Annotated in this window: 71 protein-coding genes and 4 tRNA genes (2 of these 75 cut by a window edge); 53 read left to right on the top strand and 22 right to left on the bottom strand. The window is 41.5% G+C overall.

Features of this window, described 5'->3' with window-relative positions:
* The 4 genes from PYW33_RS10405 to PYW33_RS10390 all read right to left on the bottom strand — a co-directional run.
* Window positions 1-524 carry the 5' portion of a hypothetical protein gene (locus tag PYW33_RS10405; protein ID WP_004646409.1) on the bottom strand. The gene continues 13 nt to the left of window position 1, outside the view, so 524 of the gene's 537 nt are visible here — the first part of the coding sequence; the start codon lies at window positions 522-524; its stop codon lies beyond the left edge, outside the window.
* The gene (locus PYW33_RS10400; RefSeq protein ID WP_004646410.1) at window positions 521-955 is read right to left on the bottom strand and encodes a hypothetical protein; all 435 of its coding nucleotides are present in this window, start codon (window positions 953-955) and stop codon (window positions 521-523) included. Before PYW33_RS10400 ends, PYW33_RS10405 begins: the two co-directional genes overlap by 4 nt.
* 207 nt (window positions 956-1162) lie before the next feature.
* Window positions 1163-1516: a hypothetical protein gene (locus tag PYW33_RS10395; RefSeq protein ID WP_004646411.1), complete on the bottom strand. Its 354-nt coding sequence runs from the start codon at window positions 1514-1516 to the stop codon at window positions 1163-1165.
* 206 nt (window positions 1517-1722) lie between these two features.
* On the bottom strand, window positions 1723-2058 hold the full coding sequence (locus PYW33_RS10390) for a hypothetical protein (RefSeq protein ID WP_026055773.1): 336 nt from the start codon (window positions 2056-2058) through the stop codon (window positions 1723-1725).
* A 175-nt stretch (window positions 2059-2233) separates the two neighbouring features.
* Here PYW33_RS10390 and PYW33_RS10385 point away from each other — a divergent pair, with 175 nt between their 5' ends.
* Window positions 2234-2935, top strand: coding sequence for a hypothetical protein (locus tag PYW33_RS10385; RefSeq protein WP_115736954.1), 702 nt, complete (start codon window positions 2234-2236; stop codon window positions 2933-2935).
* Between the two features lie 235 nt (window positions 2936-3170).
* On the top strand, window positions 3171-4199 hold the full coding sequence (locus tag PYW33_RS10380; protein ID WP_080591875.1) for an IS701 family transposase: 1029 nt from the start codon (window positions 3171-3173) through the stop codon (window positions 4197-4199).
* A 141-nt stretch (window positions 4200-4340) separates the two neighbouring features.
* Here PYW33_RS10380 and PYW33_RS10375 read toward each other — a convergent pair whose 3' ends face one another.
* From PYW33_RS10375 to PYW33_RS10355, 5 genes are all read right to left on the bottom strand, one after another.
* Entirely contained in the window at window positions 4341-4646 is a 306-nt protein-coding gene (locus PYW33_RS10375) for a hypothetical protein (protein WP_004646414.1), read from the bottom strand.
* A 56-nt stretch (window positions 4647-4702) separates the two neighbouring features.
* Window positions 4703-5227 (bottom strand): Ltp family lipoprotein, encoded by a 525-nt coding sequence (locus PYW33_RS10370; RefSeq protein ID WP_004646415.1) that lies wholly within the window; start codon window positions 5225-5227, stop codon window positions 4703-4705.
* A gap of 67 nt (window positions 5228-5294) precedes the next feature.
* On the bottom strand, window positions 5295-5510 hold the full coding sequence (locus PYW33_RS10365) for a KTSC domain-containing protein (protein ID WP_004646417.1): 216 nt from the start codon (window positions 5508-5510) through the stop codon (window positions 5295-5297).
* Window positions 5511-5601: 91 nt separating this feature from the next.
* Complete coding sequence (locus PYW33_RS10360) at window positions 5602-5904, bottom strand: hypothetical protein (protein WP_004646418.1); 303 nt, start codon at window positions 5902-5904, stop codon at window positions 5602-5604.
* 81 nt (window positions 5905-5985) lie between these two features.
* Window positions 5986-6687 carry a S24 family peptidase gene (locus tag PYW33_RS10355; RefSeq protein ID WP_016807135.1) on the bottom strand — a complete coding sequence of 234 codons (702 nt, stop codon included), beginning with the start codon at window positions 6685-6687 and terminating at the stop codon, window positions 5986-5988.
* A gap of 111 nt (window positions 6688-6798) precedes the next feature.
* On the opposite strand from PYW33_RS10355, the gene PYW33_RS10350 reads away from it, so the two are divergent.
* From PYW33_RS10350 to PYW33_RS10290, 13 genes are all read left to right on the top strand, one after another.
* Window positions 6799-7008 carry a Cro/CI family transcriptional regulator gene (locus tag PYW33_RS10350; protein ID WP_004646420.1) on the top strand — a complete coding sequence of 70 codons (210 nt, stop codon included), beginning with the start codon at window positions 6799-6801 and terminating at the stop codon, window positions 7006-7008.
* Window positions 7009-7059: 51 nt separating this feature from the next.
* Complete coding sequence (locus PYW33_RS10345; protein WP_004646421.1) at window positions 7060-7524, top strand: phage regulatory CII family protein; 465 nt, start codon at window positions 7060-7062, stop codon at window positions 7522-7524.
* 48 nt (window positions 7525-7572) lie between these two features.
* Window positions 7573-8343, top strand: coding sequence for a phage antirepressor KilAC domain-containing protein (locus PYW33_RS10340; RefSeq protein WP_004646422.1), 771 nt, complete (start codon window positions 7573-7575; stop codon window positions 8341-8343).
* Entirely contained in the window at window positions 8340-8636 is a 297-nt protein-coding gene (locus tag PYW33_RS10335; RefSeq protein ID WP_004646424.1) for a hypothetical protein, read from the top strand. The genes PYW33_RS10340 and PYW33_RS10335 overlap by 4 nt, the downstream gene beginning before the upstream one ends.
* Window positions 8636-9568: a YdaU family protein gene (locus PYW33_RS10330; RefSeq protein WP_004646425.1), complete on the top strand. Its 933-nt coding sequence runs from the start codon at window positions 8636-8638 to the stop codon at window positions 9566-9568. Before PYW33_RS10335 ends, PYW33_RS10330 begins: the two co-directional genes overlap by 1 nt.
* Entirely contained in the window at window positions 9561-10328 is a 768-nt protein-coding gene (locus PYW33_RS10325; protein ID WP_004646426.1) for a hypothetical protein, read from the top strand. Before PYW33_RS10330 ends, PYW33_RS10325 begins: the two co-directional genes overlap by 8 nt.
* A gap of 2 nt (window positions 10329-10330) precedes the next feature.
* Window positions 10331-10615, top strand: a complete 285-nt coding sequence (locus PYW33_RS10320; protein ID WP_004646427.1) for a helix-turn-helix domain-containing protein — start codon at window positions 10331-10333, stop codon at window positions 10613-10615.
* Between the two features lie 70 nt (window positions 10616-10685).
* Entirely contained in the window at window positions 10686-11090 is a 405-nt protein-coding gene (locus PYW33_RS10315) for a DUF559 domain-containing protein (RefSeq protein WP_004646429.1), read from the top strand.
* Window positions 11087-11779 carry a metallophosphoesterase gene (locus tag PYW33_RS10310; RefSeq protein WP_004646430.1) on the top strand — a complete coding sequence of 231 codons (693 nt, stop codon included), beginning with the start codon at window positions 11087-11089 and terminating at the stop codon, window positions 11777-11779. Before PYW33_RS10315 ends, PYW33_RS10310 begins: the two co-directional genes overlap by 4 nt.
* A gap of 12 nt (window positions 11780-11791) precedes the next feature.
* Window positions 11792-12319 (top strand): hypothetical protein, encoded by a 528-nt coding sequence (locus PYW33_RS10305; RefSeq protein ID WP_004646431.1) that lies wholly within the window; start codon window positions 11792-11794, stop codon window positions 12317-12319.
* 171 nt (window positions 12320-12490) lie between these two features.
* Entirely contained in the window at window positions 12491-12727 is a 237-nt protein-coding gene (locus tag PYW33_RS10300) for a hypothetical protein (protein ID WP_004646432.1), read from the top strand.
* 95 nt (window positions 12728-12822) lie between these two features.
* A complete protein-coding gene (locus PYW33_RS10295) occupies window positions 12823-13212 on the top strand; it encodes a DUF6864 domain-containing function (protein ID WP_004646433.1) in 390 nt (129 codons plus the stop codon).
* Window positions 13213-13222: 10 nt separating this feature from the next.
* A complete protein-coding gene (locus PYW33_RS10290; RefSeq protein ID WP_004646434.1) occupies window positions 13223-13585 on the top strand; it encodes a hypothetical protein in 363 nt (120 codons plus the stop codon).
* A gap of 1102 nt (window positions 13586-14687) precedes the next feature.
* Here PYW33_RS10290 and PYW33_RS10285 read toward each other — a convergent pair.
* On the bottom strand, window positions 14688-14870 hold the full coding sequence (locus PYW33_RS10285; RefSeq protein ID WP_004646436.1) for a hypothetical protein: 183 nt from the start codon (window positions 14868-14870) through the stop codon (window positions 14688-14690).
* 242 nt (window positions 14871-15112) lie between these two features.
* Between PYW33_RS10285 and PYW33_RS10280 the strand changes: the two genes are divergently transcribed.
* From PYW33_RS10280 to PYW33_RS10205, 16 genes are all read left to right on the top strand, one after another.
* Entirely contained in the window at window positions 15113-15550 is a 438-nt protein-coding gene (locus tag PYW33_RS10280) for a hypothetical protein (RefSeq protein ID WP_004646437.1), read from the top strand.
* On the top strand, window positions 15510-16151 hold the full coding sequence (locus PYW33_RS10275) for a putative metallopeptidase (protein WP_004646439.1): 642 nt from the start codon (window positions 15510-15512) through the stop codon (window positions 16149-16151). Before PYW33_RS10280 ends, PYW33_RS10275 begins: the two co-directional genes overlap by 41 nt.
* A 46-nt stretch (window positions 16152-16197) precedes the next feature.
* Window positions 16198-16689 carry a DUF2280 domain-containing protein gene (locus PYW33_RS10270; protein WP_004646440.1) on the top strand — a complete coding sequence of 164 codons (492 nt, stop codon included), beginning with the start codon at window positions 16198-16200 and terminating at the stop codon, window positions 16687-16689.
* On the top strand, window positions 16686-18362 hold the full coding sequence (locus PYW33_RS10265) for a terminase large subunit (RefSeq protein WP_004646441.1): 1677 nt from the start codon (window positions 16686-16688) through the stop codon (window positions 18360-18362). Before PYW33_RS10270 ends, PYW33_RS10265 begins: the two co-directional genes overlap by 4 nt.
* A 12-nt stretch (window positions 18363-18374) precedes the next feature.
* Window positions 18375-19832, top strand: a complete 1458-nt coding sequence (locus PYW33_RS10260; protein WP_004646442.1) for a phage portal protein family protein — start codon at window positions 18375-18377, stop codon at window positions 19830-19832.
* 3 nt (window positions 19833-19835) lie between these two features.
* The gene (locus tag PYW33_RS10255) at window positions 19836-21041 is read left to right on the top strand and encodes a phage head morphogenesis protein (protein WP_004646443.1); all 1206 of its coding nucleotides are present in this window, start codon (window positions 19836-19838) and stop codon (window positions 21039-21041) included.
* 53 nt (window positions 21042-21094) lie between these two features.
* Window positions 21095-22060, top strand: a complete 966-nt coding sequence (locus tag PYW33_RS10250) for a hypothetical protein (protein WP_004646445.1) — start codon at window positions 21095-21097, stop codon at window positions 22058-22060.
* 3 nt (window positions 22061-22063) lie between these two features.
* Complete coding sequence (locus PYW33_RS10245; protein ID WP_004646446.1) at window positions 22064-22438, top strand: hypothetical protein; 375 nt, start codon at window positions 22064-22066, stop codon at window positions 22436-22438.
* A 6-nt stretch (window positions 22439-22444) separates the two neighbouring features.
* Window positions 22445-23524 carry a major capsid protein gene (locus PYW33_RS10240; protein ID WP_004646447.1) on the top strand — a complete coding sequence of 360 codons (1080 nt, stop codon included), beginning with the start codon at window positions 22445-22447 and terminating at the stop codon, window positions 23522-23524.
* A gap of 10 nt (window positions 23525-23534) precedes the next feature.
* Window positions 23535-23894 carry a hypothetical protein gene (locus PYW33_RS10235; RefSeq protein ID WP_004646448.1) on the top strand — a complete coding sequence of 120 codons (360 nt, stop codon included), beginning with the start codon at window positions 23535-23537 and terminating at the stop codon, window positions 23892-23894.
* A gap of 7 nt (window positions 23895-23901) precedes the next feature.
* Window positions 23902-24342, top strand: a complete 441-nt coding sequence (locus PYW33_RS10230) for a gp436 family protein (RefSeq protein ID WP_004646449.1) — start codon at window positions 23902-23904, stop codon at window positions 24340-24342.
* A 7-nt stretch (window positions 24343-24349) separates the two neighbouring features.
* Complete coding sequence (locus tag PYW33_RS10225) at window positions 24350-24847, top strand: phage virion morphogenesis protein (RefSeq protein WP_004646450.1); 498 nt, start codon at window positions 24350-24352, stop codon at window positions 24845-24847.
* Complete coding sequence (locus PYW33_RS10220; RefSeq protein ID WP_004646451.1) at window positions 24822-25244, top strand: phage tail terminator protein; 423 nt, start codon at window positions 24822-24824, stop codon at window positions 25242-25244. Before PYW33_RS10225 ends, PYW33_RS10220 begins: the two co-directional genes overlap by 26 nt.
* Before the next feature lie 9 nt (window positions 25245-25253).
* Window positions 25254-25427, top strand: a complete 174-nt coding sequence (locus tag PYW33_RS10215) for a hypothetical protein (RefSeq protein WP_004646453.1) — start codon at window positions 25254-25256, stop codon at window positions 25425-25427.
* A complete protein-coding gene (locus tag PYW33_RS10210) occupies window positions 25427-26167 on the top strand; it encodes a phage tail tube protein (RefSeq protein WP_004646454.1) in 741 nt (246 codons plus the stop codon). The genes PYW33_RS10215 and PYW33_RS10210 overlap by 1 nt, the downstream gene beginning before the upstream one ends.
* Before the next feature lie 467 nt (window positions 26168-26634).
* Entirely contained in the window at window positions 26635-26973 is a 339-nt protein-coding gene (locus tag PYW33_RS10205) for a hypothetical protein (RefSeq protein ID WP_004646455.1), read from the top strand.
* A 30-nt stretch (window positions 26974-27003) separates the two neighbouring features.
* On the opposite strand, the gene PYW33_RS10200 is transcribed toward PYW33_RS10205, so the two are convergent.
* Window positions 27004-27174 (bottom strand): hypothetical protein, encoded by a 171-nt coding sequence (locus PYW33_RS10200; protein ID WP_004646456.1) that lies wholly within the window; start codon window positions 27172-27174, stop codon window positions 27004-27006.
* Between the two features lie 275 nt (window positions 27175-27449).
* Here PYW33_RS10200 and PYW33_RS10195 point away from each other — a divergent pair, with 275 nt between their 5' ends.
* The 16 genes from PYW33_RS10195 (at window position 27450) to PYW33_RS10120 (ending at window position 43075) form a co-directional block, all read left to right on the top strand.
* Window positions 27450-28010 (top strand): hypothetical protein, encoded by a 561-nt coding sequence (locus PYW33_RS10195; protein ID WP_004646457.1) that lies wholly within the window; start codon window positions 27450-27452, stop codon window positions 28008-28010.
* Window positions 28011-28062: 52 nt separating this feature from the next.
* Complete coding sequence (locus tag PYW33_RS10190; protein WP_004646458.1) at window positions 28063-28344, top strand: hypothetical protein; 282 nt, start codon at window positions 28063-28065, stop codon at window positions 28342-28344.
* A 12-nt stretch (window positions 28345-28356) separates the two neighbouring features.
* Complete coding sequence (locus PYW33_RS10185; protein WP_004646460.1) at window positions 28357-28749, top strand: DUF4124 domain-containing protein; 393 nt, start codon at window positions 28357-28359, stop codon at window positions 28747-28749.
* A gap of 78 nt (window positions 28750-28827) precedes the next feature.
* Window positions 28828-33123, top strand: a complete 4296-nt coding sequence (locus PYW33_RS10180; protein ID WP_004646461.1) for a tape measure protein — start codon at window positions 28828-28830, stop codon at window positions 33121-33123.
* Window positions 33120-33539, top strand: coding sequence for a hypothetical protein (locus PYW33_RS10175; protein ID WP_004646462.1), 420 nt, complete (start codon window positions 33120-33122; stop codon window positions 33537-33539). Before PYW33_RS10180 ends, PYW33_RS10175 begins: the two co-directional genes overlap by 4 nt.
* Window positions 33529-35490, top strand: coding sequence for a hypothetical protein (locus PYW33_RS10170; protein ID WP_004646463.1), 1962 nt, complete (start codon window positions 33529-33531; stop codon window positions 35488-35490). The genes PYW33_RS10175 and PYW33_RS10170 overlap by 11 nt, the downstream gene beginning before the upstream one ends.
* Window positions 35491-35499: 9 nt before the next feature.
* Window positions 35500-37116, top strand: coding sequence for a hypothetical protein (locus tag PYW33_RS10165; RefSeq protein ID WP_004646464.1), 1617 nt, complete (start codon window positions 35500-35502; stop codon window positions 37114-37116).
* Between the two features lie 51 nt (window positions 37117-37167).
* Window positions 37168-38445, top strand: a complete 1278-nt coding sequence (locus tag PYW33_RS10160; RefSeq protein WP_004646465.1) for a hypothetical protein — start codon at window positions 37168-37170, stop codon at window positions 38443-38445.
* Entirely contained in the window at window positions 38446-38733 is a 288-nt protein-coding gene (locus PYW33_RS10155; RefSeq protein ID WP_004646466.1) for a hypothetical protein, read from the top strand.
* On the top strand, window positions 38730-39116 hold the full coding sequence (locus tag PYW33_RS10150) for a hypothetical protein (RefSeq protein ID WP_004646467.1): 387 nt from the start codon (window positions 38730-38732) through the stop codon (window positions 39114-39116). Before PYW33_RS10155 ends, PYW33_RS10150 begins: the two co-directional genes overlap by 4 nt.
* Window positions 39117-39134: 18 nt before the next feature.
* Window positions 39135-41234, top strand: a complete 2100-nt coding sequence (locus PYW33_RS10145) for a hypothetical protein (protein ID WP_004646468.1) — start codon at window positions 39135-39137, stop codon at window positions 41232-41234.
* Complete coding sequence (locus PYW33_RS10140) at window positions 41215-41448, top strand: hypothetical protein (protein WP_080591861.1); 234 nt, start codon at window positions 41215-41217, stop codon at window positions 41446-41448. The genes PYW33_RS10145 and PYW33_RS10140 overlap by 20 nt, the downstream gene beginning before the upstream one ends.
* 80 nt (window positions 41449-41528) lie before the next feature.
* Complete coding sequence (locus PYW33_RS10135) at window positions 41529-41855, top strand: hypothetical protein (protein ID WP_004646469.1); 327 nt, start codon at window positions 41529-41531, stop codon at window positions 41853-41855.
* Window positions 41836-42132 carry a hypothetical protein gene (locus tag PYW33_RS10130; RefSeq protein ID WP_004646471.1) on the top strand — a complete coding sequence of 99 codons (297 nt, stop codon included), beginning with the start codon at window positions 41836-41838 and terminating at the stop codon, window positions 42130-42132. The genes PYW33_RS10135 and PYW33_RS10130 overlap by 20 nt, the downstream gene beginning before the upstream one ends.
* Window positions 42129-42704: a lysozyme gene (locus PYW33_RS10125; protein WP_004646472.1), complete on the top strand. Its 576-nt coding sequence runs from the start codon at window positions 42129-42131 to the stop codon at window positions 42702-42704. Before PYW33_RS10130 ends, PYW33_RS10125 begins: the two co-directional genes overlap by 4 nt.
* Window positions 42701-43075, top strand: a complete 375-nt coding sequence (locus PYW33_RS10120) for a hypothetical protein (protein WP_004279637.1) — start codon at window positions 42701-42703, stop codon at window positions 43073-43075. Before PYW33_RS10125 ends, PYW33_RS10120 begins: the two co-directional genes overlap by 4 nt.
* 551 nt (window positions 43076-43626) lie before the next feature.
* Here PYW33_RS10120 and PYW33_RS10110 read toward each other — a convergent pair.
* The 3 genes from PYW33_RS10110 to PYW33_RS10100 all read right to left on the bottom strand — a co-directional run bounded on the left by PYW33_RS10110 (window position 43627) and on the right by PYW33_RS10100 (window position 46089).
* Entirely contained in the window at window positions 43627-44841 is a 1215-nt protein-coding gene (locus PYW33_RS10110; RefSeq protein ID WP_004646474.1) for a tyrosine-type recombinase/integrase, read from the bottom strand.
* Between the two features lie 434 nt (window positions 44842-45275).
* On the bottom strand, window positions 45276-45746 hold the full coding sequence (locus PYW33_RS10105; RefSeq protein WP_004646477.1) for an IS5/IS1182 family transposase: 471 nt from the start codon (window positions 45744-45746) through the stop codon (window positions 45276-45278).
* On the bottom strand, window positions 45694-46089 hold the full coding sequence (locus PYW33_RS10100; protein WP_004646478.1) for a transposase family protein: 396 nt from the start codon (window positions 46087-46089) through the stop codon (window positions 45694-45696). The genes PYW33_RS10105 and PYW33_RS10100 overlap by 53 nt, the downstream gene beginning before the upstream one ends.
* 662 nt (window positions 46090-46751) lie before the next feature.
* On the opposite strand from PYW33_RS10100, the gene glnA reads away from it, so the two are divergent.
* The 5 genes from glnA to PYW33_RS10075 all read left to right on the top strand — a co-directional run bounded on the left by glnA (window position 46752) and on the right by PYW33_RS10075 (window position 50326).
* Window positions 46752-48167, top strand: a complete 1416-nt coding sequence (glnA, locus tag PYW33_RS10095) for a type I glutamate--ammonia ligase (RefSeq protein WP_004279641.1) — start codon at window positions 46752-46754, stop codon at window positions 48165-48167.
* 90 nt (window positions 48168-48257) lie between these two features.
* Entirely contained in the window at window positions 48258-48533 is a 276-nt protein-coding gene (locus PYW33_RS10090) for a hypothetical protein (RefSeq protein ID WP_004646480.1), read from the top strand.
* 2 nt (window positions 48534-48535) lie between these two features.
* The gene (locus PYW33_RS10085; RefSeq protein WP_004279643.1) at window positions 48536-49042 is read left to right on the top strand and encodes a chorismate--pyruvate lyase family protein; all 507 of its coding nucleotides are present in this window, start codon (window positions 48536-48538) and stop codon (window positions 49040-49042) included.
* Between the two features lie 5 nt (window positions 49043-49047).
* Complete coding sequence (gene ubiA / locus PYW33_RS10080) at window positions 49048-49926, top strand: 4-hydroxybenzoate octaprenyltransferase (protein ID WP_004646481.1); 879 nt, start codon at window positions 49048-49050, stop codon at window positions 49924-49926.
* Between the two features lie 136 nt (window positions 49927-50062).
* A complete protein-coding gene (locus PYW33_RS10075) occupies window positions 50063-50326 on the top strand; it encodes a hypothetical protein (protein ID WP_004646482.1) in 264 nt (87 codons plus the stop codon).
* A 185-nt stretch (window positions 50327-50511) separates the two neighbouring features.
* On the opposite strand, the gene PYW33_RS10070 is transcribed toward PYW33_RS10075, so the two are convergent.
* From PYW33_RS10070 to PYW33_RS10035, 8 genes are all read right to left on the bottom strand, one after another.
* Window positions 50512-51501: a diaminopimelate dehydrogenase gene (locus tag PYW33_RS10070; protein WP_004646483.1), complete on the bottom strand. Its 990-nt coding sequence runs from the start codon at window positions 51499-51501 to the stop codon at window positions 50512-50514.
* Window positions 51502-51817: 316 nt separating this feature from the next.
* Window positions 51818-52261 (bottom strand): DUF2726 domain-containing protein, encoded by a 444-nt coding sequence (locus PYW33_RS10065; RefSeq protein ID WP_026055767.1) that lies wholly within the window; start codon window positions 52259-52261, stop codon window positions 51818-51820.
* Window positions 52262-52322: 61 nt separating this feature from the next.
* Window positions 52323-52398 (bottom strand) — tRNA-Asn (locus PYW33_RS10060).
* A 6-nt stretch (window positions 52399-52404) separates the two neighbouring features.
* Window positions 52405-52480, bottom strand: a tRNA-Asn gene (locus PYW33_RS10055).
* 291 nt (window positions 52481-52771) lie between these two features.
* Window positions 52772-52847 (bottom strand) — tRNA-Asn (locus PYW33_RS10050).
* 5 nt (window positions 52848-52852) lie between these two features.
* A tRNA-Asn gene (locus PYW33_RS10045) sits at window positions 52853-52928 on the bottom strand.
* Window positions 52929-53076: 148 nt separating this feature from the next.
* Window positions 53077-53703, bottom strand: coding sequence for a superoxide dismutase (locus tag PYW33_RS10040; RefSeq protein ID WP_004646486.1), 627 nt, complete (start codon window positions 53701-53703; stop codon window positions 53077-53079).
* A 153-nt stretch (window positions 53704-53856) separates the two neighbouring features.
* Window positions 53857-54615 (bottom strand): Nif3-like dinuclear metal center hexameric protein, encoded by a 759-nt coding sequence (locus PYW33_RS10035; protein ID WP_004279653.1) that lies wholly within the window; start codon window positions 54613-54615, stop codon window positions 53857-53859.
* Between the two features lie 170 nt (window positions 54616-54785).
* Here PYW33_RS10035 and PYW33_RS10030 point away from each other — a divergent pair, with 170 nt between their 5' ends.
* A protein-coding gene (locus PYW33_RS10030; RefSeq protein WP_004646487.1) for a S1C family serine protease crosses the window boundary here: on the top strand, window positions 54786-55470 show its 5' portion. Its footprint extends 497 nt past the window's final position; only the first 685 of its 1182 coding nucleotides appear in the window; its start codon is at window positions 54786-54788; its stop codon lies beyond the right edge, outside the window.

Here is a 55470-nt window from a genome sequence, read left to right as displayed (position 1 = left end):
GCAGGACGGTTATTACGCTTAAAGTTCTTATAGTCTTCCGATGCAAAGAAGCCGGTACTTTCTAAAACTTGATGACGCTTGTTTTTGCGCATAGCAACACGCGCATTTTCCAGTCCATCTAAAATCCATTTCGGAGTAAGGGATTTATCCATCTTCCTCAATGAGCCGTCCGGCTGAATGGAATAGATAGTTGTGTTGCAGAAATAGTCAGCAATAGTTCCTGAGCTTTTGACACGTAGGGCAAAATAGCTCGCCCGGGTTTTACCCACTCGATAGATTTCAAGTCCCTCAAAGGTCTTGATGTATTCAGAGAAGTAACGATGAGTTGAGTTGAACTCAATCGGCATTGGCACTACAGGTAGCTCATCTGCTTTGAATTGCAGGAAGCCGGTATAAAGGTCTACAAAATTAATTTGAGTTCGATCATTTAGAGGAGACCAGTCATCAGAGCCGCATTCACACCAGTAGACCGATTGACCATTCAAAAGCGCCTCAAAGATTTGATCAGCAGAATTTAAAATCATGACTGAACCTCCACCAGACGGTGCTTCATGATGTAGCCGGCGATCATTGAATTGATTTCGCGGTGATCTTGATGATCAGTGAAGTCGTTATATGGATTGCCATTAGCATCGAACACCTTGATTTCACCTAGTTCAACGACTTCTATATTTGTGAATTCGGAACCTGGTACACCGTAATCATCCGGGTGTGCTTCAACTTCAAATGAAGTGATTTCCAAACGGAAACCATCCAGATTTACGACAGCTTCACCGTGTACATCGTCGAGCATCTTTAAAGAGACGATTCCATATTCAGATTGAATATTTTGAGCTGGTGCTACCTGGTCAGTACCAAAGTCAGCAAGATGAGCAAATGCCAAGGCGCTTACAGTTAAGGCAGCGGTAAACAGAGTTACCTTGAAGCTATTGTGTGGAGTTAATTTTGTGTTCATAATAATTTCACTCAGTAGGGTGATGGGTCACGCTCCAGGTTGTTACAGCAACGCTGGGGCTTCTTTTTACTTAATAATTAAAGCATACTTTAATAAATGAGTTATGTAAAGCATACTTTAATTATATTTATAAACTTTGCTTTAACTTATGCTTTAATAGACAAAAGAAAACCCATCACAGGGATGGGTTGTCCTACAACAATAATCTTATTTTTTGTATTCAGTAATACTGATAGGTTTGTCTTTCATAAACTCTACAATACCTTCACCAGCTTTGAAGTGAATTGAAACACCATCATTATTGGCTAAACGCATACCACTTCCTGAAATAGCTCGCTTAAGGTGATAAACCTTGCCAGAATTATCTGTCATTTCTGCAGTTTCAAAATTATCCGAAGATTTCAATTCAACTGTAAGATCCATTGGACCAGTAAAGTTAATTACCTGAGTTTCAGTTGCAGTATTGCTCACAACTTTTTCTTGCACTACTTCGTTTTTTTGATTTGAAGTACAGCCAGTAATCGCTAATCCTAACAATGCTGCGCCTAACAGATATTTCATTGAGACTTACCTTTCTATTTATGAATCATAGGTATCATTATACTAATTGTTATAATGTAACATTTAAAGACAAGGTTACACTTACCTTACATAAAGAAAAACCCGCGGATAGCGGGTTAGTGATGCTTTACTTTGTTATTACAGACCCGGTCATGAGAGGTCTTAAGTCCAATATAAAGATTTAATATTTCAGAAGTAAGAAAGCTTTAGCACTGAATAGCATCTTTCTCTTTGTAGTGATCCAAAACTAAATCCATATCAGCCAGAAGTGCGACTTCAGAGTATTCACCGGGTGATAGCTTCAACAAGTTGGGCATATAGTTCTTTTCATACTCACGTGGGTAGTCTCTGCATAAGATTTTTACCCGTACATCTTGAGTGGTGAACTCTGAATCTAACTTTTCCAGATATTTGCTAAGAATATTATCTGAGTTCTCAAAAGCTGTAGTGGTGGCAATTGGATCTACATCTTCATCTGGTTGCTTCTGACAGCCGGACAAAGTCAAAGATAAGAGTAGGGTGGTAAGTGTGATGTGCTTCATAGTTATAGTTTTATTGTTATTGGTGAGTGAATTATAAGCGGAAATTGATAAAAGAAAAATCACCACTGGGAGTGGGGTGGCTAGGTTGTGAAAATTTATCGTCAAACACGATAATAAATCATCCAATAGCATTGATTAAATTTTTTAAAAACAATATCTTGTGTTGTCCTTGATAATGCTAGAAGAACTTATGCTCTCTGACGGAAATAGTAGTACATATAATAACGATTTCTATATTTTAGTTACTCTTATTTTTCTACCATTTTTTGTATTTTTGGATGGTCTTACACTGAGCTTATTTAATTTTTTTAGTGCAATTTTGCTGGCATCATGTCTTATCTGTTATTACTTCTTAGCATTTAGATATAATAAAATATATTGGTTAAAGATTTTTTTACTTATTATTTTTTTATCAATATATTTATTCTATTTTTTATTTTTCTTCTCATTTCTATACAATAAAAACAATAAATGGTCAGATGTAAGTGTTGATAATTTTAAAAAGCCATTAATTGTATGGATAGAAGACAAGTTGAAAGAATTAAAAGAGGATAAAAATTTACAAGCAAATGATATCAAAGTTGATATTACTGAGAAGAAGGAACAGATTGAATATGTAGAGGATGACTATTATGAAGAAGACTATGACGAAGTTGTTGAATATGAGGATGATGAGTCTTACTCTGATGAGTCATATCACTATTCTTCCTCAAATTCTGGTTACCATTCAGTAGAAGGATATACGCGCAGTGATGGAACGGAAGTAGGTGGTTATGTGAGAGGTAACCCTGATGGTATTGAAGAAAACAATATAGAATATATGCGTGATCACGGTGATCAAAATGGATTAGAACAAGCATATTCATTTTTAGATTAAATTTGAAAAATGGCAAAAAACCCACCGCTGGGGTGGGTTGGATGGAGTTTGTTGAGATGATCGGAGTAACCAGTAAGGGCGAACTAATCTCGGTGAAAGTGGGTCAGAGACCAAAAGGATTCCTTATAGGCATTCTTATTACTGATCCGGAACATCTCACTGAGGAAAATGTAATAAAGTAGGACTTACGCATTGACGGATTTAAAAAAGTCTCAAACTACTTTATAACGTATCTGTGATCAGACGAACTAAACATGCTTCTACAGCAACTTGTACATTACCCATTTATATGGGCTTTCTCATGACAGAACCAAACTCTATTAGCTGCACACAACTTGCCGAGACTTATAATATCTCGCATGACAGTGTAAATCGCTTTTTGGAGCGTGAAGACTACACAGCTCACGATCTATATCAAGAAGCAATTCAACACATTGATAATAATAAACTTATAGTCAGTATTGATGATACTGTTTTAGATAAGCCATATAGTCAACATATGGACTTAGTTAGCTATTTTTGGTCAGGTAAACACCACCGATCCGTCAAGGGTATTAATCTCATTACCTTGTATGCGACAGATCAACATGGCAAAAATATTCCAATTAATTTTCGAATTTATGATAAGTCAGAAAGTAAAACCAAGAATGATTACTTTATGGAGATGTTAAGTGAAGTACTCGATTGGGGTGCAAAGATTCAATTCATTACAGGTGATAGTTGGTATTCATCGACTGAAAATCTAAAAACCATAAGAAAACATGGTATTCGATTTATGTTTGGTGTCGACAGTAACCGTAAGGTTTCCCCTGAAAAAGGACAATGGTTTCAACTCCGTTTATTGCCGAATTTTCATCAGGGTCAAGTGGTCTGGCTCAAAGATGTTGGCTTTGTACAATTATTTAAGACTCAGTTAAAAGAACAGCAGAGATTTTATATTGTGCATCAAGATGAAGATGATTTATTGTCCTTTGATGGTTTTTATGAATTACATTCAAGTCATTGGAAAATAGAACAATATCATCGAGTAATTAAACAGGTTTGTCATATTGAAAAGTTTCAAGTAAGACGATCCAAGCTGATTTTGAATCATATTTTCTCAGCCTTGATGGCCTATGTTGAGATACAAAAGAACCAGTTTGAGCGGATCTTTGAAAATGTATATCGTTGGCAGAAGAAATTATTTAGACCAATTATCAAGAACTTTATTGATGAATTTATTCTCGATAAGAATCATCTGCTGCCACAGAAAATCTATAAATAATAGTGCGTAAGTCCTATAAAGATTAAATTGCACTTTCACGGATCAGATGGTCAATCAAATCAACATCATTGCCTAAGTGCTTTAAATATAAGTCAGGACCAGATTGATCTGAAGGATGGTGAATTAACACCAGAACCCAAATCAATCACATTGGGTATTCCAGCACTCACTACTAATTCTCTCGAGAAGGAGTTCTTCCCTAAATATCGAGATTTTTTCAGAAATTTGTTTAAAAAGTAAATTGTAATCTTCAGTTTTTGGATTTTCTGGAAAATCAGGATGGAATTCAAAGCTACACAATATATCTAAGAATGGAGACATTCTTTCAGCTATTAAATCAGCACGTTCTTTTGATGCACCATTTTCAACAAGGTTGTTTATCAATGAACTTCTAATTTCATCCTTGCTATTGGATTCAACTTTTGGAAATTGAAGAATATTGTCCATTTAATTTCTCCACCCGATCCAAGAGCCGCTCGGGTTGCGGCTTTTCCTATAATTATTTAAGAACAAGCACCAGCTTGCTGTGCTCCATAGGTTGCCTGGCTTTGTGTATATTTATCACCCGCACTGGATGAGAGCTGCTCAATCAGACCATCACAAGAAAAACCTGACATATCTAGATATTGTTTTGCAGATTTAACAGCCTGTTCATTCCAATCAACATTTAGGCTGTCTACTGCGACAGTGGCATCAGCAACCTCATAACCATCTCCATAACTAGATGAAAGTTGTTGTATAAGACCTTCACGTGAGAATCCTGTAAAGCTAAGATATTGTTCTGCAGATCTAACGGCATTTTTTTGCGGACCAGTCATACTTGGTGTTTCTGGTTCTGCTGTCTGGTTGATTGATTCAGGCTGCTCCATATCTTGATTAGTAGGTGTTGCTCCTACAGCCTGATTAGCTGTTACCGTAGTTGTATCAACTTTATTGTTTGGCTCTTCTTTTGAGTTATCCCCAAAAACTAGACCTATTACCAGCAGGGCAATAAATATAATTACCAACCATTTAATAAAAGTTTTCATAAAACTCCCCCTTACTTAATTTGATAAATATAGTTTGAAGCCCTTTTCGGGCTATATTTCGTTTCAGTTAAATAAAAAGCTGAATACGCTTAAACTTTTTATTCGCTTCAATTTCAGTTTTATAAAATTTGTCTTTATCAGTCGAATCCATAAATTTAGCAAAAGTAGTAGATTCAAGAAGACGGTAAAGAAATCTTTCACCCGTCTGAAGTACTATAGTCAACAGGTGGTGTTGATAAAGCACATAACTAATCTTGTGGGAATTGATTTCAATTGTTTGCATATCACACTTCCCATAATTAAAATTTTGATATACCCAAGCCGCATATAGAGGCTTTTTTTATTCATCCACCCAACAAAAATTGATTTAGGGTTTATAACTCAGAATACTTTTCTAAAAACTCATCTATCCATCCTTGAGCCACTTCAAGATTGGTTATGTCAATCAGCTTTAGATTGGTCTCTTCTGCTTCGTTAAAGCCTTCAATAATAGCCTCAAAGATATTTGCTTCAGTAATGACCTCACGTGCTATTTCAGCAGCATCATAGCTTTGCTTGGCCTTCTTAAGCGAAGCTATTTGCTTATCAATCCCTTCACCTATTTTACTTAATGCCAACTTAAACTCTTGACGATTAATCGTTAGCGCAGTTTTAGATTTGTTGAGTGTTGCGATCATTGTGTTTTCCTTTTTCGGGATTTTTTATCATGTTCAACATCTTGATAGAACCCAAGCCGCATATAGCGGCTTTTTTATTTCTTAAATTTTTCTATACAAACCAACAACTTTACCAACCAATCGACAATCTTCCGTCAGTTTAATAATTTGCTCAGGCCAATCTGGATTAAGTGGCTGAAGGTACTTATCACTGCCTTCAATAATTAGCTTTTTAAACGTAGCCTCACTCTCACCACAGCAGGCAATAATCACTAAATCATCGGTATGTAAGTCGAAAGTTTGAATATCAGGATTTACATAGATACGATCACCTGGCTTAAAGTCAGGCTTCATGGAATTTCCAACCACCACTAAACCATATCCATTTTTTCCACATTCTCTTATTGGCGGAAGATATTCATCCACTTCAACATCTTTAAGCACGGTTTCAATAGGGTCAAATGAACCAGCAGCTACCCATGAAATAACAGGTACAGGAAAACCTTCCATAGGAATTTTTTGAGATAGATCGATATTGTTATCAAGTTTCTGATCACTTGATGCATCAAGCATTCCATACTTAGGATCACCGGCTAACCAGTGGGGATTCACACCTAAAAATTGAGCAGCTTTAGCATTTTTAAAGCTATCAAGCGACTTTGTTTTTCCATTAATCCATTGGCCTACCGCAGCTACAGATGCTTCGCAATACTTAGCCATGGCCGCTCTGTCCAGTTTCTTAAGTTTATTCTTGGACAAAAAATGAGATATGGCCTGATTGATCCGATCCTCAAGAGTACTCATATTAAAATTCACTTTAAATTTAAAGCCAGCTTACAACAATATTAATAAAGCTTGCTTGCAAAAATATATTAAAGTACACTTTAATAATAAAGCATACTTTCGAGATTGAACATGAGAGTACTCATCAAAACCAGTGACGCTCTTGATCATTTTAAAAATGCATCACGCCTAGCTGAAGAAATTGGCATCACTCCCCAAGCGATTAATCAATGGGGTGAATACATCCCAGATCCTTCTGTTGGAAAAATCATGGCTGTTATACCAGGGATTTCCTACAAGATTGTTAGAGGAGTACCCACGCCATCGCGATTAACCGCTTAAATTAATTATTAAGCATTTGATTTTAATTAAATACGTTCGAAGGAAGGGAAAATGAACATAACAGATGCAGCGTACAACACAGTTCGTGACTACCCAGGTGGTTCAGCCTCATTAGCTCCACGTATGGGAATCAAAAGCCCCGCTGTTCTAAACAGCAAGATCAACCCAAATACTGAAACTCACCATCTAACACTTGCTGAGGCTTCTAAATTGATGGCTTTGACTGGTGACTTTCGTATTTTGCAAGCATTAGCTGCTGAGCATGAAAAGGTTGCAATTAACCTTCCCGAAATCCCTGAATGCCGCGATATGGCACTTACAGATAAGGTTTTGTGCGTCGGGATGCGTGGCGGGGATGTGATGAGTACGTTTCGCGAGATTATGGCTGACGGCCGCATCACTCCAGGTGAAGTGCGTGATATGTCAAAAGTAATTCACCAAATGCACGTTGTTTTGGCTGAGCTGGATAAACAAGTCCAGGCTTGTATCAATAACCCAGAAACAGAAAAAGCCTGACGGTCGAGGTCAGGCTTTTCGGTGTTTAAATCGTTGGAGATCCAAACAATGAATATGTTAACACAAGGAAATTTTAACATAAACGAAGTAACAATGTCATCACCTGAGATTGTTGATTTCATTAATAAATTTCGCAAAGAAACTGCCACTGTAGAGAAGCCATATAAAGAACTTCGTCATGATGACTTTATGCGGAAAGTCCCAGGTGTTTTAGGGGATAATCACGCTCCGAAATTTATCGGAACGCAAAACTACGGCAACAACAACACGCGACATATCTACAACTTCCCAAAACGCGAAGCCTGCTTGATGGCTATGTCATATAGCTATGAGTTACAGGCTCGAGTTTTTGACCGCATGACTTCGATGGAAGACGCGCTTAAGGCTAAAAATAGTTTTGACATCACTAATCCTACACATCTACTTCAAGCAATCGAAGTCCAAGCCAAGCTCAACATTGAGTTAAGTGAAAAAGTAGCAGTACTTGCACCTAAGGCTGAAGCATTAGAAGTCATTGCTGATACATCCAATACTTATTGCCTGCGTGAATGTGCCAAAACAATCGGTATTAAAGAATCAGACCTAATCAAGCTATTGATTGACAGAAAGTGGGTTTACCGCGACTCGGATCGCAAGCTTCAACCACATGCCCAGTATGTCATTAATGGCGTATTCACCAACCGTACATCACCAGTAATCACAAATCGCAACGATGGCAAAGAGCGTGTGTTCTTGCACATGCGTGTCACTGCTTTTGGCCTGACTCGTATTACAGGCCTAGTCAATAAGATGCGTAAAGCACAGCAGGTGGCAGCATGAGCATAACTTTAGAAGATGTTCTTGGCTTCATATCTTCATCTAGTGGTTCTGACTTAAATACGATTGCCGATGAAATGAAAGAAAGCGGCTTTGAGTATGAATGTCTTGAATGTGAGACCCATGAATGTGAAGAGCATGAATGTCATCACGATGAAGAAATGGCTGAAGTGAAAAATGAGTTTATTCACTATCTGATTGAACGAAACAATCAATTTGGCTTAGACGACATGCTTGATGAATTAAAGCGTGAAGGTGAGCGAGTCGGGGCTTATTTAAAAGTGGGGTGCAACTAATGCATAAATATTTACACCATATTGGTGACTTCATGCGTGACACAGTTCACCTCTCAACACTTGAGGAGTGTTTCTATCGACGCGCCCTGGATTTTTATTATCTTAATGAAAGTCCATTACCCAAAGAAACCCAGTCGGTTTTCCGTCGGTTACGTGCAACAACCGAAGAAGAGAAACAGGCAGTTTTAAATGTGCTTGGTGACTTCTTTACTGAAGAGGAAGATGGGTTTCACAACAAACGATGTGATGCAGAAATTCAAGCTTATAAGCTTCATGCTGACAAAAATCGTGAAAACGGCAAGAAAGGTGGGCGTCCGCCAAAAAAGAAGCCGGATGAAAACCCACGTAGCGAAGAAAGTGGCGAACCTAAAAACCCAGAAGAAACCCAGCCGGTTAATTTGGGTTCTGAAATTGAAACCCAAAAAAACCTTAACCATAAACCATTAACCGTTAACCAAAAACCATTAACCAATATTGATAGTAGTAATGCGTGCGAAGAAAAAATTTCTTTTCCACCGATTCAATTTTCTCAATATCAAGCTGAGGATCACAAACGCTATTCGATTCTTGAATGCGTACATGTATATCCAATTCACTACGATTTCATAGAACTTGGAAAGCAGCGTAATCCTGGTCTACCAGAACAAGATCTGATTGCTATGTTTACAAACTTTGGTGATTTCTTCTCAGCTAAGTCTGATAGCAAAAATACACCAAGCTTATGGCTGGTGAAATGGTTTACCTGGATTCAAAACAACAAAGACGAAGTACGCCGTCTACGTGAAGCCAAGAAATCTGCACCGGCTGCCAAACCTTCTGGATACCAAAGCCGAGCAGCACGTGAAGCACAGGAGTGGTTTGCTGAATTAGGTCAACCTGAAGAACAAGCCATAATTGATATCCATGCGGTTGAGGGGGTGGGCCATGCATAACCAGATCTCAAATCAAGTGAATGGACCTGATCAACAAGTTCGCAAATTTGGCGAAGAAGATGCCCGTTTACTGATCAAGGAAATGATTGAGCTACACGGCAAAAAATTTACTGATCAATGGGCCGGTCAGACTAAAGGGCAAGTGGTTGCCAAGTTTGCTCAGAAACTTTCTGTGCTGACTTATGAGCAATTCTTGCGAGGTCTTAAGCGACTGGACACGGCAAGCTGGCCACCATCGATTCCAGAATTTAAAGACTGGTGTTTAGGTGGGTATGAATATCAGACCGCTGATGAGGCATGGTTACAGGCTCTTAATTTTGAGAAAGAAAACCGCTCTGCTCGAATCAATCACCTAGCTAAAGCAGCTTATGACGCTGTAGTGGGTCCATATGGGATGCTAAAAACCACTGATACCGTACACAACGTATTTTGCAGTGTGTACAAACGACTCGTTACTGAAGCTAAAGAACGTGGTGAGCCTGATGGCGTGTTGGATGCTGTGATGCAGATTGAAAGCAAGGCTGAGGATCATAACCCGGTACCAAATGAAGTGGCAAAGCAAGCGCTTGAAGAACTTAAAAAGCGCATGAACGTGAAAAATCGCCAGGTACCAAAGCCTCAACGCCTCCAGTGCCAGCCGACTGCAATAGCTGATCCTTGGCCAGATCCTTTTGAAAATCCTGAGTCGTACTTGGAAAAATGCGAGATGGATGGGGTGAAGGTGCCTAAGGTTATTCGTGAGCAATTGGGAGGTCACTGATCATGTCAAAAGAATATGACTTTCAAACCATGGATTGGTGCGCATCGATGCATGCCGTAACCCAAGGCGAGAAAATGATTCGTATATTGCGTCAAATGATGGCTAAACGGGGCAAAACAAGCGTTTCTGATGTGATGGTACTAATGGAGGGTAATCGTCGCACTGTACAGCGTTATTTAGGTCAGTTGGAGCATGCCGGATATATCCAGAGAGATGGCGCTACACCTGCAGGCTTCACCGTAACTGAAAAGACTAAGCAGATTTTCACAGTGAAGGTGGCGGCGTGAAGGATCTAAACAAAACATTGATGTTTATTTTCATGGCAATTGGCGCCGTCGTTTTGAGGATATGGTGTGAATGACCAGCTACTCAATCGCTGAATACAAAAAGATGGTGAAAGCCACCAGACCGAAAGGGCGCTCCAAGCGTCCTAATGTGAAAGGCGAAAAAGTACCGAATGAGTTTGAGGCGAAACTGGCCCGAGAACTAAAGACTTTAAAAATTGAGTTTGAGCAGGAATTTGAGTTTCACCCAAAGCGGAAATGGAGAGCTGATTTCCACCTGGTAGGAAAAAAGATACTGGTAGAAGTTGAAGGTGCGATCTGGAGTGGAGGAAGACATACCAGAGGCAAGGGGTATATCGGGGACATGGAAAAATATAACGCAGCAACAATGCTTGGTTATCAAGTAATACGGTTTAGTACAGATCAAGTGAAGTCAGGTTTAGCGATACAGCAAATTGAGAAGATGGTAGGGCTATGAAGGTCAAAATTTGGGATAAAGAAATCAAAGGAAAGTTGTATGCCGTTGGTGATATTCACGGCTGCTACAACCTGCTTATGACTCGACTTAAAGAAATTAGCTTCGACTTTGAGAATGATTTGCTGGTTGCGGTTGGTGATCTAGTGGATCGAGGTACTCAGAACGAAGAATGCGTAAGTCTAATTGATGAGCCTTGGTTTACATCCGTAAAGGGTAATCATGAAGATTTGGTCATCATGGGTGATGTTAATCGCTCTTACTTCAATTGCCATATTCAAAATGGTGGTGAATGGTTTTATGACCTGGATTACCAGGTTCAGCGCGAAATCATTAAAAAATTAAAAACTCTACCGATTGCTTTAGAGATTAATCACAAAGGTAGAAAATTTGGCTTTGTTCATGGCCATATCGAACAGAACAATTGGGATGAGTTTAAAAGCATTCTAAATAATTTTGATCAAGCTCAGCACATTATCAAAAAGGAACGCTTCCCTACTGAATTAGCAATGTGGGGTCGTGATCGACTGGATGAAGAAAACCAACAATACACCCATGTTTCAGGAGTTGATGCGGTAATCATGGGACATACGGTTACTCAGAAGCCATGCAAGCGCGATAACTGCTACTGGATTGATACTGGTGCAGTTCATTGGGGAACAATGACAATTTTAGATTTAAGCAAGATTTAAGAGGGAATAGGGATGAATGCGATGGTTGGGGTTCAAAATATTATGCAGGCGGTTAATTGGTCAAAGTACTCACTGGAAGAGTGGCTTTACCAGTTTGGGGCTTGGATGAATAGCGTTTCTGGAACATGCGGCAAGAGCATCAATCCTATTGCTGTTGCTATGGATGAGGCGGTTGTAAAGCAGCGCAAGTTTAAGTTGGGTGTGAGAAAGACTCGTCAAATTATTGCTGATTCAATGCTGTCAGAGGAAAAGCCGAAATTATCCAGAGTTGGGGTGGTTTGTGAGATTGATGATAATGAAGCTCGGGCAGTCCAGCGCTTAATTCTGGATATGCAGGGTCAAAGTGAAATCATGGATGAGTGGATGGATGCGATTATCTGCCGTTATTTTTATGGGAATTCGTGGTCGCAGATGGTGAAATGGGAGATGAATCCAGTGGGCGACATGGTGAAAATGTATTCAGAAAATGATGCTCGTGCTGATGTGAAGTGCGGTTTGGCTGCATTGCACTGTCGTTATAAGTTCATTGAATATAAATAATGATTAGGGATTGACCTTGTACAAGGGTAATGCTAAATTCGTGTTATAGTGGTGCGAAGTGTAAGTAAGTCGCACTACTGATAGAAGGCTCATCGAAAGGTGGGCTTTTTTGACATTATTTATTCATAAAATTAAGTGATAATGCCTTTTTGTTTTTGAGCTCTAATTGAAATGGCGATTTTAACTGTTAAAAAACTAGAAGATACTCTCGGTAAATTAGTGGCTGAAGGCGAAAAGCCTGAAAAGATTTTATTAGGCTATAAAGCGTATGGCGAGCTAATGAATGATCGTAGCTTTTTTGAGGAAGTGGCTGGCTCGGCAATGGATCCAAACAAACGAAAATATAAAAATATTAAAATTAAGGTCACTCAAGACGAATACCAGTTTAACGTGAAATGTCAAAAATAGGTTTAAGCATCAAGGAAAGCTCGCCAAATGGTGGGCTTTTTTATGGCTGTTATTTGAAGTAGTATTTCATGAATAATAAATTAGGTTAATGTGATATGGATCATTCAACTAACGCGAATGTGTTTTCAGCATCCCCTCCAAGGTTTACTATTCAAAAATTTGTTGGTGAGCTTAAGGTTATTGATAGCGGGGTACTGCATTGTGAGTCATCTAAGCCTATTAGGTTTTTAATTGATGACTTTGAGTTGGTTTTTAACTTTATAAATAATGATGCTATTTCAACACAAAAGATCGAAACTAAGGCTGAGAACAATCCTGGGTTAAAACTTAAATTAACTCTGATGAATTTTAACAATCCTTTGGGGAGTGGACTGTTAGATCCAGTGCAAGTGGTTTTTTATAAGGGGCGCGAAATATATGTTTCTTTTTTCACTATTGTTGTGGAAGGGAATAGACAGTTTAATTATTCAATTCTAAGTAATTAATGGTGTTAACGTGAGTGAAGATAAAATCACATTTCGGTCACCTCTACCTAACACTGAAAGTGGGGTTGATGAAAAAAGCACATCTATCAATCCAAATCATATTGCAGATGCGAAAATTGTAGGAAGAATTACAAAAGAAATTGGCACTGGAGATGATGCTAAACACTCTATTATTTGGACCACTATTAGATGGTGTTTTATTATTGCTTCAGCAATAACTATTATTATTTTTCTATTTCTCTGGGTAGCATTTTCTAGCAACAATGCTGATGAAATTAATGAGTTAAGAAGATTTATACCTACAGTGTGGTCAATATTTACACCCATTATCACTCTGGCACTTGGTTACGCATTTGGTAAAGACTATAAGTAATTTTAAATTTCAAAAGAAGTTCATCGAAAGGTGGGCTTTTTTAATGCTTAGAATTTATGACCTAAAACGAAAATTAACCAAAATTAGACAATGAATAATAATTTCTTAATATTCTCTATACTTTCTGATCAAAGCCTTAGTGCTATATTGTTTTTGCGATAAGAAGAAGATGCAATACGAAGAAAGTGACTACAGCACTGGCCCACTTATTTGACGAGTAAGTGGGCTTTTTATTGCCTGTAAAAAGGCGACCCAAGCCTACTGGAGTGCTGACCAGTGGAACATGCCTTCGAGTAAACTTCCTTCGGGAATCTAGACTAGGGAGTAGCGTCCCGACCTAAAGAGGATTGAAAGCAAGTAAAGCAGACCGTGCATGTTAGGTGTGTGTGATTGTGAGTAGCGTTTGGCCCTGCGAAAAGGGCTTTTTAATGCCCTGAGAAATACTAGTGTAATCATACCAAATTAAAATGCTTGATTAACCAGGAATGAATCTTGCTTAGTTCGACAAAGTTAATGACATTATTTCAGTAATGAATATTATAAATTTATGTTTTATAAGTGAAAATAACTGACATTTCTTGCGACATGATTGCTTGATTGTCCAGGAGTAAAATCATGCTTAGATTACTGATGTGTTTATTCGGCCTACACGGTGCGACTGAGATCGATTACACGATTGATGATGAAGAAATCAAAGTGTGTCGGGATTGTTTGAAAGAAGTTGAATAACAATCACTCAAGCAAAGAGCTGTTTCATAAAGCTGTAATATTTAAGCAATATAGTTGCTCTGCAAAAGAAGAAAGACGTTGTGACGCAAGTCAAGCCCGTTTAATTGGAGAGAGTTAAACGGGTTTTTTATTGAAATATATTGCTATTTTCCTTTTGTCGAACGTATTACGACTCAAACCCCGTCATTAATTTGTCGGGGTTTTTCTTTTCTTATTGGTGGTGAATATGCGATTAGGTCGAATGAGTTTGGGAATGGCTTTGGCATCCATGGGGATGATTTGAAGTGGTGTTGTGTAGAATAGATATTTCAAATTTCAAAAAGCCCATCAGGTAGATAGGCTTTTCTTACTAATCAAAAGATTGAGCGATGATTTACTTTTTATCTGTATTTTCTTTTTGATCATCTTGCTCTTTAGTGGAGGTTGTATCATTTTGATTGGGTTTATCTTGTGTAGGCTTCTGTGTATGGTTTTCTGATTTAGGCTTGTTTTCAGTAGCATTATTTGAAAATTGATTGAAAGAAGCTTTTTGAGCGGTATTTGTATTAACTAACATAGTTTTCTCAATTTTTGTTGCCGAAGATTCGACCTATTCAGAGTGACATACTAGTAGCACTTACAATGGGATGATTTGGAGGGATAAGTGTAGATATATGTAGGATTTAAATGTTTATATCTTATTTATATTTCAAAGGTTTTTATAATAAACCGGTCGCCAGATTGATCTGTATCACTATTTAAATAGTCAAGGTATTTAATTTATATCTTCTCGATACATTGCTGATACAAGGGGTGTATATGGACGAAAAAGAATATTTCTGGAAAACCAAGAAGCGTCCAATCAAAACCAAACCCCGCAATAAGCCACTACCGAAAGCCAAAGAAAAATACTTAGAAGCAGAAGAAACCCTATTTCAAGAATTAGAAGAACATGCCATTGGTTATCGTCGAAAGTTTCAATTTGAATCAACCAAAAATTGGCGGTTTGATTTTTATATTGTGAAGCTGAACCTTCTTATAGAAATTGTGGGCAGTCCATGGGCGGTTGGTCGTGGTGGGAAAAAGATAGCGAATTCATTTAATAAGTATGATCTTGCTGAAGATCAAGGTTATACATTTGTGCGCCTTGAACCTCATCAGATTGAATCGGGTTATGCAATTAACTGGATTCGAAGTCAGTTAGAGAGATTAGAAGATGGAACAGTTCAGACCATTCCCGCCGACGGAGCTGATTGATCAGGCTGAGGAAGAAGAAGCCATTCGTTTGGCACCGGCACCAGAGCTTAAAGAATGGGTCGTGAATAACTGGCTTACTCTCGGTGGTGAACTACATAACCCAGATCACGACCATATTGCTGAGCTACTTCACGACAATGAAGAGTTCCTTGCATTCGCCTGGGCTTCATCTGCCGCTGTAGCGAAAAAACGTATGGTGCTGGGTCAGTGTGAAAAGGTCATGTTTAACCAGGGTGGCTGGAAGAAAGCACGTCAGGAACAGCAGATGCGAGACTGGTTTGGCTTTGTACCTCAATACTTGATTACTGTGGATGCTGCTTTCTGTGAGCAAGCCTCAGATCGTGAGTTTTGTCGCCTGATTGAGCATGAGCTTTATCACATCGGTGTAGAACGTGATGAAGATGGTGAAATCATTTATAGCGATATGACCGGACTGCCTAAGCATTACCTGGCTGGCCATGATGTTGAAGTGTTCTTTGGTGAAACTAAGCGATGGGGCGCAGATGAGTCAGTAAAAAGACTTTTGGAAATCTCCAAAAATGCGCCGTTTGTATCTGAAAAAAGTATGGCTGCGTGTTGTGGGAACTGTGTCATAGGTTAAATTTTTTTGCCTATCTTGTACGACGTAGAACGACAAAGAGGTATTTATGGCAGCATTAAAAGAGCCTGTAAAAATGTTTATAGTTCAGTCTCTTGCTTGCTTTGAAACCCCTCAACAAGTGGCAGACGCGGTAGAAGAAATATATAAGATCAAGATTGATCGAAAACAATGTCACAGTTATGACCCGACAAAATATGCAGGTCGTAATCTCAGTAAAAAGTTAAAGGATTTATTTGAGCAAACTCGCAAAGAGTTTCGTGAAAATATTGATGATATTGCGATTGCTAACAAGGCGTTTCGTTTACGTGAGCTTCAGAAGATGTATGAGGATTCTGGAAAAAATAAACGGGCAAAACAAAATCTGCTGAAACAGGCATTCCAAGAAACAGATGGCCGTGTGACAAAGCAGGAAATCACTGGTCCAGACGGCGGACCTATTCAGCAAGAAACTAAAAATCTTCCTCAATATACACCTGAACAGCTTGCTGGCATGACGGCGCAAGAGCTTTCGCGTTTAGCAATTAATGGCAAGTTATGACTTATGCAATCGAAGATATAGCGCCACTAATTAAAGAGTGGACGATCAATACACGTCTACCTGAAATCATTGAAGAGATGAAACGGCGCTATTACTACCGGATGCTGATAGAGCAGAATGAACTAAGTCGAGAGGCTGAAATCTACAAATGTAAGAATGATCCGGCTCATTGGTTTAATCACTGGGTATGGACTTATGATCCACGGGGCATGCCTTTTGGACTGCCGGCGAATATTCCTTTTGTTTTGCGTCCTGGTCAGGTTGAGCTTGTTGATTGGCTATTAGAGCGTGAAAGCACCCAGACACACGGCTTAATTGAAAAAAGTCGTGATGAGGGGATGAGTTACGTTGTACTTGGCTTTTATTTGCACCGGTGGTTATTTGTTGAAGGCTTTGCAGGTGGTGTCGGTAGTCGTAAAGAGGATTTGGTCGATAAGAAAGGTGATCCGAAAACGTTACTGCACAAATTCAGGGATATGTTTTCCAAGTTGCCGGATTGGATGAAGCCTAAAGGTTTTGTCGAGAAAGTGCATGATAACTACATGCGAATCATTAACCCGGACAACGGCGCAACGGTTACGGGTGAGGCTGGTGACAATATTGGCCGTGGTGGTCGTACCACAATGTACTTTCTGGATGAATGGGCATTCGTAGAGCGGCAAGAAGCTGTTGATGCTGCCATTTCTCAAAACACAAACGTACATATCAAGGGATCTACACCAAACGGTATTGGGGACAAGTTTCACCAGGATCGTTTTAGTGGTCGTTACGCCGTTTTTACGATGGCATGGCGTGATAACCCAGATAAGAACTGGCAGGTCGAATTTAATGGCAAGCTAATTCATCCCTGGTATGAAAAACAATTGGCCACACTTGATGACATCGTTTTAGCTCAAGAAGTTGATATTGATTATGCCGCGTCAGTAGAAGGTGTATTGATTCCATCAGCATGGGTGCAGGCTGCAGTCGATGCTCATCTCCATTTAGATATTCAGCCTTCAGGCGAACGTATGGGTGCGCTTGATGTGGCAGATGAGGGTAAGGATAAAAACTCTTTTGCCGCACGTCATGGCATCGTACTGCAGTATTTGGACACTTGGTCAGGCGTTGGTGATGACATCTTTGGCACAACTCAGAAAGCTATTGATGCTTGTCTTGATCTACGTTTGAACTCGTTTTATTACGATGCCGATGGACTTGGTGCTGGTGTACGTGGTGATGCCCGAGTCATTAATGAGCAGAATAGATCCAAAGGTATTCCGGAGATCGAAGCAAATCCATTCCGAGGCTCAGGTGCGGTGCACAACCCGGAGCAGGAAATGGTTGAGGCGCGTAAAAATGTAGACTTCTTTGCCAATCTTAAAGCTCAGATGTGGTGGTCACTGCGCATAAGATTTCAGAATACTTATCGAGCCTTACAAGGTATGCAATATGACCCAGACAATCTTATTTCGCTCTCTACCAAAGATATAAACAAGCAGGAGCTTGAACAGCTCAAGCGAGAGCTTTCACAGCCTACTTATACTAAGAATGGTGCAGGCAAAATCCTAGTCAATAAGCAACCAGACGGGGCTTTATCTCCAAACCGAGCAGACGGCGTCATGATTTGCTTTAGTGATATCCGTGAGCGAAAACGGAAAAAACCTGCAGGTGCAGGTACTCGAACCTATTGAGAAGGAAAAAACATGGCAAAGTCTAAAAAGGACAAAGCGTCAAAGAAGGCTTTGTCTTACGGCAATTTATACACTCAAGAAGCAGTCACTCAGTTTCTGGTGAACTTTGGCAAGCAACCAGATACCGATGAAGTGCTGCGCAAAGCTGGAATTACACGCCACAGATTGCGTGTACTGCTTGATGATGACGAGATTGCACAAGTAGTTGAAACACGGATTGATGCACTTTTAGCAACGCCATTGCGAATTGAACCAAATGATACGGATGAAGCGGAAAAGCTGAATCTCATCCTGAAAGAATGGTTCCATGAAATTGCGACTGCTGCCATGAGTGCACTGTTCTTCGGGTACTCGGTTCAGGAAGCTGTATATGAGCTAAAGTCGGAAGGTTATATTGGTTTGCAATGGATTGGTGAAAAACCGATGCAATGGTTTGAGCCTAAGAATGATGGTCGGCTAATCTATCGTCAGGATGGAAACAATGCAGAGCATGAGGTAGATCAAGCATTCAAATTCTTCTTAACACGCCGTAAAGCCACATACGAACAGCCATATGGTAAAGCGCTATTAGCCACGCTGTATTGGTTATTCTTCTTTAAGCAGAATGGCTTCAAATTCTGGGCGAAATTCCTCGAACGTTTTGGAACACCAATCTTACTGGGTAAGTGCAAAGATACTGAAACTGATGATATGAGCAAAGCCTTGTTAACTGCTCATGCTCAAAGCGTATTGTCGATTGATGCAGATGATGATGTTCAGATTCTTTCCGCACCAGGAACAAACGGTTCAGCAGGGGCAGCGTTTGAGGCATTTAATAATCAGCTGATTCGTCAGATCCAGAAAGTTGTACTAGGGCAGACACTTACCAGCGGGACTGATGGGAAGGGAAGCTACAGTCTTGGTCAAGTGCATGAAAATGTACGAATGGATAAGCTTAAATCTGATATTAGGCTTGTCACACCAACTTTACAGGCTGTGGTCAATGCTCTATGCGCTTTAAACGGTTGGGGGGATTATGAAGTGATGCTTGGTGAGAAACCAAAACCACTGAATAAGGACCAAGCAGAGCGTGATGTCCATTTAAAGAATGCGGGTGCAAATCTGTCTAAAGAATATTTTGTTCGCGAGTATGGTCTACAGGAAGGGGATTTGAATGAGCAGGTTCCTACCAGCTTCAATCAATTCTCTGCATTACCGCGCCAAGCATTTAACTTTAAGGCATCTGCAAACAAGCTCTCACCAGAGCAGCAGGAAGTTGAAGAACTGACTGATGGTCAGGATGAATTGCAGTTACTGAAACCGGATCAGGTCAAGGAATTGGTATTCAAGTCTGATAGCCCTGAAAGTCTGGCTTATAACCTGATGCAATTAATACCTGGTGCAACTCAGACTCAGTTCACGGCCAATCTAGATCAGGCTTTGTATGCGGCAGATGTGTTGGGGTATGTGACGGCGCAAAATGGGAAGTAAGTTATGCAACCAGTCACATTCCTTGAGGCACTTCGGTTTGCTCACAGTAAAAAAATCGTGCTGCCTGATGAGTTTTATTCAATGGATCTAAAGACCCGGCAGATGGCAACTACGGTTAGTTTTCTATCGAGTCTTGAGCAAATTGAGACGGTCATTAAGGCAGTGAATAAATCCATTGCTGACGGCGGTACTTTTAAAGATTTTCAGAAGCTCATTGAAGAATCTGAAATCATTCTGCCAAAGCACTACCTGGACAATGTATTTCGTACCAACATCCAGAGTGCGTACGGTCATGGGCGGTGGCAACAACAGCAACGAAATAAGGCTAAGCGCTCGTACCTAATGTACTCAGCGATCAATGATAGTCGAGTGCGTCCTGCTCATTTAGCTTTGAATCGTATCGTACTGCCGATTGATCATCCATTCTGGCTAACACATTATCCTCCAACGGGTTTCCGTTGTAGATGCACGTGCGTAGCTTTAACAGAGAAGCAGGCATTGAAATACGGCATTACACCTGATGATCAGTTGCCTGAAATTGCCGAGGCTTTGGATTGGAGTTCTCACCCATTGCAGTTTGGTGAACTAGAATCGCTGGTGGATAAAAAGATCAGTGCTTCGAGTCTGGATAAGGAATATCTCCTCGAGCAGAAAGAAGTCATTAAGGCTGAATGGATGGCAAGTAAAAAGCTCACCAGTCTGTTTGCTCCGATGGATGATAAGACTCGGGACCTGTTTGATACGGTAGCCAATACGGTAATTCCACTTGATCCAAGTATTCGGCCAAGTGCGATCCGTACCTTTCTGGATTATGTGCAAGGAAATGATGCTGCAATAAGTAGCTACTTAAACTCCGCTACAAGCTCACTGGCTGATGATGTCCTTAAACGCTGGCTTAGTACCGATATGGCAGCAATTCAGGCTGTGGCAAGTAATACGGCTTCAACCGTAGTGGGTGCTGCGACACTTAATCAAGTAGCGGCTTATCAGGTGGGGCAGACAGTTCAATTGAATGCGCCGTTGCTGATGGCTGATACAGCTTCAGATATCGTGATTAAGATTGAAAATGCCAAAGGGCTGGGCATTGATCTGGATATGTTAAATGCTGGTAACGGCGTTCTCATGCCGATGGGGCTATCTTTTGAGGTGGTTTCGATTGAAGCGGTGGAAGGGCAGATGGTTTATACACTCAAGCCCTTGTTGAACTAATTTAAAAATGAATATTACCGCCTTCTGGGCGGTTTTTTTATGGAGCATGAAAAATGCCAGATCCAAATGAAGAACGGCTGAAGTATTTATTTAATGCCTCTGCGATTGAGGTACCCAAAGCCGAGGAAGGGCAGAAACGGAAATTTAAAGGCACTGCTTATGCTGGTGGTCGTGTAGATGGTCACTGGTATTGGGGACGCTCTGGCGTGGTCTTTGATCTTGATGGAATTGAGATTGATAAGCCGACAGCCTTACTTGAAGAACACTTCGGCTCAAGTCGAATTGGTGTCGTTCAAACCGTGGATACAAACGGAAAGATTGATGTATCAGGTGATTTCCTTACAAACGCCAAAGCACAGGAAATTGTCCAGGACTCTGATGATGGTTTCCCGTTCCAGATGTCGATGATGATTGATCCGGGATCGATTGAAGAAGTGTCTCAAGGCAAGACAGTCACTGTGAATGGTCAATCCTTTGAAGGCCCGATCACAATCTTCCGTCAAAACCGTATTCGTGAATTTACAATCTGCTCGACCGGTGCTGATCGCAACACATCAATCAAAGCCTTCTCGGGCAAAGCAAACCCAAACCCAACCAAAGAGGACACAGACGTGACCGAATTAGAAAAAGCACAACAGGCCAAAGAGCAAGCAGAACGTGAGCGTGATGATGCCCTGACTGAACTTAAGCAATTCAAAGCGCAAAAGCGTGCTGATGATATTGCTGCTTTAGAAACTGAACTGAAGACACAGTTTAGTGCGGAAGATAAAACCGCTTATACCAATATGGATGATTCAGTTTTTAGCTTTACTGCTAAGCAGCTTCGTCAATTCTCAGCAGGTACTACTCAGCAGCCACCAGCTGGACAACAGCAACAACAAACACCAGGTGTAAATCCGGCATTTGCTCACTTATTCACTCATCAGGCAAACCCAGGGCAAGGTGGTCAGTCAAATCACAATGACACTCACAAATTCACTTCTGGTGCACAAGCATTTGCAGAACAAAAGGGGAAATAATTCATGGCTATTCATTATGTACCGCCTATTTCGGTCACTTCAAAACGGCTGATCCTGGACAATGAAAAATTACGTCGTGCTAATGCCAAGGTGCCAACCGCCACAGCATTTAAATACGGCGATCTTTTAACACTGTCAGATGCCAATGTGGTGGCCCATGCCACTGATGAAAAAACATGGGATGTGATCTGTGGTCAGGATGTATCAGCTGCAGAAGCCACAATCAAGGCCGCTGATGGGATCGAAATCCCAGTGTATTACGGCGGCGTATTTAATGTCGAAGCTGTATCGGTAAATGGAACCTTGCTTACAACTGCTCAATATGACGCAGCACGTGCACAGGCAACTAAAAACAAAATCGAACTTTCTAAGGTGTAAAACAACATGCCACAGTCTTTTAATATTGAAGGTGCTCCACTTGAACTTCTTGATGTGGGCGAGCTTGCACTGATCCACTCAAATTACCGTCCAATGGATACCTGGCTTTTAGACAAGCTTTTCCCAAATCGCCCGTTATTCACCCGTGATGATGTGCCTTTGGCTGAAGTGTCTGCCGAACATGATCTGGCGCCGCTGGTATCTCCGCAACAGCCTGGTAAGCCATTTGATACTACTCAATCTGGTGAAGTACGCCATGTTAAACCGGCTTACTACAAGCCAAAGAACCAAGTCACTCCGGCTGAAACTTTTGAAATTGCCTTGCTGGAACGTTTACGTACTGCAGGTATCATCTCAACTGGTAACCAGCGACTATCTGAGCAAGAGCAAATGATCATTGCTCAAATCTCGGTAATGAAGCGTAACCATGATGCAATTGATAACTCAGTCCTGATGATGGCGATTGATTTACTGAAAAACGGTAAATATGCACTTCATTCTGATGATTATGAATACAACCTGGTGGATTACCGTCGTGATGCATCTTTGACATTTACGCCGTTAACCAAGTGGAATGAAGCAGGTGCCAAGCCGGTAACGGATATTCGCACCATGCTTGAACGTCAATTGGCTGCTGATGGTGGTGAGACTAAGCTGTCTATTATGTCTGGCTTGGTTTGGGCAGCTCTCTGGAACAATGAAGAGTTTAAGAAAGAGTTCATCACGCCGTATGCTGGTATTTCTGTTCCAGTGAATCCAAGTTTTGGTGTTAAGGAATCAGCGACCTTCAAAGGTACTTTTGATGGAATCGAATTCTGGGTATATGACGCAACCTACCGCAACAAGGGCAAGGTGAATCGTTTTATTCCTAAGGATTACTTCTCTTTGATCTCTGATACTAATGGTTCAGTTGCTCACTGTAAGATTAAAAACATGTTGGCCAACGGCGTTGCTCAGCAATACTTTGACCGCCAGTGGTATTGTGAAGATCCAAGCGGCATCATGCTAATGACTGAATCTGCTCCACTGGTTGTGCCGTCTAACAAGAATGGTGTCGTCGGTGGTACTGGCTTTATCACCCTATAAGGAGCAAGACATGCCGAAGTACACAGCAAAACAATCCATCGGGCATTTTATGCCAGGTGATGAAATCAAAGGGCTTGAAGCTAAACAACTTCAGGCCCTTTTAGCATCTGGGGCTATTGAAGAATATCAAGAGCCGGAAGAGCCAGAAGCAGACAATACCGCTGCACGTTTGGCTGAACTTGAAAAGGCCAATGCTGAACTAATAGCAGCAAATAAAACCCTAACCGAAGCGAATCAGACAGCAGCTGCTGACAAGGATAAGGCTGATCAAGAAGTTGCTGAGCTAAAGGCTAAAGTGGCTGAACTTGAAAAGGTGAAACCTGCAGCTAAGCCTAAGGCGGATACCAAGCCAGCGGATGAAACCAAGTAGGTGATCTATGTATGCGACTGAAGCAGATTTGGTCGTACGATTTGGTGATGAGATTGAAAATCTAAAAACGATGCTTCCTTCTCAGTCCTCAGTAACTGATGCAATTCAGGATGCAACAGAGGAAATCAACGGTCACATCGGCGGCCGTTATCCTTTGCCGCTTCCCAATGTGCCAAGTAATTTAAAGCGTATGGCGTGTGACATTGCACGCTATCGTCTTTACTTTCAGCAACCCACCGAAGAGGTGCGTCAACGTTATGAAGATGCAATCGCATTCTTAAAACGTGTTGCTGACAACAAGGCACATTTGCAGATTCAGTTACCGGAAACAAGCCAGATCGTGGATGACCAACCTAAGGGGCGACCTTCGACAGCGCCAGTCGGTACTTCGTATACCGGTGGTGTATTTGGTGATGCCACTTTAGACATGATGCCCAGCATGAAGTGAGGTGTTTATGGCTTTCGCAATAACCATTCAAGCTGATAGTTCACCTATTGAAGCAGTGCTGAACCAATTAGGTAGCTTCGATTCGCTGAAGAGTCAGTTGTTTGATGAGATTGGTGCTGGGCTTGTAGACAGTGTTCAACATCGATTTCTAACCGGTACTGATGTGAATGGTAACCCGTGGAAGATTTCATGGCGTGCACGTATGCAGGGTGGCGAGACGCTACGTGATACTGGCCGCTTAATGAATTCCTACACACATAATGTTCTTTCAAGCGGTGTGGAGGTGGGTACAGATGTTGCGTACGCACCACATCTGCATTACGGCGCAACCATCCTACCCAAGAATGGCCAATACATCACTTTTGCAGTGGGTAGCCAATATCGGAAAGTTAAGCAATCCATTATTCCACCTCGGACTCAACTCGGCCTTGATGCTGAAGATGAAGTTATGGTTTTGGATATTGTCGGGAGTTTTATAGATGAGCACCTTCTTCGCGGTGCGTGATGAGATTGCAGAAAAGCTGAAAGAAATTCCAGAATTTCTAAAGATCTATACGCCGTTGAATTCAGTCAGCGTAACAGAGATGTCGCAGGTCACGCCGTCGGCACATGTCAATTTTGTCCGTATAGATAAAAAGGCAAGTGCAGGTCGTGGAAGCATCAACCAGATCGGCCAGCAATGGGCGGTTACGGTGGCGTGTCGCAATGCTCAATCTCAAATGACCGATGGACGTGCTGTAAGTGATGAAGCGGGGCTTTTGACTGAGAAGGTGATTCAACTGCTTTCCGGTTGGCAGCCTCAAGCATCACGTACTGCACTGGATTTCATATCGGTTCGGGATGGGTATAGTCCGGGCTTTGCATACATCACCATAATTTTTGAATCACAAAAATTCATTTAGGAGCCAATCATGGCGAAACAATACAAGGCAACTCAGCCTGTCGGTCGCTTCAAAAAGGGCGATGTAGTCGGTGGGCTAAGTGATGCTCAGATTAAAAAATTAGCTGCAGATGGCATCATTCAGGAAGTACCTGAAGTAAAAACTGCTGCTCCAGCCAAGAAAACCACAGGGGATGAAAAATAATGGCTAAACCAGATTTAATCTCACTTCAAGGTGAGTTTTTCGCAGCTTTAATCACAAATGATGTTGCAGGCCCATATTTAACAATGGGCAATACCCCTAGTATGCAAATTGCAATTTCTTCTGAAACTACGGATCATTACACTGCAAAGGATGGCACCCGAGCAAAGGATGCTATTTTGCGTAAAGCGACAGGTGTTACGTTGAGTGGAACACTGGAAGAAGTGAAAAAGCAAAATAAGGATATTATTTTTAGTGGAGAAACACTTACTACTACGGTTACTCCAATTGCTAGTCAGTCACTTGGTACAGTGCGTGCAGGCGAAATGATCAATTTAGGTCATCGAAACTTAAGTGAAGTCACCTTTAAATCTGGTAGTACTACGATTGAAGCTTCTACGTACACACTTGACTCAGTATTTGGGACGGTTGAATTCAATGAAGCACCTGCTGAACCTGTTTCATGGTCAGGAAGTGCTGGTATCGTAGAGCGCACAGCTTTAGCCACTCATATGGGCCGAGAATATGCGCTGCTATTTAAAGGCGTTGATACATATTCGGGCGACAAGCTTTCCGTTGAATTATGGCGAGTACAGTTTTCGCCAGAAACAGAGTTTGATTTGATTAATGAAGACTTTGCTTCATTTGATGTAGAAGGTGAATGCCTAGCAGACTCTTCAAAAGCAAGTGATCCTCAAGCTGGACCGTTTGGCTGTATTGATCGTTTTAAAGTTTCATCTTAAATAAGGCTAAACCCAAGCAGGCACAAAGAACTCCGCGGCGCTATGCGTCTTTTTTTGTGCCTGCCTTATAGTAATAAGTCTTAAAACATTTAAGATGAAACTTAATAAATAGTAAAAAATAAAGATTATGTAATCTTTTGTTATTCTAATTTTCATCTGATGGGGATATAAAAGATATTCAGTTCATGTTAAGAATAAAACTGCTATGACTAAAATAGAAATATTTGTCTCCATCCTAGCCGTAATAATTATTTCTACTTTTATTTATCTTGTATGTCAGTAAGTTAGTAAGCTAAGAACCGCCTTTGGGGCGGTTTTTTGATAAGTGGAAGTTTCACCTGGATATATAGGGTCAATTTTAAAAAGACTTAAAATAGTAAAACATAACTTTACAAATCCACTCTCCCTAGGCTTTAGATAAGATTGAAAATTAATGTAAAGTGTCGCCCTTAATACATGGGGATATTATGAAAAATTTAAGCTTATTCTTTTTTATTGTGATTTTAGCTGGGTGTGGACACAAGGAATCTAGTGGTCAGCATCTTGATTTAGAAACAAGCAAAAAGGAACAGCTTGAATTTGCAAAAGAAGCTACAAAAGAATTCATTCCCAATCCTGATTCAGCTAAGTTCCGCAATCAAATAGGAGAGTGTGGAGAGGTAAGCTATAGGGACAAAGATAACAAATACACTGCTTTCCAACGCTTTGTTGTGATTGAAAAAAATATAGTGCTTGTAGAAAATCAGACGGATCAAAAGCAATTTGAGTTGTCATGGAAGAGTGCTTGTACGCCAAGCTGGAAGTAATTAAAAAGCCCTTTAATTAAGGGCTTTCTTTTATTCACCAGATGACTCGGATTTTTGGTCCTTACCATCTGCATATTCTAAAGCAACCTGTTGTGCTTCAGCTGCAGCAGTGGCTTCTATTGGAATCGAGTCAGCTGCGATAGCTACGGTACCAGTAAATCCCATTAAACCTAAGATTAGAATTTTCGAATACTTTTTCATTTGAATTTCCTCTACGTTTCTAAGACTTAATTTCAGTGTAGAGAATGATTTAAATCGTGGATGTAGCAGCTATGTCGGGATATGTAAGATATTCAAGGCTAGAGTTAGAAGGATCTAGTTTTGCGTAAGAATGCTTTTCTGATGAAATTATTTTGTAGATTTGATTAACGAAATGTTAGTAATTTTCACAACATAGACGAGTCCTAGACTAAATCTTTAATAGAAAGCACCCGAAGGTGCTTTTTTAATGCCTAAACTTTAACTCGAGACCCGTCATGAATGATTTTTTCCTAGCAACGAATCGCAGTATCAAAGTTAATGACATTGAAGTGCGTCAGATCCAGATGAAAGACTTTGACACCTGGGCAATGCATGCTGAAGTATTAAAGAACTTTATCAAAGACCAGAATCATTCAGATGAGATTTTGACAGATCTACTCAAAGCCCATGCTGTACAAGTCATTTCAACAATGGCATGTGTGACAGATTTAAACCAAGAATCACTGGTAAAGTTCGCCGTAGATGAACAGGGGTTTAAGGGCTTATTGAAAGCAATACTCTTGGTCAATCAGGCTTACTTTAAATATGAAAAGCCAAAGCGTGGGATCAAAAAGAAAGATGACTCTACCTGGTTTGATTCATTCCAGTTTCTGGTATCAATGGGCCATCAGCATAGCGAGATCATGCAAATGACCTACGGTGCATTTCAAGGCTATATCAAAGCAGCAAATAAGCTGTATAAGCAGCGGATCTTCAATAACGCTATTGCTGGACGTGTAGCTCAATCCGATAAAAAAGGCTTTGAATCATTCAAGAAAGAAATGGTTTCTGATTGATCAAGTAGCACCCTAAAGTTATGATGCGTAAATAACTATTTAGGGGGTTAGTGTGAAAAAATTATTATTAGCTTTATGTTTGGTGTCGGGGTTCGCGTATGCAGATAAAACAACCACTAGCATCCGTACACCATCTGGGGATCTAGTAAAGATCGGGGATAGCCATCAGGCGCTTAAGGATAAACTTGAAGTAAGTAAACCAAGATTTTACGTTCTAGAAGATGGGCGACTTTACTGTGCAGCTACCGAATATGTAAAACAGGTAGATTTACAGGAATATACCGTCATTTTATGTCGAGATAGAATTGTGAAAATTCTTTGGCGTAATCTTTAAGCGAGGCAACAGATGAATTATTTTATAGGTATTATACTGGGTCTCTTAGTTCAAAACTCTTTCGCTTCTCAAGTTTACACTTGTACTGTAAACGGAAAAACGGTCTATCAGGGGAAACCTTGTGCAGGAAAAGAGTCGCATAATCAAGTTCAGCAAGCTCAAGCTAAGATCAAGGGGCAACAGGCTACAGCAGAAAAAGAGAAAGCGGAATGGGCTGCTCGAAAAGAGCCACGTGTTGGAATGACTAAAGCTGAAGCTGAAAAATCAACGTGGGGTTATCCGGATAAGATCAACACAACCACTACGACAAATAATGTATTTGAGCAGTGGATATATAGAACACCATATTCAGGCTCAAAGTACTTACACTTTACAAATGGAAAGATAACTTCAGTTTCCAACTAAGCCACCTTCGGGTGGTTTTTTAATACCTAATTTCACCCGCCACTGCGGGTTTTTTATTGCCTAAAATTTGAGGTCAGTATGTCTGGTAAAAATTTAACATTCAAATTAGTCATGGATGCTGACACCAAGGGCTTTGATGCTGGCACCAAAGCATCTAAAGATAATTGGGAGTCATTCATTTCTCTTTTGAAAAAGGAAGCGGATGGACTTAAAGCGGCCTCCGTAGAAACAGGAAAAGAGGTTGGTAAAATTGTTCCTGATGATCTTCAAAAGAAGGCTGATCAGGCTAAAGGCAAGCTAGGTGAGGTATCTCAAGCTGCTGGCGAGCTGCAGGGTCAAGCTGTTCAGACAGCTGGCAAGATTGACGGTTTAGGTAATGAGCTTCAAGACACAGCTAACAAGGCTAATAAGGCCGGCTTTGAAATCGGTGGTGCCATTCCTGGTGATGCTGTTCAACTTGCAGAAATGCTGGGTAATAAGTTCTTCTCTGCTGCAAAAGAAATTGAATCTCTGGGCGATAAGTCGACTATCAGCGCTGGTGAACTCCGTGCAATGTCGAGTGCTGGTGAACAGGGCCTTAATGAGCTGAATTTAGCTCTTAAAGCTGCTCAGGCAGAACTGGTTCGACTGCAAAGCACTGATGGTACTCTGCAAGATATTGAAATTGCCAAACAGCGTGTTCTGAGTATTCAAGACGCCATCAATGAAGCCTCCAGTGCCTTCAATTATTATCAAGGTGTAGCGATCAATGCCATGAAGGGCGTGGATGGTGCTACTCAATCAGCTATTAACCAGGTACAACGTTTTAGCGCCGTAGATCTAACCGGGGTAGTAGGTGAAGCACAGACTGCTACCCGTGCAATTGAAAGTATGGGTGACGGCGCAAGTCTTAGCACCAAAGAAATTGAGCGTATTGGCAGTATTGGCACCAATAGTATTAATGCCTTAGAGCGTGAATTACTGACAGCAAGAAATGCATTTTCAGCATTAGAAAAAAGCAGTGAAGCTGTAACACTTAATGAGATTAAGGCAGCTGGTGACAAGGTCAAAGGCCTCGAGCAAGCAGTAGATCTAACCAAATCAGCTTTTTCAGAATTTAATGTAAAAGCCACTACTGCAATGCAGAATGTCACTACCAGTACAGATAAGGCATCCGGTAGTGCTAAGCAAGCTGGCCATGCGATTTATGATGCACTAGGTATCAAGCCGCCTACAGTAGTAGATGATGCTATTGCAGCTCTTACAAAGAAGCTGGAGGATTTTAAAGCTAATAGCAAATTGCCGGCTGAAGAAGTAGAGCGTGTAACCAAGATCACCGAACAGCAAATCGAAAAGCTTAAAAGTGAACTGAATGGTGTTGAGCCAGCTGCTCAAAAGGCAAATTCCGGAGTTTCTACCCTCTCTAAAGGCATGGATGGGGCTAAGTTTGCTGTAACTGCACTGGTGGGGGCATTAGCTACAATTGGCGTTGGTTTAGGGCTTCGAGAGCTTGCTCAGGCAGCAGACTCTTACACCAACCTTTCAGCTCGAATTAATATCGCAACCAGTGATGGTGGTAACTTCCAGCAAGCAATGGCTGGTGTGCACCAAGTCGCATTGATGACTAATTCAAGCCTTGATGCTACTGCGGGCTTATTCACGAAAGTGAATGATGTGGGCAAACAGATGGGGATGACCCAGCAGCAAAGTCTGGATCTGGTTAAAACCATTAATATGGCTATTCAGACCGGCGGCGGATCTGCTCAAGCAAGCGAAGCAGCAATTGTTCAGCTGACACAGGCGCTGCAATCAGGCGTTTTACGTGGTGATGAATTTAACTCCATCATGGAGCAGGCTCCTGGCATCTCTAAAGCACTAGCCCAGTCACTTGGCGTAACTACCGGTGAACTCCGCAAGATGGCTGAAAACGGCGAACTGTCAGCCGAGAAAGTTATTAAAGCCCTACAAAACCAATCAGCAGCAATTGAAGCTGATTATGCTAGGTTCCCAACCACTATCGGCAATGCCTTAGCCAGAATAGCAACACAATGGCAAATCCTGATTGGTGAGATGGATCAAGCTAATGGGTCAAGTGCCGCCGTAGCGAATGCCCTGTTAATCATCGCTGATAATCTTGGAATTTTAAAAGTATTCTTTGATGATGTGGCTGAAGGTGTTGGGTGGTTTCAGGATAAATTATCTGAGATTGATCCATCTACAATTGAGGCAATTAGAAGTACTTTATCTGCTGTCTACGACACGATTAAAAATGTCATATCCAGTATGGCTGGAATCGCTGAAACCGCTTGGAGTGCTTTCACATCTACCTTGGATGCAATCGCCCCGCTATTTAACGCAATTATGGGTGGCAAGGAAGAGGTTAGTGGATTAACCACCCTGTTCAATGTCTTTAAGGTTGCACTGGGTGTTGTTTCTGATGCTGCTACAGGACTAAATATTGGGCTTAAATTACTACTTGCAGGTATTCAGTTTATCGCTGGTGGTATTTACTCATTAAATGCTGCGGTATTGGATTTTCTGGGTTTTGACAACCTTGCTACTCAAGCTCAGAACGCTTCAGATGCACTGTTCAGACAGGCCGAAAAGAATGGACGGGAAGCCAATAGGCTTGCACTTGAAAGCAAGTCTGCCACTCAAGAGGCAATCAAGGACATACGTCAAACAGAAAACGAAGCAAATGAGGAGCGTATTACTGACAGCCGAAAAACTCTGGATGAATTAAGGATTCAAGAGGAGAAGCATAAGGCTGATTACATGGCTATCAGTGATGAGCGTGTTCAACTAGAGCAGCAACTTTATGAGGCGCGTAAGACTGGTAATCAGGCAGCAATTGATCAGGCCGTAAAAGGTCTAGCTGAATTAGATGTCAAGGAAAAAGCATATCAGGCTGAAAGTCAGAAAATCACAGATGCTAAAATTCAGGCTGCACAGATTGTTGCAAATGCAATGATTCAGTCAGCTGATGCTGCTGGCATGGCACAGTTGAAAGTTTTGAATGCACAGCTGGCTGCTCAGGGCTTACAAGGTGAATTCGATAGCACTGGTAAAGTTGTTGTTAAAGCGATGCAAGATGCGGCTATCGCCACAGATGGTCAAGTTAATGCGACAGACCAAGCCCGTAAAGCTGCTGCTGCACTTGGTATTGATTTAGATATCTCGCTCAACCGAGTTTCTTCAAAATTCAAAGAAACAGAAGGTCAGCTGGATAACTTTACAAATGGCCTTGAGGAGCTAGGCGTTGAGGGTAAGCAAGCTGGTGATGTGACATATCAGGCCTGGCTTAAATGGCTGGAAACAGCGAAAAGCCAAGCTGAAATCGACTATGCAAAAGCCAAGCTTCAGGAATTTGGTACTCAAGGTCAGATTTCAACATCTCAGGTTGAGCAAGGCTTAATTGCTATCAAAATGCAGGCTCAAGGACTACCAGATGATATTGACCCTGTCACAGAAGCTTTCAGGCGTCTTGGTATTGAGACTAAGGAAAACCTAAAGCTTTCAGCTCAACAGGCTTTGATGGATTACATCACGATCCGGGATAGCGGTAAGGCAACTGCTGAAGGTGTTCAAAAGGCTTATGAAAAAGCTGCTCAGTCTGCTGCTGCATCTGGTGATGCTGGTGTCATTGCTGCAACTAATGCCGCTAATGCAGGGCGAAATCTTGAGATTCAAATTGATGACACAGGTGTTGCCGCCGTCAAATCCATGGATGAATGGGAAAAAGCGAATCACCGTGTCAGAGACTCTGCGCGTGGTATCGGTGATGGCTTCCGTCATGCCGGTCAAGTGGCACGCGAGGAAGCCAAAACATCTGCTGAAGCTTGGGCTGATGCAGTGACTAAGGCCAAAGGCGAATTTGATAAGGCCATGAAGCAGCAAAGCAAATCGCTTGGCAGTTTGGATAACTATGATTCTTATAACAAGAATGATGTTATCTCTATGCTGAAATCTCAAGGTTATGACGATAAAGATGCCAAAAAACTTGCTGGTAATATCTGGTCACAAGCCATGGAGGCGGATCGTGATGCCAAGATGGCCAGTTATGGCAATAGCGGTGTAGGTGGTCTAGATACGCTCATGAGACAGATGTATGACGATGCAGCGGCTAAGGGAATTACTACGCAACATGGTACTAACAAGATCAATGAATTGCTTCGATCTATTAATGTAGCCTCTACAGGTTCCAGCAGCCTGAATGACTACGCGCCGTCCATTCCTTCTGTGCCATCAACTAAAGACTATGGCAAGGGTGGTGATAGTGTGAATTACAACATTCAATTCGGAGGTCAAACCCTATCCCTTACAGGCGATGCAAGCCAAAAGGATGTGATGACCAGTCTGGTAAACCAATTAAAAGGTATAGCGAAATCAACATGAAACTCATTCGCTTAGCAACATCCGAAACCGTCCCATTAGAGGACGGTTTTTTATGGCCTGATGAATTCTCATGGAAGGCTATTGAGCAGAGTCAGGCTTATGCCATGGATGGCTCTCTAGTCATCCAGGAGGGCAAAAAGAAGTCGGGTCGACCAATTACCTTGCAACCGGCAGATCCACAGATGGGTTGGATCAGGTTGCGTGAACTGCGGACTGTTTTGGAGTGGTCAAAACTGCAAGATGAAAATTTCAGACTGCAGTTTGAGCAACCACATGATAGCCGGCAATTCACCGTCAAATTTAACCACCAGGATGGGGCCTTAGAGGCCGCACCGGTGAAAGGAATTCCAGCAGTATCACTGGATGATTATTTTAATGTGACCTTGCGCTTTACGGAGTTGAACGATGGCGATTGAAACCAAGGATTTAGTGATCTACAAGTCTGAACGCTTGACTGATAACTCTGATGGCGGTGGTAAGTATTCCGGTGTTGTGGTTCAGGATGGCATCAGTAATAACCTGTTTAATGATGTGTCTGAGATGGATCGCACTATGGGCGATGTATCCATGCGCAAGGTCTTTCCAGCGGTCACGACTGAAGACACTGATCTATTGATGGGTGCAACAGTCTTTGTATCTGAACTGCCTGCGGATCCAAACGTATCAGCACTGCTATTTAGTACCAAGAACTGGACGGATGAACGCCAGTCTGCTCAAAACCGGGTGGAAAACTATTTAGCCAAAGGCGGTCAGATTGCCGGCACCCCACTGGATACCCATTGGCAGGGCATGTCATCACTGCAAGTGGCCATGTTTCCGCAAGAAACTGAGTCGTCAGTAGGTGACACGATTGTTCTGATTAGTGATGAAGGTAAGGCCTTAGAGCGTGAGCAGTATGTGCGTATTACCAAGGTTGAAACCCGTACTGCAATCATGGTCATCAATGGTAAAAATGTTGAATACAAGGTTGCCACGTATTCCTTGAATGATGCTCTTGAGGTTGACTTTGTCGGATTATCAGCGCGTCAGTGGTACAACGGTGAAAAATCCAAAACCATCATCCGCGATACCATTGTTGCGGATACTGGTCTGTATTACTCATCGACTGCGTTGGCTTCTGAAGCCAATGTGGGTGAATTCACGGTAAATGCCAAAAGTATCTTTGCTCAACTCATCCCATCTGCCCAGACTGAAACCCCGATCATTGATGTGAACGCTGCCGGTGAAAGTGTGGTGCTGGTCGCAGGCAATGAAGGCACCATTACTGTTAATTATCCAAATATGGTGATTGGTGTCAGCCAAAACCTGTATATCGGCTCTGCGGTTATTCCATCAAGTGTAGCTTTCACATTACAAGGCCAGCAGATTACCGATCAGGGTGGATTATTAAAGAATACCCAAGGCACGCAAGTCGGTACGATTGATTATCAGCGCGGCTTAATCCAATGGACTGCAGCAGCACCAGCCGGTACTGCAAATTTGAGTATTACGTTCAAGCCAGCCGCTGCACCGAATCAGTATTACCAAAGCCATGCAATTCCAGTGACTCAGAATAACCAGAGCACCAACTGGACTGGAGTTTTAATTCCGATTCCGGCCCCAGGTGCACTTTCGATTTCATATATGTCACAGGGCAAGTTCTATGAACTTAAAGATGATGGATCGGGCCAATTAAAAGCTTCAAGTTCGTCTTTTGGTTCAGGCATGATCAACTATGAAACTGGATCATGGTTACTCACTACCGGTGCTTTGCCTGATGTGGATACACCGATCCTGCTGAACTGGGGCACACCGATTATCACCTTCGTACGATCAAATTTAAGTGTAGAAAAAGCTGCCTTTGATTTTGATTTAGGTCGGCCGGGTGTATTACCGGGCATCACCATTAACTGGATGCTTGAAGGTGAGGCCAAAACGGCAACATCCAATGCTCAGGGTAAGTTTACTGGTGATGCTACAGGTGAAATTAACTATGCAACCGGTACCGGCAAGATTATTCCAAACAAGCTGCCACAGAAAGGCACAATTTTTTCGGTGATCTATAACTATGGATCCTCACTTGAACAAACCAAGATGGATGTTACGCCTGCAAATCAAAAGCTGACCTTTACCATTGGTACAGGACCAGCAATTCAACCAAATAGTGTTGAGTTAAAAATTCCACTTCAAAGCAGTGATGGGATTACAGGGTCTGTAACTCTGACAGATGTGCCGGTGAATGCAACTATGGGTAATCTGGTGAATAGCCGCGGTCAAGTGCAAGGCACCATTATCTATACCACTGGCGCAGTTGAAGTCACACCAAAGAGTACAGCAAGCAGATTTGTGCAAACCTTTACACCTATGGCTACCTATGCGGCTGCCTAGCGAGGAAATATGTCTTTTTATTCTCCACAAACATCAGACATTCAGGGTCAGCAGGTTGAACTAAAAGCCCTTAATACTGTTGATGTTCAAGTTAAATATCGTGATACCTCCGGCTCCAATTCAGCAACCCACACAGTGACGGCAAACAAGCTCAAGCTGGATTTATCTTCTGGTTTTGATGAGCAGATTTTGACAGGTTCAGCGCGCTTTAAGGTCGGTGCTGATACTTTCCTAGACCGTACTGGCTTACTGTATCGCAATGTGAATCCGGCCAATAACAGCGGGGTTCAGTCAGGTGTCATTCAATACGGCACCGGGATTGTTGAAATCGATTCCTGGACTCCGAATGCCGATAACACGATTACTCTAGAATCCTTGACCACTACCACCGACCTGTTACCGGTCAATAAAATCAGTTTCAGAACCCCAATCATGCCGATCCGACCACAATCATTAACTGTGGTTTTAGCATCAATTGAATTTGGGCAGCTAACTTTAACTGCTGATGAAAACGGTGTGATTGAAACCAGCCGGGCACATGGTCAGGTCAATTGGGATAATGGCTTTGTCACGATTTACTTTTATACCAAAACCAAAATCACCGAAACCAACCGAGCAGACATTGAAGCGAATGACTGGTATGACCCATTACTGGAATATCAGGAAGGCTTAGACGCTTATATCAATGTCCCGGTCTGGGTGGATGCTTCATCGGTACGCTATAACGCTGTGGCTTATACCTACATTCCGCTTGATTCAGAAATTTTAGGCCTATCTGCTACTCGATTACCAATTGATGGTCGAGTGCCGATATTTCGAGTTGGTGGTATTGGTATTGTCAGCTCAAGCAAGGCGCAGGAATTGCCAAGCGCGATTGCAGGAACCACCTATGATCTGAATGATCAGCGCATTTCATGGGCAGAACTTGAGGATACTCACGGAACGAAAGTCGCTTTCGATTTGTACACAGTTGATTATGATTATGGCCGTGTGACATTGGGCGGCGACTTCGTACTGGGTAATCTGGTTGCACCACTGACAATGAAATACCGTTATCAGGATATGGGCCTGATTCGTGACGTACAGATTAACGGTCAGCTGACATTTACCAAACCTTTAACCCATAACTATGATGCGGTGGATACCATCGTGGGTTCTGCTTTGGTTATTGGGGATATGCAGGCACGTTACACACGCAAGTTTGTGCAAGGCTCATGGAATGGTACGTGGGCTGATGAGCCTGTGGGTGCCACAATTCCAGCCAATTACAATGATGCATTGTATCCGATTCAAATCACAAACAAGGGTGCTATTCAGGAGCGCTGGTATATCCAGTTTACCGACACGCAATCATTCCGCTGTATCGGTGAATACTCTGGCCAGATTGGCACGGGTGCCATCAGTGCAGACTATGCGCCAATTAACCCTGTCACCAGTGTGCCTTACTTCACCATTAAAAAAGAAGGCTGGGGCAGTGGCTGGGCCAATGGCAACGTTTTGCGTTTTAATACAGTGGCTGCAAACTTCCCGGTCTGGGTGATTCGAACTGTGAAGCAATCCGAACCATCTGTCATTTCAGATCAATTCCAGATCATGCTACGTGGTGATATTGACCGCGTTGTTTAAAATTTAAATCAAATATGACCGCTATATGCGGTCTTTTTTTATGGAAAAATTATGGTTGCTGAAACTCAAGTACAATATATTTGCGAAGAAAACTTAAATGCACCAACACTACCCAACACATGGGGCTCATTGATTGAAATTCTTGACACTGCGTTAGTAAATGGTTTGAATTTACCAGCTATTAATACAGTAGTAATTGACGGCTCGGTGATTTTAATTAACTTCACTACACCGCATCAGCTTAAAATGTTTCAGATTGTGAGTTTGAGTGGTTTCGTGCCTGCTGAATTAAATAAAAAGTGGCGCATCATTGGCGTGCCATCGCCACAACAAATCGCAATTGATCGACTTGATTCGATTAACGCGATTACAACGGTTGGGCAAGCTAGACTGCCGCCGCTAGGCTACGAAAAAACATTTTCTGCAACAGGCAAAGGTGTATATCGAAACGCAAATAAAGATGCTGAACACCGACCATTTTTACGAGTAGATGCAACATTGCCAGCAGGCTGGACTTCAACATATGCCAAATTTGCACGTGTTGCACTTATGACAAGTTGCGTAGGTATCGATGATATAGCATCACGGTATCAATTACCTTTCGATGCCGACAATCCTGAAAAAAACTGGACTGTAACGGGTTCAGGGTCGTCAGCAACGCTATGTTGGTCAAAATGGTTGTGGTGTGGGCTGCTTAAAGTAGCAGGGTCGCCGAACTTTAATTTTGCTGATGGTGGAAGTGCTGGTAATCGAAAATGGATGATAGTTGGTGATGAAAATGCATTTTATTTAGTAGTGCAAGATCAGCTTGGAAAAACCACTCCAAACAATCAAAGTGTTTACGGTTTTGGTGTATACAATTCAACCGATAATACAGTGCAATACCCATACTTTTTAGCAAGCAATGCTATCCAGGGGGTTGTTAGTACCACCTATGACTCAGCGATGATTGCAAATTCAATGCCATTTTGTGGATCTTATGAGCAAGATGGGTCTTGGAATTATCGAGACTGTACAAACATTTACACACTATCAAACACTGGAGCAACAGTATCAGCAAACACATATTTTGCTAAACATATTTCAGCAGGTGTTTCAGGCAACGTGACAGCACCACACTATATTCAAGTTAGTGGTCAGCTAAAGGGCGAGATTCCACATATTTACATTCCTTATTCTGATTTTGGCACAACATACAACAACACTAAGCTTATAAATGACGCAATGTTTATCACAACCCCTGTATTTTATCGACAAGACAAGGTCATTCCGAGTTGGGGTCAGTATAACAAGACAATTGGCTTGCCGTTTTACCTAGGAGGGCTTTAAATGTTTATTAACGGTTATGCGGTTTACTCAAACATCACGCAAGTAGCAGGCCTATTAAACTGCTATACACGTGTGGCAGGCGAAACTCGCAAAATGGGCGTAGTAAAATCAAATGTAAAAGTGGTGTTATGCGATCAAAACGGTGTTTATCAGCGATCCGTGCGTTCAGATCGAGATGCGCGATATTCTTTCACGGGCTGTGCTAAAAACACACAATACACAATTATTGCTTTTGATCCTGAACGCGACTTTAATGCTGTTATTCAAGCGAACGTGGTGGCAAAATGAGTCGATCCTCAATTAAATCAAAGCTTGCTATGGCGCAAGCTTTAGCAGTATTTATGGATAGTGGCGCATTGAGCGCCACGATTGTTTTTTATGAGGGTGTACAACCAGCTACACCTGAAACCACAACCAACCCAAGTAATGCACTTGTCACATGCACATTCCCGGAGCCTTGTATTAAAGAAACCACACCCAACTATGTAGAGCTTCATCCGACCGACACAGCCACCGTCATTAAAACCGGGACCGCCACCTGGGCACGAATCTACAACGGCGCAGGTGAAGTAGCTGCAGATTTAGCTGTGGGAACCGACATGGCTCTGGCGAATACCAATCTGGTCGTGGGTGGTACCTTATCTATCCAATCGATAAAACTCAGACCTTAATTTAAAAAGGGTGCTCATGTGGATTTTAAAAATAAGCTCGGCACCGTTGATGCTCACAACCTAAACCTGAACTTTAAGCCTGATAATACTGACAGCCATAGCATCATTCTGAATTTTGAGCACTTGGCTGATGGCTCTACCAATCTCAATTTTGGCGATGATGTTACGGCTGTAATTGATACAGTACTTGATACCGGATTTTCATTTGAAATAACAGCAGTCTATGCAGACAGTGGTGCAAATACCGCAGTCATAGACACGGTACTTGATACTAAATTTAGTTTTGATGTAGTTGCTGTATTCAGTGAAAATACTGATGTTATTGGTCAGATTGATACGGTTTTAGACACCAGCTTTAGTTTTGATGTAGTTGCTGTATTCAGTGAAAATCTTTGCACAATTGATACCGTTTTAGATACTGAATTTCAATTTGAGGTTAAAGCGTTATTCGATATCAATCATCTGGTCGGTGTGTCTTTAGGTTTAGGGCTGCAGTACCAGAAAGCGATTGCAGCCTTAAGTACCACAGAAATACCATGGTCTAAGCCAATATTAAGAGTCTCGAATGAGGCTCTTTTTTATGATCAGGGCCTGGTGATTTCCAATCAGGCAGATATCCGGTATGAGCAGGCAGGAACATTAACCCGGGCGATTAGATCCACTCATGAGCAAGCAACCGGTTTAAGTTCTGATGCATACATGATCTGGGAAGAGGGAGATAAACGCTTTATTCATCAGCGCTATTTGCATGAAGAAACCATCAAACTGCGTCATAACCGAGAAACTGTCTGGCAAGAAATGATCCGTAGGCGCAAGACGTTTACTTATTCACATGACGTGGCTCAGGTATTTGAGCACCGCTTTTCATTTGAGTGGGATAAAAGCCTGGAGATTATCACCAGGTCAGATTTGCCTTGGAATAAAGCCAAAGCGATTCATTATCGCAAGCATCCGGTTTTACCTTGGCCAAGGCCTGAACCTCAGCCATATCAGGGTAGTACAGATTTAAACTTTATCTGTCTCTGTCATGACGTTGATTCACATGATGTTGTTTTAAATTTTGGTGCAGATGACTGTATTCCAGCACTGCCGAATAGGAATTGGTGGTATATCGTGAATACATTAACAGCCGAACGATTGGATACCGGCGAGAAGATTAAGGTCATGGATGGTACCTATAGTACCAGTCGGTCTCAATGGTGCTGGACCTATTCCATCACTGTTGCTCACACGGAAAAAGATAAGCTTCAGCCGATTGATGGGCAGCCCGTGATTCTTAAAGTTATGATCAATGGATTTGAGCATCATGTCTTACTTGAAGATCCAGAGGAAACCCGACGTTTTGCCAGTATTCTTTACACTTACCCGGGTCGAAGTGTCACTGCCTTGAACTCAGATAAATACGGGCCGACACGTTCATTTATTCAGGACAATGAGCGCACCTCTGTTCAACTGGTGCAAGCTGAACTTGATCGAGCTCAATCTAATACGACTTTGGACTGGAAGCTGATTGATGAACTGGGGTGGATTGTACCGATTGAAAGCCTGAGTTATGCCGAGCTTGCTCCAATTGATGCAATCAAACAGGTCGTTGATGCAGGCGGTGGTTTTATCTATAGCCAGAAAGCAGGAAATACGCTGACTATCTTGCCCCGGTATCAGAAAGGCTATTGGGATGCATTGACGGTGGATGATTACGACATTCTGTTATCTGAAAGCCTGGTGATGCAGCAGAACATTAAGCAGAACGATGAATACATTGCTGACTTTAATGCCATTACTGTGGTGAATAGCCGTAGCGGTGAAAGTCTGAAAGTACAGCAGCGTGGTACTTCGGGTGATATACCGTTAGAGGCGGTCACAGGGCCATTATTTAATGCGGTATCGGGTGCGAGTTATGGCAAAAATGAACTGGTCAAAGCCAATATTCAGGAATTGCATACTTTCTCTGATATTCCGGTCAGTCAGGAAATTGGCGAAATGCTACCTGGTAAAACGATTGCATTTAGTGGCCAGTGGTGGGGTGTGATTGATTCGGTATCAGGCAGCTTTTCACATGAAAAGGTCAATGAAACCATTACTGTGGAGCGTATCAGTCGTGACGAATCCCTTATTTGAATTGCGAAAATTGCTTAATCCAACCCATGCTGAATACATTGGCACCATTACTTCAGTGAAGCATCCGGAATACCGGGTGCAGATCGACGGTGGATCCGGTCCAGTGCTTTGCACATCCGGCACAGCCTATAACTTGGGTGTCCGAGTATTCATCTCAAATCAGGTAATTTTAAGGCCAGCACCCACTGGCCAGCACTCAGAAATAGAAGTCTAAATTTAACCAAATAACGGCACCTTTTTAGGTGCTTTTTTATTGCCAAAAAATAGGGGTATGTATGACTAAAGGGGATGTATATGGACTTTCTTAGTCAAGTATTGGAAAGCATAAAGAACCATTCACACATCCTTTTTACAGGTGTGCTGGGTGCAACTTTTGGCTTTCTATTAAGTAAGGAGCCCACCCGGGATCGCTGGATAGGATTCTTTGCAGGCTTCATTTTATGTGTGGTCTTTGCTAAACCAGCAAGTTTATTTCTTGCTAGCGGTAACTACCCAGAACTATTTGGATTCATTCTGGGCGCTGCTGGTAAAAGTACAGCTGAAGCATTGCTGAGTTTGGCTCGATCAAGAGTTCTTGGTTTAGTCAAAAAGGAGAATGAAGATGCTGCTAATCATAAGTAAGACGGCATTGGTATTGTTTATATTTTCGTTTGCAATCATGGCATTTCATCCAAAAATCCAGCTCCCAAAACACATCGATTTTCTATTGGTGTTGTCGATCCTTTTTGGAGCCGCACTTTTTGTTAAAGATGAGTATTCGCCAAGTCCGGCCGGAACCCTTTTTTACACTACAGTAAGTATTTTATTCGCACTATTTACCCGACAACTCTATATTTGGGGTAAGGGTGGTGCACGTCCTAAATTTTTTAATACGGATAAAGATGGTGACAACCCATGAAACATATTTTTGATTTCTTGCGAAAGATTAGCGGCGGCAAACTCACCCAGAAACAGGTTGATGCTGCTGACAAACTGATTGCAACTGCTTACGATGATGTCACCAGTATGCTGGGTATCGCTACGGATGAAATGAGCATCAGCCCAAGTGGTATTGATCTGATCCGTAATTTTGAAAGCCTACGGCTCAATGCCTACGATGATGGCGTGGGGGTATGGACCATTGGTTATGGCACCACAAAATACCTAAATGGTATTCGTGTCAAAAAAGGGGATACCTGCACACTGGAACAAGCCAAAAGCTACATGCAACATGACTTGAAAAAATTCGAGCAAACCGTCAATAGCGCAGTCAATGTTCCGATCAATCAGAATCAGTTTGATGCCTTGGTTTCATTGGCCTATAACATTGGACCTACCGCATTTGAAGAATCCACTTTGGTCAAAAGGCTGAATGAGAAAAATTATAAGGCGGCAGCTGATCAATTTGGCTTATGGGTAAATGCTCGTGGCAAACGCCTGCAAGGTCTGGTGAATCGCAGGAAAATTGAAATGGAGTTATTTTTAAAATGACTCTAAATCTATTATGGAAATATAAACACTGGATCGCAATTGCGGTCTTTTTCTTTTTATGGCTAGGGCAAGTTGCTTACACCAATCACTTAAGCGGAAAGCTGCGCAAGGCTGGTGAGCAGTGCACGATAAAAATTCAGAAAATAGAGCAAAACCATCTCAAAGCTCTAACCCATAAACAAAATCAAATTAACCAGATGAGTGCGGATTATGAAGCAGCAAAATCAGAGCAGCACGTGCAAGTCGAAACAGTTACGCGTGAAGTGCAAAAGATCATTGATCGTCCTGTGTATCTCAACCATTGCTTTGATGATGATGGCCTGCAGCAACTCAACTCACTTATCACCAGTGGTGCCAGTAAACCTCCTTGAGTCTTGCCCTGATTTGCAAAAACTGGAATCAGGGCAGGGTAAGGTTGTTTTGGTCTGGTCTATTGATACAGTAGCTAAATATAGCGACTGCAAAGCGCGTCATGCTGCTATTGTGAAAGTTCTTAAATAAGACTGAATAACTCACTAGAGAACAATATTCTAATAAAATAGATAAATGCCCTCAAATGAGGGCTTTATTTTTTACTTTAATAAATAATTCCTCAATAATAAAAATAAGGGTCTTGATTATTTCTAGCCACTTTATTGCACTCTTTACACCTAATACTCTCTATAGAATAGAGTCCACGAGTTTGCTTACCTTCGGCAGCAGCAATAAGATAAAAGTGCTGAGTATCGTTAAAACTATAGTCATCCCATGCTCCACAAACAGAACACTTAATAATTTTTCTATCGCAGTAAATGTGCGGCTTTTCCATTATATTTCCTCATTATTAAAAAATTTCTAAATTCTTCTATAAATATAAAGCTCACAGTTAAGGGTATCGACTTTAACTTAGTCGGAATTTTGATATAAAAACCTTAACTTCAATTTACTCCCTCCATCCATCCACAATATCAGCCCAGTCCTGCATCATTTTTCTACGATCTGATAAGTATTTAGCATGGTTATACGACGCACGGGTTTTATTTTCATCAGCATGGGCTAGTTGGGTTTCGATCCACTTTTCATCATAACCAAGCTCATTAAGCAGGGTGGATGCTGTGGCTCTAAAATCATGAGCTGTGACATTCTGCATGATGTACTGTAGCGCTCTATTAATTGTAGTCGCCGGCATCATGCCGCCATTATAGACCCCCTCAAAAACATACTTCTTGCGGCCAGTAAGTTTCTTTTGCTTAATCAGAAGTTGATAAACCTGCTCAGACATTGGAACCACATGCGTTCTATTTTTCTTGGTTAGACGCATACCTTTTTTTAGCTGTTCTCGCGTCTGCTTTTCAAAAGTAATAGTCCTTTCCTCAAAATCAATAAATGACCATTGAAGTCGGCGCACTTCAATTGTGCGAAGCATGGTATAGAACAAAAATAAAATAGAATTAACAGTTGATTCAGCACCGCCATAACTATCGATTCGCGCTCTAAATACCTTTCGTTCAGTTAAACTTAATGGTCTTGCATGCTCAACATCAGGTCGTGCAATAACTTCGCGTACCGCATATGTCGGATCGTTCTCAGCTCTTAGTGTCGCAATGGCATACCTCATCACAGAGCCAATCTTCTTTCTGTTTTCAATTGCTGTTACTTCGCCAGTGCCACGGTTATCCTGACCCTTAACGCGCTTTACTGTATTTTGCATGATCTTCAAAACGTCAGCAGAGGTCACATCTTTAATATTTTTATGTCCGATGACTTTGTAGATATCCTTTTCCATTGCCCGATGAAAAGCGTCGATATAAGTTTGTGATTTATCCTTTAGGCGATCCGCAGCATATTCCTTTGCGATTGCCTCAAAACTGTTTTCATCACAAAGCAGGGCAGCCTTTTCTTGTTGGCGATGCACAGCTGGATCAATGTTGTTGGCAAGCAGTGATTTGATTTCATCTTGCTTTTGACGAGCCTCGGCTAAGCTTACGATAGGATATTCACCAAGACTGATCATTGAGGCTTTTCCTGCATAACGATAGCGCACACGCCACAGTTTTGTCCCGGTCGAACGAACCTCAATACACAGCCCACCCTGATCAGCAATACGGTATGCTTTTTCCATTGGTTTTAGTTTTTTTAGCTTGGTATCGTTAAGCATGTGAGTAACGCAAGAGATTAAATATTGTTACTCACTATATTACTCACAAAAGTGATTAATACAATTTAATTCTATTTTATGGTATTTAACTGGAAAGGCTTGATAATAAAGAGATATGGATTTTGATTTAATAACATTTTACAGTATTTAATTATTATGATAATTCTCGATCATTAAAAGCATGAGCTTAACCTATTGAAATTAATGCACTTAACTGTGCTAATGTGGTCCAGATCGTACTTTATTTATACGTGTTGCAAGCACTTGCCTGACACAACTAAATCATTGATTTCATTGTGTGAAAATAAAGCACTCTTCATCATAGCAAAAAATAGCCCCATTCGGCGCAACAATTTCGCTCAATTTATTGGCTTTAAAAACCTGTAGAAAATTAAATAAAATTTTATAATGATTTAAAAGACTTATTTCATAAGTCATTTTTTACTCAGTTCCATATTGTAGATTCCAGCAATTAAATTGAATCTTAAACCCAGTCTTTTTCCTCGATTACGATATCGCTCAGCAAGGATTTTGAAGGTTTTTAAACTGCCAAATACATGCTCAATCCCAATTCTTCTTTTGTTGATTTCTTGATTATAGATTTTTAGTTCAGGATTCAATTTACAGCGCTTTTTTGCTTTTAATGGCAATAGGCTATTTGGATACACTGAGTAAATCCCTTGATAGCCTTTATCTGCAAGGATAAAGGCACCTGCCGGAATCTGATGCAAGTTTCGTTTGAAGAGTGCGAAATCATGTACAGCACCACGACTCGTGCATAAACTCAGAATTTGTTGAGTTCTATAATGAATGATGGCCTGTACTTTGAAAGTATGTGCCTTCTTTTTGCCACTATAGCTTTTCTTCTGTTTTTTTAGGTCTTTGTATTGGAATTTCTGTGGCATCAACAATCACCACGTTCCAGTCGATGCCTTCGCCCTTAGGTAAATGCTTCGGTAAATTAAATAGATTAGACTTGATCAGGCAGTCCTCTACATGACGGACAATTCTTGAAGCAGTCGGCTCTGACACACCATAACTAGTTGCAACATGGAACAATGTTCGATATTCACGCCAATAACTTAAGCACAGAAGGATTTGATCTTCTATGCTTAATTTGGTGGGTCTACCTTTAGCAGGAACATGCATTTTCAGTTGTTCCACCATTAAATCAAAGGTTGACCATGAGATGCCTGTGTATCGCTTAAACTGTGTTTCAGAAAGCTTCTTTGAATCGATGTATTTCATCCGCAGATTATGCATGAATATTTAAAATTCTTCGGTACAAATAATCAGCAAGAGACTGTTTGTTTTTTGATTTATGAAAGAGGCCTAAAGTAATAGGCTTACTCATAGAAAGATTTAAAAGGCTATTTTTTAGAGTAAAACTTAAAAATGAAAAAATTAAGGTCAAAGAGAGGTAAAATGCTTGATGAAAAAAACATCACTTGAATAATTAAGCTTTATATAAACTTTTCTATTGAAAGTAGATTTGAAGAAAATGCCTCATAATAGGCATACAATCCCAAATGAATCGCAAAATTTTCTTTACTGATATCTACTAAAAAAAGCTCAATTTTTAGCCAAAAACAAGTAAAAATATAACAAAAGTAAGAAAAAGCAGCATATTTGCTATAAAAAGCTATGTTTCTTATACATTTTTATAGATACATGCACTATTTAGGTGCGCTAAAAAATAAAGCTGAAATAAAATAAATGAAGAATGCTTGAATATAGTGCATTTAGTTTTGCAGCTAGTATAATAGCCGCAAAGTATTTTTGTCACTTCATGATTTCTTATAAAGATTTCAATATTTTATCTATACTTTTAAAAGTTGGTACGGTAATTGCTTAATAACTATCAACTGCTAACACGCACTTCACGGGTGCAACAAAAACATCGGAGCAAAATGAGCATGGCGAACAAGGTCCTTCAACTCATACAAGAAAGTGGCGCAAAATGGGTCGATTTTCGCTTTACTGATACCAAGGGTAAAGAGCAACACGTCACTTACCCAGCAGACAGTATTGATGAAGATACATTTGAAGACGGCAAAATGTTTGACGGTTCTTCAATTGCAGGTTGGAAAGGCATCGAAGCATCGGACATGATTTTACGTCCGGATGCGGCAACAGGTTTTATCGACCCGTTCTTTGCAGAGCCAACAGTTGTTGTAACTTGTGACGTAATCGAGCCATCAACTGGTCAAGGTTATGATCGTGACCCACGTTCGATTGCGCGCCGTGCAGAAGAATATTTGAAATCTACCGGTATCGGTGACACTGCATTCTTTGGTCCAGAACCAGAATTCTTCGTATTTGACGAAGTAAAATGGGAAATCGACATGTCTGGCGCGCGCCATACATTGATCGCTGAAGAAGCTGCTTGGTCAACTAACAAAGACTACGAAGGCGGTAACTCTGGTCACCGTCCACGCGTAAAAGGCGGTTACTTCCCAGTTCCTCCTGTAGATTCTTCACATGACATGCGTGCAGACATGTGTGCGCGTATCGAAGACATCATGGGTCCAGGTCGTGTAGAAGTACATCACCACGAAGTTGCTTCTTGCCAGTTAGAAATTGGTGTGAGCTTCAACACTATGGTGCGTAAAGCAGACGAAGTTCAACAGTTCAAATATGCGGTTTGGAACGTTGCGCATCAATATGCAAAAACAGCAACCTTTATGCCTAAACCAATGGTTGGCGATAACGGTTCTGGTATGCACGTGCATATGTCGATCTCTAAAGACGGCAAAAACCTGTTTGCTGGTGATGAATATGCAGGCCTTTCAGAAATGGCGTTGTACTTCATCGGTGGTGTAATTAAACATGCCCGTTCTTTGAATGCGATCACTAACCCTTCTACAAACTCGTATAAGCGTTTGGTTCCACATTTCGAAGCACCGATTATGCTTGCTTACTCAGCGCGTAACCGTTCTGCATCTATCCGTATTCCTTACGTGTCTAGCCCGAAAGGCAAGCGTATTGAAGCGCGTTTTCCAGATCCAATGATGAACCCGTACCTAGGTTTCGCGGCATTGTTGATGGCTGGTCTTGACGGTATTCAAAACAAGATCCACCCAGGTGAAGCTGCTGACAAGAACTTGTACGATCTTCCACCGGAAGAAGAAGCAAAAATCCCTACAGTGGCGCATAGCCTGGATATGGCGCTTGAAGCACTTCAAGCGGATCATGATTACCTGTTAAAAGGTGGCGTGTTCACGAAAGAAATGCTTGATGCTTATATCGAGCTTAAAACTGAAGAAGTTCGTCGTCTAAACACGACTACTCACCCAGTTGAATTTGATATGTACTACAGCTTGTAATTCATCACGAATTAAAGCGAAGAAAACCCGCGCATGTCGCGGGTTTTTTTGTATCATCTATTTATAATTTTAAATGATTGATGGGCTTAAATGGCACAACGTAAAAAGCACACCAGCTTTTATCCATGGATTGATCCAAAAGATCATGACAAAGGTTTCAAACTGAATTTCTCTGAAGTGACTTATCTTGAAGTGCGGCGGACTCCCGAGGGTTATAAGCAGGCTCAATTTGTGGCGCTGAAAAATCCTGAAATGGCGATGAATTATGCTTATCCAGAATCATTTTATTTGAGTGCTGAAGGTTTTATTTTAATTAAAACCCCACAAGGCAAATATGAAATCATTGCAAAAACAGATAACTGTTAACAATGAATAGTCGTTCTAGAAATCAAAATCAGCGTGTGTTGCTGTCAACTCTGCCTGTTGAGTTAAAACCGTGGCTGTATGCATCGGGTTCACTCACGCAACAACTGACCGATTTGGCGCAAGGACAATTCCATGTCGAGCCAATTCAAGAGCATTTTCAGCGTTTAAGCTTTGCCAATGCCAAATGGATGCAGATGTCACATCAGCATACTTCCTGGGTGCGTGAAAGTTATCTCTACGGCTCGGAACAGTCTCCTTGGGTGAAAGCCAAAAGCATCTTTCCGATTTTAAGCCTGCAAAAAAAAGCCCGAATTTTTCAGCATATTGGCACCAAACCGATTGGCTGGTTTCTGTTTCAGCGCACTAATCCACTGTGCCAGCGCCGGGTAGTACTTTTAGATGAGGGCTGGACCCGTCAGAGCTGCTATACTTGGCACGGCTGTAAATTTATCGTACAAGAAACATTTTTACCGGCATTTGAACACTTTATACAAAATTCACGGGCTTGATTTTTATGGCAACCGCACAAGCAATCACCTGGCGTGAGCGTCTTAGCGCCTATTATTATCTTTGTCGTTTTGATAAACCGATTGGGACTGAACTGGTTTTTTGGCCTACCATGTGGGCGCTGTGGATTGCAGCTCAGGGCATGCCACGTATTGAAATTTTAATTCCCATGATTTTGGGTGTGATTTTTATGCGGGCGGCAGGCTGTGCCATTAATGATTTTGCTGACCGTAAAGTCGATGCACATGTGGAGCGTACTAAAAACCGCCCATTAGCGACCGGGATTATCAGTGCCAAAGAGGCCGTGATGGTATTTCTGGTTTTGGTGGCTGCCAGTGCCTGCTTGCTATTTTTTCTGCCAATCGAAACTTTTTACTGGTCATTTGGGGCTTTGTTTCTAGCGTTTATTTATCCTTTTATGAAGCGCTATACCCATTTGCCTCAAGTCTTTCTGGGAGCAGCATTTTCCTGGTCGATTCCGATGGCTTATACCGCAGTTGGGCAAACGCCGGATTTAACCTGCTGGCTTTTATATTTTGGCAATCTGGCTTGGACTGTAGCCTATGATACGCAATATGCAATCGCAGATCGTGAATACGATTTAAAGATTGGGGTGAAATCAACCGCGATCTTATTTGGTCGGCATGATATTCAGATCATTAGCGCTTTGCAGGCTAGTAGTATTTTATTGATAGGTGCTGCATTGTGGCTAGAAAATTTATTGCTTCCATTTGGTCTGGCTGCATTAATTGTTGTTGCTCTTGATTTTATTTACCAATGGATAAAAACACGTGATCGGGATCCTCAATGGTGTTTTTGGGCGTTTAGGCATAACCGCTGGATTGGACTGATTATTTTTGCAGGAATACTACTGGCTTTGAGGTAGTGACTGTCTATCGACTGAGAAAAAAGCGTCCTATAAGGATGCTTTTGTTATTGCCTAATCTATAAGGCTTGAGCTATGACTTTATTTTGTTATATTGGGCAGTGTAATTAAATGACGAAATTAAAGCAGGTTTGTTATGTCCGAACAGCCACAGCCCCGCAGTGTCAAAAAGTTATTGATCTTCGGTACGCTTGCACTTTGTATTCCGGTATTTTTAATTAGTATGGCATTTCTTGCAGTGAATAGTGATGCTAAAAATCAGGAAAAATACAAGCAGCAGCAGGCAGATATGATTGCACGTATTGAAGCACGAGAAGCTGCGGAAAAGCTCAAAGCAGAGCAGGATGCTAACGCAAATTCAACACAAGCTGCGTCTGAAAGTAGTGCAACAGTACCTTAATCTATCTAAAATCCCTTTGCACTTATCTAATACTGCAAATGTCTGTGTAGTAGATAGTTCATCGTTTGTCGAAAACTATTTCACTTGATTGTAGATATTTGATATTTCGTAACTAAGCAATCCGAACTCTAAAACAGAAAAATATAGCCATCAATCATACGATCGGTGGCTATATTTAAATCATCTTAAAGCAATTCTTCGCGCAATTGCTCAGGAGATTTAATTGAAAGTAGGGCGGGTGCTACATCTAGGGCTGTTTTAGCACCATATTGCTGAGTTTGATTCAGGCGGTAGCAGGCACGGGCATAAGCCACTAGAACACTTGCAGTAAACTCCGGATTGCTATTCAGCTTTAAAGAAAACTCAATCACCTGTTTTTGTGCATCACTGGTATTACCACTACGAATGACAAAACCGCCATGTGGCATATCTTCGTGATCTTTCAGTAAAGTTTCCTCACTGATAAAATTCACAGTCGTATTATAATCTGCAAAATAATCAGGCATGCTGACGATGGTTTGTTCAACTGTTGCTGCATCAGCTCCTTGTTCCAAGACCACATAACAGTCACGATGATGTTTATCTTTGGTGCTTAACTCAGGTCGTGCGCCACTGCGGACTTGTTCAATAGCATCAGTGGATGGAATAGTATATTGCACACCGGCTTTTACACCCGGTACACGGCGGATCGCATCTGAATGGCCTTGACTTAAGCCTTTACCCCAAAAAGTATAAGTTTCGCCATCTGGTAATAGCGCTTCACCAAATAAACGGTTAATCGAGAACATGCCAGGATCCCAGCCAATAGAAATCATGGCTGTTTTTTTGTTAGCAAGGGCGGGTGCATCGACTGCAGCATAGTATTCCGGAATACGTGCATGCGTATCAAAACTATCTACAGTATTGAATTTACTTGCAAAGATAGGCGCCTGTTGTGGCAAGTCATCTTTAGAGCCGCCACAAAGAATCAGCACATCAATTTTATCGCTAAACTCATTTAATAGTGCATCCATGCTATACACTTGAGTTTCTGCAAAGCAAGGAGAGACGCTGCTTGGTGAGCGGCGAGTAAAAATACCGACAAGCTGCATATCAGGATTTTTCTGGATGGCAGATTCAACACCGCGGCCAAGATTACCGTAACCCGCGATACCAATACGAATAGAATTTTGCATAAATAAACGATCACTGAATAAAAAAACAACGCCAAAAATAAGCAAGGTGATGATGGCCGGAAATGGAACAGGCCAATCAGGTCATCTGACTTATATTTTGTTTTCGAAAGGATTATAGAGCGATAATTTAAACTTTATCACCCTAATCCTGCAGAAAGGCAGGTTTAACTGAGAATGCTTGTGATGAGACGCTAAATTGGACGAGGATAGGTTAATTTTGAAGTATGAAAAGCTGCCGAGAAATTAAAAGCGGAGCAGGAGGCTTTGATCAATCCAATTCAAGCTGCACCGGAAAGTACCGCAATTGCAGCTTAACTTATCTTAAATTCCTTTGCAGTTGTCTGATAGTTGGAATCTGGGTGTATCGAATCACGGTATAGCCTGCTGCAATCAGCATGGCATCGCGTTCAGCATCTTCCTGTTCTTTGCCAATATGGCTCGGATCATCCAGTTCGACAATTGCTACTACATTATATTCACGATCAAGTACTACGAAGTCTGTGACTTTGCGATTAAATTGATTGCGCATTTTCATCTGATCGTGCGTGATCAAAGCGCTAAACGCGACTTGTGCCAGAATGTGATGATGAGGAAAGGCATCTTTCAGACGTGTAAACATCCTGCTTTCAAAAGCAGTAATGACGCGCTTTGGATAGAATTTCTTTTGACGGGTGAAGAGATGTGGGAAGAGCAGGCAAACTAATGCAAATGTTGCCAGGCAGCCAATCACAAAAAATATAAACTGACTCAAATTAAACACAGATCACAAAAGGGAAGAATAAAAAAACCCACTTCGCAATGAGTGGGTTTCTTCAGAATCTTGGCTCTCCCACCTGGGCTCGAACCAGGGACCTGCGGATTAACAGTCCGTCGCTCTACCGACTGAGCTATGGGAGAATAGATTGGCTCTCCAACCTGGGCTCGAACCAGGGACCTGCGGATTAACAGTCCGTCGCTCTACCGACTGAGCTATTGGAGAATCTGACAGCGATTATAGAGAGATTTGAAAAGGGGTCAAGGCACTTTTAGAAAAAAGCTGCAGAAATTGAATCAAGTGTTTTAAAAATAGTCGAAAAGGTTTGTAGTTCAAACTGTTATGTTTATGTAAACCGGTTCTAATAACAAAATCGTGATCAGCCTTAATTTTGATAAGTGATCTGGAGCATAAGAAATGAGCGGTTGATCGCGCATATAAATCAATATGATCTCAATTTAAAAAATACAGCTATAAAAAAACCCACTTCGCAATGAGTGGGTTTCTTCAGAATTTTGGCTCTTCCACCTGGGCTCGAACCAGGGACCTGCGGATTAACAGTCCGTCGCTCTACCGACTGAGCTATGGAAGAATAGATGGCTCTCCAACCTGGGCTCGAACCAGGGACCTGCGGATTAACAGTCCGTCGCTCTACCGACTGAGCTATTGGAGAATCTGATCGGCATTTTAGGGATGAATAACCAGGTCGTCAATCAATTAATGTAAAGAAATGAATTGTTTGCTTCATAAATATTCATTTAGAGCCTAAAAATAAAAAAATCACCCGAAATGGGTGATTTTTTTAGCAAAGAAATAAAAAATTATTTCTCAACACCTGCAGGCTGACCTGCATATTTCGCATTTGCATAATCCCAGTTTACTAGGCTTTCTAGGAAAGTAGAGATGTACTTAGGACGAGCATTACGGAAATCGATGTAGTAAGCGTGTTCCCAAACGTCAATCGTCAACACTGCAATTTTACCGTGCGCCATTGGCGTATCAGCATTTGAAGTTTTCATGATAGAAAGCTGACCGTTTACTTCGTCAGCCACTAACCAAGCCCAACCTGAACCAAACTGAGTAGTTGCAGCAGCAGCAAATTCTTCAGCAAATTTTTCATAAGAACCGAAAGCTTCGTCAATTTTTGCAGCCAAAGTACCAGTTGCTTTACCGCCACCGTTTTTAGCCATACAGTTCCAGTAGAACGTGTGGTTCCAAACTTGAGCCGCGTTATTGAAAACACCTGCTTTAGAAGCATCACCAGCAGTTGCTGTAATAATTTCTTCTAGAGTTTTGCCTTCAAGCTCAGTACCAGCGATCAGGTTATTCAGGTTAACCACATACGTATTGTGGTGTTTGTCGTGATGGTATTCTAAAGTTTCCTTGCTGATGTGTGGAGCAAGATCTTCGTAGCCGTAAGGTAATGCTGGTAAAGTAATGGTTGTCATGTTCTCAATTCCTTGCATTTTGCTGGGTTTTAACAATAAGTGGCTTTATTGTAATAGATAATCGGGCAGAAATGGGCATCGTGTATAAATAACAATACAGAATAAAGCCTGAAAATATATGAATAAAGCCACTGATCATAACCGTCAGTCGAATTAAATCGGATTGTTTAATTCGAAATAATCATACTCAATATTAAACTGTTCTGAAATAGCCTTGCCAAGGCGTTGCACACCGTATTTTTCAGTCGCATGATGGCCACAAGCATAATAATGCACATTCAGTTCCTGAGCTTCATAAAAGGTGCGTTCGCTCACTTCACCTGAAATATAGGCATCACAATCTTGTAGTGCCGCTTTTTGAATATAATCCTGCGCACCACCGGTACAGAAACCGACTTTATGGATTTGAGTTTTTTCAGCAGGAAGATGAATCGCATCAAAGCCCAGCTTTTCTGAAACATAATTTTTAAAATCTTCCGGACTCATTGGCTGTTTTAAATAGCCAATATTGCCAATTGGACGTTTCTCACTCGGATCAAGCTGTTCGATATTTTCGAGTTCTAATAAATCCGCAATGGCGGCATTATTTCCCAGTGTTGGATGACTGTCTAAAGGCAGATGATAGCCAACCAGTGAGATATCATGTTGAATCAGGGTTTTAATGCGTTTACCACGCATTCCCGTAATCGGATAGGCTTCTCCTTTCCAGAAATAGCCATGATGAACCAGCAATAAATCTGCGCCTTGCTCAATTGCAGCTTCAATTGCACTCTGGGAGGCGGTCACGGCACAGAGGATTTTATTCACTTCGGATTTGCCTTCAATCTGCAAGCCATTCGGTGCATAGTCCTTAAATTCACGTGCTGCCAAAGTCTGGTCACACCATTGAATAATATCGTTCAAATTCGCCATAAAATTCCTGTAAGTTTAAAAACTTGCCCATATTTATCTATAGGTCTAATTGTAACTAAAGCTGCACAAATCTCTGTGGAATTTTTTGTGTTTAGTTATGTATTTAGCATTACAATAGGACACAAATTACTTAGTCATCAACGAATTAAAATATTTTAGAGGATAGCAACGTGCGCCGTACCTTTACATGGTTACCCTGGGTGTTACTGATTTTAGTCATTATCGGTTTTTTGGGGTGGCAACAACTACAAAAACCAAAGGCACCAGTTGCGCCAGATGGCGTCAAAATGCCTGCTGAAAAAGTAGAGCCGTTGATTGATACGTCGCGCTCAGGAGGCGTGGTCTCCTACAGTGCTGCTGTAAAAGTGGCAGCCCCGGCTGTCGTGAATATTTTTACTACCCAAAAAGTCAAGCAACAGGCGCATCCTTTACTGACCGATCCGGTATTTCGTGAATTCTTTGGCGATCAGTTGCCTGACCAGTATGGACAAAGCCCGAATGAAAACAGTTTAGGTTCGGGTGTAATTGTACGTCCAGACGGTTATATCCTGACCAATAACCACGTGATTGCGCAGGCCGATCAGATTGTAGTGGCTTTGCAGGATGGACGTCGTGCCGAAGCTAAAGTGGTCGGAACTGACCCGGATACCGATCTGGCCGTGATCAAGATTGAACTGACGCAATTGCCAGTTTTGCCATTTAAACTCAGTGGCAATGAAGTCGGTGATGTGGTTCTGGCCATTGGTAATCCTTTTGGTGTTGGGCAAACCGTGACGCAGGGGATTATCTCGGCAACGGGCCGTTCAGATTTGGGTATCAATACCTATGAAGACTTTGTACAGACCGATGCTGCAA

Origin of the sequence: Acinetobacter lwoffii, from assembly GCF_029024105.1 — a bacterium.
GTDB classification, from domain to species: domain Bacteria; phylum Pseudomonadota; class Gammaproteobacteria; order Pseudomonadales; family Moraxellaceae; genus Acinetobacter; species Acinetobacter lwoffii.
The sequence above is the reverse complement of the archived record's forward strand: the minus strand, read 5'-3'. Positions and strand labels throughout refer to the sequence as shown.

Coding starts and splice junctions, on each gene's coding strand:
- PYW33_RS10400 (WP_004646410.1), bottom strand. CDS start 955: ATGAACACAAAATTAACTCCACACAATAGCTTCAAGGTAACTCTGTTT.
- PYW33_RS10395 (WP_004646411.1), bottom strand. CDS start 1,516: ATGAAATATCTGTTAGGCGCAGCATTGTTAGGATTAGCGATTACTGGC.
- PYW33_RS10390 (WP_026055773.1), bottom strand. CDS start 2,058: ATGAAGCACATCACACTTACCACCCTACTCTTATCTTTGACTTTGTCC.
- PYW33_RS10385 (WP_115736954.1), top strand. CDS start 2,234: ATGCTAGAAGAACTTATGCTCTCTGACGGAAATAGTAGTACATATAAT.
- PYW33_RS10375 (WP_004646414.1), bottom strand. CDS start 4,646: ATGGACAATATTCTTCAATTTCCAAAAGTTGAATCCAATAGCAAGGAT.
- PYW33_RS10370 (WP_004646415.1), bottom strand. CDS start 5,227: ATGAAAACTTTTATTAAATGGTTGGTAATTATATTTATTGCCCTGCTG.
- PYW33_RS10365 (WP_004646417.1), bottom strand. CDS start 5,510: ATGCAAACAATTGAAATCAATTCCCACAAGATTAGTTATGTGCTTTAT.
- PYW33_RS10360 (WP_004646418.1), bottom strand. CDS start 5,904: ATGATCGCAACACTCAACAAATCTAAAACTGCGCTAACGATTAATCGT.
- PYW33_RS10355 (WP_016807135.1), bottom strand. CDS start 6,687: ATGAGTACTCTTGAGGATCGGATCAATCAGGCCATATCTCATTTTTTG.
- PYW33_RS10350 (WP_004646420.1), top strand. CDS start 6,799: ATGAGAGTACTCATCAAAACCAGTGACGCTCTTGATCATTTTAAAAAT.
- PYW33_RS10345 (WP_004646421.1), top strand. CDS start 7,060: ATGAACATAACAGATGCAGCGTACAACACAGTTCGTGACTACCCAGGT.
- PYW33_RS10340 (WP_004646422.1), top strand. CDS start 7,573: ATGAATATGTTAACACAAGGAAATTTTAACATAAACGAAGTAACAATG.
- PYW33_RS10335 (WP_004646424.1), top strand. CDS start 8,340: ATGAGCATAACTTTAGAAGATGTTCTTGGCTTCATATCTTCATCTAGT.
- PYW33_RS10330 (WP_004646425.1), top strand. CDS start 8,636: ATGCATAAATATTTACACCATATTGGTGACTTCATGCGTGACACAGTT.
- PYW33_RS10325 (WP_004646426.1), top strand. CDS start 9,561: ATGCATAACCAGATCTCAAATCAAGTGAATGGACCTGATCAACAAGTT.
- PYW33_RS10320 (WP_004646427.1), top strand. CDS start 10,331: ATGTCAAAAGAATATGACTTTCAAACCATGGATTGGTGCGCATCGATG.
- PYW33_RS10315 (WP_004646429.1), top strand. CDS start 10,686: ATGACCAGCTACTCAATCGCTGAATACAAAAAGATGGTGAAAGCCACC.
- PYW33_RS10310 (WP_004646430.1), top strand. CDS start 11,087: ATGAAGGTCAAAATTTGGGATAAAGAAATCAAAGGAAAGTTGTATGCC.
- PYW33_RS10305 (WP_004646431.1), top strand. CDS start 11,792: ATGAATGCGATGGTTGGGGTTCAAAATATTATGCAGGCGGTTAATTGG.
- PYW33_RS10300 (WP_004646432.1), top strand. CDS start 12,491: ATGGCGATTTTAACTGTTAAAAAACTAGAAGATACTCTCGGTAAATTA.
- PYW33_RS10295 (WP_004646433.1), top strand. CDS start 12,823: ATGGATCATTCAACTAACGCGAATGTGTTTTCAGCATCCCCTCCAAGG.
- PYW33_RS10285 (WP_004646436.1), bottom strand. CDS start 14,870: ATGTTAGTTAATACAAATACCGCTCAAAAAGCTTCTTTCAATCAATTT.
- PYW33_RS10280 (WP_004646437.1), top strand. CDS start 15,113: ATGGACGAAAAAGAATATTTCTGGAAAACCAAGAAGCGTCCAATCAAA.
- PYW33_RS10275 (WP_004646439.1), top strand. CDS start 15,510: ATGGAACAGTTCAGACCATTCCCGCCGACGGAGCTGATTGATCAGGCT.
- PYW33_RS10270 (WP_004646440.1), top strand. CDS start 16,198: ATGGCAGCATTAAAAGAGCCTGTAAAAATGTTTATAGTTCAGTCTCTT.
- PYW33_RS10265 (WP_004646441.1), top strand. CDS start 16,686: ATGACTTATGCAATCGAAGATATAGCGCCACTAATTAAAGAGTGGACG.
- PYW33_RS10260 (WP_004646442.1), top strand. CDS start 18,375: ATGGCAAAGTCTAAAAAGGACAAAGCGTCAAAGAAGGCTTTGTCTTAC.
- PYW33_RS10255 (WP_004646443.1), top strand. CDS start 19,836: ATGCAACCAGTCACATTCCTTGAGGCACTTCGGTTTGCTCACAGTAAA.
- PYW33_RS10250 (WP_004646445.1), top strand. CDS start 21,095: ATGCCAGATCCAAATGAAGAACGGCTGAAGTATTTATTTAATGCCTCT.
- PYW33_RS10245 (WP_004646446.1), top strand. CDS start 22,064: ATGGCTATTCATTATGTACCGCCTATTTCGGTCACTTCAAAACGGCTG.
- PYW33_RS10240 (WP_004646447.1), top strand. CDS start 22,445: ATGCCACAGTCTTTTAATATTGAAGGTGCTCCACTTGAACTTCTTGAT.
- PYW33_RS10235 (WP_004646448.1), top strand. CDS start 23,535: ATGCCGAAGTACACAGCAAAACAATCCATCGGGCATTTTATGCCAGGT.
- PYW33_RS10230 (WP_004646449.1), top strand. CDS start 23,902: ATGTATGCGACTGAAGCAGATTTGGTCGTACGATTTGGTGATGAGATT.
- PYW33_RS10225 (WP_004646450.1), top strand. CDS start 24,350: ATGGCTTTCGCAATAACCATTCAAGCTGATAGTTCACCTATTGAAGCA.
- PYW33_RS10220 (WP_004646451.1), top strand. CDS start 24,822: ATGAGCACCTTCTTCGCGGTGCGTGATGAGATTGCAGAAAAGCTGAAA.
- PYW33_RS10215 (WP_004646453.1), top strand. CDS start 25,254: ATGGCGAAACAATACAAGGCAACTCAGCCTGTCGGTCGCTTCAAAAAG.
- PYW33_RS10210 (WP_004646454.1), top strand. CDS start 25,427: ATGGCTAAACCAGATTTAATCTCACTTCAAGGTGAGTTTTTCGCAGCT.
- PYW33_RS10205 (WP_004646455.1), top strand. CDS start 26,635: ATGAAAAATTTAAGCTTATTCTTTTTTATTGTGATTTTAGCTGGGTGT.
- PYW33_RS10200 (WP_004646456.1), bottom strand. CDS start 27,174: ATGAAAAAGTATTCGAAAATTCTAATCTTAGGTTTAATGGGATTTACT.
- PYW33_RS10195 (WP_004646457.1), top strand. CDS start 27,450: ATGAATGATTTTTTCCTAGCAACGAATCGCAGTATCAAAGTTAATGAC.
- PYW33_RS10185 (WP_004646460.1), top strand. CDS start 28,357: ATGAATTATTTTATAGGTATTATACTGGGTCTCTTAGTTCAAAACTCT.
- PYW33_RS10180 (WP_004646461.1), top strand. CDS start 28,828: ATGTCTGGTAAAAATTTAACATTCAAATTAGTCATGGATGCTGACACC.
- PYW33_RS10175 (WP_004646462.1), top strand. CDS start 33,120: ATGAAACTCATTCGCTTAGCAACATCCGAAACCGTCCCATTAGAGGAC.
- PYW33_RS10170 (WP_004646463.1), top strand. CDS start 33,529: ATGGCGATTGAAACCAAGGATTTAGTGATCTACAAGTCTGAACGCTTG.
- PYW33_RS10165 (WP_004646464.1), top strand. CDS start 35,500: ATGTCTTTTTATTCTCCACAAACATCAGACATTCAGGGTCAGCAGGTT.
- PYW33_RS10160 (WP_004646465.1), top strand. CDS start 37,168: ATGGTTGCTGAAACTCAAGTACAATATATTTGCGAAGAAAACTTAAAT.
- PYW33_RS10155 (WP_004646466.1), top strand. CDS start 38,446: ATGTTTATTAACGGTTATGCGGTTTACTCAAACATCACGCAAGTAGCA.
- PYW33_RS10150 (WP_004646467.1), top strand. CDS start 38,730: ATGAGTCGATCCTCAATTAAATCAAAGCTTGCTATGGCGCAAGCTTTA.
- PYW33_RS10135 (WP_004646469.1), top strand. CDS start 41,529: ATGGACTTTCTTAGTCAAGTATTGGAAAGCATAAAGAACCATTCACAC.
- PYW33_RS10130 (WP_004646471.1), top strand. CDS start 41,836: ATGCTGCTAATCATAAGTAAGACGGCATTGGTATTGTTTATATTTTCG.
- PYW33_RS10125 (WP_004646472.1), top strand. CDS start 42,129: ATGAAACATATTTTTGATTTCTTGCGAAAGATTAGCGGCGGCAAACTC.
- PYW33_RS10120 (WP_004279637.1), top strand. CDS start 42,701: ATGACTCTAAATCTATTATGGAAATATAAACACTGGATCGCAATTGCG.
- PYW33_RS10110 (WP_004646474.1), bottom strand. CDS start 44,841: ATGCTTAACGATACCAAGCTAAAAAAACTAAAACCAATGGAAAAAGCA.
- PYW33_RS10105 (WP_004646477.1), bottom strand. CDS start 45,746: ATGCCACAGAAATTCCAATACAAAGACCTAAAAAAACAGAAGAAAAGC.
- PYW33_RS10100 (WP_004646478.1), bottom strand. CDS start 46,089: ATGAAATACATCGATTCAAAGAAGCTTTCTGAAACACAGTTTAAGCGA.
- glnA (WP_004279641.1), top strand. CDS start 46,752: ATGAGCATGGCGAACAAGGTCCTTCAACTCATACAAGAAAGTGGCGCA.
- PYW33_RS10090 (WP_004646480.1), top strand. CDS start 48,258: ATGGCACAACGTAAAAAGCACACCAGCTTTTATCCATGGATTGATCCA.
- PYW33_RS10085 (WP_004279643.1), top strand. CDS start 48,536: ATGAATAGTCGTTCTAGAAATCAAAATCAGCGTGTGTTGCTGTCAACT.
- ubiA (WP_004646481.1), top strand. CDS start 49,048: ATGGCAACCGCACAAGCAATCACCTGGCGTGAGCGTCTTAGCGCCTAT.
- PYW33_RS10075 (WP_004646482.1), top strand. CDS start 50,063: ATGTCCGAACAGCCACAGCCCCGCAGTGTCAAAAAGTTATTGATCTTC.
- PYW33_RS10070 (WP_004646483.1), bottom strand. CDS start 51,501: ATGCAAAATTCTATTCGTATTGGTATCGCGGGTTACGGTAATCTTGGC.
- PYW33_RS10040 (WP_004646486.1), bottom strand. CDS start 53,703: ATGACAACCATTACTTTACCAGCATTACCTTACGGCTACGAAGATCTT.
- PYW33_RS10035 (WP_004279653.1), bottom strand. CDS start 54,615: ATGGCGAATTTGAACGATATTATTCAATGGTGTGACCAGACTTTGGCA.